This window comes from Dysgonomonas sp. GY617 (genome assembly GCF_015233815.1).
Classification (GTDB): domain Bacteria; phylum Bacteroidota; class Bacteroidia; order Bacteroidales; family Dysgonomonadaceae; genus Dysgonomonas_A.
The window spans coordinates 57,672-115,342 of record NZ_JADCLR010000004.1 but is presented as its reverse complement, the minus strand read 5'-3'; the positions used below and the strand labels follow the sequence as shown (position 1 = coordinate 115,342).

50 protein-coding genes and 1 pseudogene (1 of these 51 only partly in view) are annotated in these 57,671 nt (G+C 37.7%); 44 read left to right on the top strand and 7 right to left on the bottom strand.

Annotation, left to right across the window (positions count from 1 at the left end):
• Nucleotides 1–273 precede the first annotated feature (273 nt).
• A complete protein-coding gene (locus IR022_RS06150) occupies nucleotides 274–672 on the bottom strand; it encodes a hypothetical protein (RefSeq protein WP_194203042.1) in 399 nt (132 codons plus the stop codon).
• A 170-nt stretch (nucleotides 673–842) separates the two neighbouring features.
• On the opposite strand from IR022_RS06150, the gene IR022_RS06145 reads away from it, so the two are divergent.
• The 12 genes from IR022_RS06145 to IR022_RS06090 all read left to right on the top strand — a co-directional run bounded on the left by IR022_RS06145 (nucleotide 843) and on the right by IR022_RS06090 (nucleotide 14,993).
• A complete protein-coding gene (locus tag IR022_RS06145) occupies nucleotides 843–4,799 on the top strand; it encodes a hypothetical protein (protein WP_194203041.1) in 3,957 nt (1,318 codons plus the stop codon).
• A 405-nt stretch (nucleotides 4,800–5,204) separates the two neighbouring features.
• Nucleotides 5,205–5,525 (top strand): RNA-binding protein, encoded by a 321-nt coding sequence (locus IR022_RS06140; protein WP_194203040.1) that lies wholly within the window; start codon nucleotides 5,205–5,207, stop codon nucleotides 5,523–5,525.
• 145 nt (nucleotides 5,526–5,670) lie between these two features.
• Nucleotides 5,671–6,360: a hypothetical protein gene (locus tag IR022_RS06135; protein ID WP_194203039.1), complete on the top strand. Its 690-nt coding sequence runs from the start codon at nucleotides 5,671–5,673 to the stop codon at nucleotides 6,358–6,360.
• A complete protein-coding gene (locus tag IR022_RS06130) occupies nucleotides 6,353–7,285 on the top strand; it encodes a hypothetical protein (protein WP_194203038.1) in 933 nt (310 codons plus the stop codon). Before IR022_RS06135 ends, IR022_RS06130 begins: the two co-directional genes overlap by 8 nt.
• Nucleotides 7,282–8,196: a hypothetical protein gene (locus IR022_RS06125; protein ID WP_194203037.1), complete on the top strand. Its 915-nt coding sequence runs from the start codon at nucleotides 7,282–7,284 to the stop codon at nucleotides 8,194–8,196. Before IR022_RS06130 ends, IR022_RS06125 begins: the two co-directional genes overlap by 4 nt.
• Nucleotides 8,166–8,726, top strand: a complete 561-nt coding sequence (locus tag IR022_RS06120; RefSeq protein ID WP_194203036.1) for a hypothetical protein — start codon at nucleotides 8,166–8,168, stop codon at nucleotides 8,724–8,726. The genes IR022_RS06125 and IR022_RS06120 overlap by 31 nt, the downstream gene beginning before the upstream one ends.
• A 4-nt stretch (nucleotides 8,727–8,730) precedes the next feature.
• Nucleotides 8,731–11,316 (top strand): hypothetical protein, encoded by a 2,586-nt coding sequence (locus IR022_RS06115; RefSeq protein WP_194203035.1) that lies wholly within the window; start codon nucleotides 8,731–8,733, stop codon nucleotides 11,314–11,316.
• A 2-nt stretch (nucleotides 11,317–11,318) separates the two neighbouring features.
• Nucleotides 11,319–11,558, top strand: a complete 240-nt coding sequence (locus IR022_RS06110; protein ID WP_194203034.1) for a hypothetical protein — start codon at nucleotides 11,319–11,321, stop codon at nucleotides 11,556–11,558.
• A 34-nt stretch (nucleotides 11,559–11,592) separates the two neighbouring features.
• Complete coding sequence (locus tag IR022_RS06105) at nucleotides 11,593–11,958, top strand: hypothetical protein (RefSeq protein WP_194203033.1); 366 nt, start codon at nucleotides 11,593–11,595, stop codon at nucleotides 11,956–11,958.
• Nucleotides 11,959–12,504: 546 nt separating this feature from the next.
• Complete coding sequence (locus IR022_RS06100; protein ID WP_194203032.1) at nucleotides 12,505–13,329, top strand: hypothetical protein; 825 nt, start codon at nucleotides 12,505–12,507, stop codon at nucleotides 13,327–13,329.
• 22 nt (nucleotides 13,330–13,351) lie between these two features.
• Nucleotides 13,352–14,164 carry a hypothetical protein gene (locus IR022_RS06095; RefSeq protein WP_194203031.1) on the top strand — a complete coding sequence of 271 codons (813 nt, stop codon included), beginning with the start codon at nucleotides 13,352–13,354 and terminating at the stop codon, nucleotides 14,162–14,164.
• Between the two features lie 22 nt (nucleotides 14,165–14,186).
• Complete coding sequence (locus IR022_RS06090) at nucleotides 14,187–14,993, top strand: hypothetical protein (protein ID WP_194203030.1); 807 nt, start codon at nucleotides 14,187–14,189, stop codon at nucleotides 14,991–14,993.
• A gap of 444 nt (nucleotides 14,994–15,437) precedes the next feature.
• Here the strand turns inward: IR022_RS06090 and IR022_RS06085 are convergent, their stop codons facing one another.
• Complete coding sequence (locus IR022_RS06085; protein ID WP_194203029.1) at nucleotides 15,438–16,175, bottom strand: hypothetical protein; 738 nt, start codon at nucleotides 16,173–16,175, stop codon at nucleotides 15,438–15,440.
• A gap of 424 nt (nucleotides 16,176–16,599) precedes the next feature.
• On the opposite strand from IR022_RS06085, the gene IR022_RS06080 reads away from it, so the two are divergent.
• The 19 genes and pseudogenes from IR022_RS06080 to IR022_RS05990 all read left to right on the top strand — a co-directional run bounded on the left by IR022_RS06080 (nucleotide 16,600) and on the right by IR022_RS05990 (nucleotide 33,508).
• On the top strand, nucleotides 16,600–17,874 hold the full coding sequence (locus IR022_RS06080) for a hypothetical protein (protein WP_194203028.1): 1,275 nt from the start codon (nucleotides 16,600–16,602) through the stop codon (nucleotides 17,872–17,874).
• A 79-nt stretch (nucleotides 17,875–17,953) separates the two neighbouring features.
• The gene (locus IR022_RS06075) at nucleotides 17,954–19,009 is read left to right on the top strand and encodes an exonuclease SbcCD subunit D (RefSeq protein WP_194203027.1); all 1,056 of its coding nucleotides are present in this window, start codon (nucleotides 17,954–17,956) and stop codon (nucleotides 19,007–19,009) included.
• Nucleotides 19,009–21,330, top strand: a complete 2,322-nt coding sequence (locus IR022_RS06070) for an AAA family ATPase (RefSeq protein WP_194203026.1) — start codon at nucleotides 19,009–19,011, stop codon at nucleotides 21,328–21,330. Before IR022_RS06075 ends, IR022_RS06070 begins: the two co-directional genes overlap by 1 nt.
• Nucleotides 21,305–21,796 carry a hypothetical protein gene (locus IR022_RS06065; RefSeq protein WP_194203025.1) on the top strand — a complete coding sequence of 164 codons (492 nt, stop codon included), beginning with the start codon at nucleotides 21,305–21,307 and terminating at the stop codon, nucleotides 21,794–21,796. The genes IR022_RS06070 and IR022_RS06065 overlap by 26 nt, the downstream gene beginning before the upstream one ends.
• A 100-nt stretch (nucleotides 21,797–21,896) precedes the next feature.
• A pseudogene (locus tag IR022_RS20225) lies at nucleotides 21,897–22,085 on the top strand (RNA polymerase sigma factor); the annotation flags it as partial.
• Nucleotides 22,086–22,154: 69 nt separating this feature from the next.
• A complete protein-coding gene (locus IR022_RS06060) occupies nucleotides 22,155–22,514 on the top strand; it encodes an RNA polymerase sigma factor (protein ID WP_242053100.1) in 360 nt (119 codons plus the stop codon).
• Nucleotides 22,486–23,100 (top strand): hypothetical protein, encoded by a 615-nt coding sequence (locus IR022_RS06055; RefSeq protein ID WP_242053098.1) that lies wholly within the window; start codon nucleotides 22,486–22,488, stop codon nucleotides 23,098–23,100. Before IR022_RS06060 ends, IR022_RS06055 begins: the two co-directional genes overlap by 29 nt.
• Nucleotides 23,097–24,455, top strand: a complete 1,359-nt coding sequence (locus IR022_RS06050) for a DnaB-like helicase C-terminal domain-containing protein (RefSeq protein ID WP_194203024.1) — start codon at nucleotides 23,097–23,099, stop codon at nucleotides 24,453–24,455. Before IR022_RS06055 ends, IR022_RS06050 begins: the two co-directional genes overlap by 4 nt.
• 396 nt (nucleotides 24,456–24,851) lie before the next feature.
• Nucleotides 24,852–25,574 (top strand): toprim domain-containing protein, encoded by a 723-nt coding sequence (locus IR022_RS06045; RefSeq protein WP_242053095.1) that lies wholly within the window; start codon nucleotides 24,852–24,854, stop codon nucleotides 25,572–25,574.
• A 52-nt stretch (nucleotides 25,575–25,626) separates the two neighbouring features.
• Nucleotides 25,627–27,351: a PHP domain-containing protein gene (locus IR022_RS06040; RefSeq protein WP_194203055.1), complete on the top strand. Its 1,725-nt coding sequence runs from the start codon at nucleotides 25,627–25,629 to the stop codon at nucleotides 27,349–27,351.
• Nucleotides 27,348–30,362, top strand: a complete 3,015-nt coding sequence (locus tag IR022_RS19915) for a DNA polymerase III subunit alpha (RefSeq protein ID WP_242053091.1) — start codon at nucleotides 27,348–27,350, stop codon at nucleotides 30,360–30,362. The genes IR022_RS06040 and IR022_RS19915 overlap by 4 nt, the downstream gene beginning before the upstream one ends.
• A gap of 92 nt (nucleotides 30,363–30,454) precedes the next feature.
• Nucleotides 30,455–31,219 carry a PolC-type DNA polymerase III gene (locus tag IR022_RS06025; protein WP_194203022.1) on the top strand — a complete coding sequence of 255 codons (765 nt, stop codon included), beginning with the start codon at nucleotides 30,455–30,457 and terminating at the stop codon, nucleotides 31,217–31,219.
• A gap of 61 nt (nucleotides 31,220–31,280) precedes the next feature.
• Nucleotides 31,281–31,493, top strand: coding sequence for a hypothetical protein (locus tag IR022_RS06020; RefSeq protein WP_242053088.1), 213 nt, complete (start codon nucleotides 31,281–31,283; stop codon nucleotides 31,491–31,493).
• Between the two features lie 28 nt (nucleotides 31,494–31,521).
• Nucleotides 31,522–32,028: a hypothetical protein gene (locus IR022_RS06015; protein ID WP_194203020.1), complete on the top strand. Its 507-nt coding sequence runs from the start codon at nucleotides 31,522–31,524 to the stop codon at nucleotides 32,026–32,028.
• Nucleotides 32,012–32,173, top strand: coding sequence for a hypothetical protein (locus IR022_RS06010; RefSeq protein ID WP_194203019.1), 162 nt, complete (start codon nucleotides 32,012–32,014; stop codon nucleotides 32,171–32,173). The genes IR022_RS06015 and IR022_RS06010 overlap by 17 nt, the downstream gene beginning before the upstream one ends.
• 71 nt (nucleotides 32,174–32,244) lie before the next feature.
• Complete coding sequence (locus tag IR022_RS06005) at nucleotides 32,245–32,463, top strand: hypothetical protein (protein WP_242053085.1); 219 nt, start codon at nucleotides 32,245–32,247, stop codon at nucleotides 32,461–32,463.
• Nucleotides 32,464–32,488: 25 nt separating this feature from the next.
• Nucleotides 32,489–32,701, top strand: a complete 213-nt coding sequence (locus IR022_RS06000) for a hypothetical protein (RefSeq protein ID WP_194203017.1) — start codon at nucleotides 32,489–32,491, stop codon at nucleotides 32,699–32,701.
• Nucleotides 32,691–33,296, top strand: a complete 606-nt coding sequence (locus IR022_RS05995) for a DUF6549 family protein (protein WP_242053083.1) — start codon at nucleotides 32,691–32,693, stop codon at nucleotides 33,294–33,296. The genes IR022_RS06000 and IR022_RS05995 overlap by 11 nt, the downstream gene beginning before the upstream one ends.
• 35 nt (nucleotides 33,297–33,331) lie before the next feature.
• Nucleotides 33,332–33,508: a histone H1 gene (locus IR022_RS05990; RefSeq protein ID WP_194203016.1), complete on the top strand. Its 177-nt coding sequence runs from the start codon at nucleotides 33,332–33,334 to the stop codon at nucleotides 33,506–33,508.
• 72 nt (nucleotides 33,509–33,580) lie between these two features.
• On the opposite strand, the gene ccsA is transcribed toward IR022_RS05990, so the two are convergent.
• From ccsA to IR022_RS05970, 4 genes are all read right to left on the bottom strand, one after another.
• On the bottom strand, nucleotides 33,581–34,363 hold the full coding sequence (gene ccsA, locus IR022_RS05985; RefSeq protein ID WP_199330276.1) for a cytochrome c biogenesis protein CcsA: 783 nt from the start codon (nucleotides 34,361–34,363) through the stop codon (nucleotides 33,581–33,583).
• Nucleotides 34,363–35,328 carry a cytochrome c biogenesis protein ResB gene (locus tag IR022_RS05980; RefSeq protein WP_194203015.1) on the bottom strand — a complete coding sequence of 322 codons (966 nt, stop codon included), beginning with the start codon at nucleotides 35,326–35,328 and terminating at the stop codon, nucleotides 34,363–34,365. Before IR022_RS05980 ends, ccsA begins: the two co-directional genes overlap by 1 nt.
• Nucleotides 35,329–35,418: 90 nt before the next feature.
• Entirely contained in the window at nucleotides 35,419–35,931 is a 513-nt protein-coding gene (locus tag IR022_RS05975) for a hypothetical protein (RefSeq protein WP_194203014.1), read from the bottom strand.
• A gap of 11 nt (nucleotides 35,932–35,942) precedes the next feature.
• Nucleotides 35,943–37,244 (bottom strand): hypothetical protein, encoded by a 1,302-nt coding sequence (locus tag IR022_RS05970; protein ID WP_194203013.1) that lies wholly within the window; start codon nucleotides 37,242–37,244, stop codon nucleotides 35,943–35,945.
• A gap of 284 nt (nucleotides 37,245–37,528) precedes the next feature.
• On the opposite strand from IR022_RS05970, the gene IR022_RS05965 reads away from it, so the two are divergent.
• The 5 genes from IR022_RS05965 to IR022_RS05945 all read left to right on the top strand — a co-directional run bounded on the left by IR022_RS05965 (nucleotide 37,529) and on the right by IR022_RS05945 (nucleotide 44,740).
• Nucleotides 37,529–37,963: a DUF5675 family protein gene (locus tag IR022_RS05965; RefSeq protein ID WP_194203012.1), complete on the top strand. Its 435-nt coding sequence runs from the start codon at nucleotides 37,529–37,531 to the stop codon at nucleotides 37,961–37,963.
• A complete protein-coding gene (locus IR022_RS05960; RefSeq protein WP_194203011.1) occupies nucleotides 37,963–39,549 on the top strand; it encodes a phage terminase large subunit in 1,587 nt (528 codons plus the stop codon). The genes IR022_RS05965 and IR022_RS05960 overlap by 1 nt, the downstream gene beginning before the upstream one ends.
• 236 nt (nucleotides 39,550–39,785) lie before the next feature.
• Entirely contained in the window at nucleotides 39,786–40,805 is a 1,020-nt protein-coding gene (locus IR022_RS05955) for a hypothetical protein (protein WP_194203010.1), read from the top strand.
• 316 nt (nucleotides 40,806–41,121) lie between these two features.
• Nucleotides 41,122–43,149, top strand: coding sequence for a WG repeat-containing protein (locus IR022_RS05950; RefSeq protein WP_194203009.1), 2,028 nt, complete (start codon nucleotides 41,122–41,124; stop codon nucleotides 43,147–43,149).
• Between the two features lie 187 nt (nucleotides 43,150–43,336).
• A complete protein-coding gene (locus IR022_RS05945) occupies nucleotides 43,337–44,740 on the top strand; it encodes a WG repeat-containing protein (RefSeq protein WP_194203008.1) in 1,404 nt (467 codons plus the stop codon).
• A gap of 14 nt (nucleotides 44,741–44,754) precedes the next feature.
• On the opposite strand, the gene IR022_RS05940 is transcribed toward IR022_RS05945, so the two are convergent.
• Entirely contained in the window at nucleotides 44,755–45,072 is a 318-nt protein-coding gene (locus IR022_RS05940; protein WP_194203007.1) for a hypothetical protein, read from the bottom strand.
• A gap of 535 nt (nucleotides 45,073–45,607) precedes the next feature.
• Between IR022_RS05940 and IR022_RS05935 the strand changes: the two genes are divergently transcribed.
• The 8 genes from IR022_RS05935 to IR022_RS05900 all read left to right on the top strand — a co-directional run.
• Nucleotides 45,608–48,178 carry a T9SS type A sorting domain-containing protein gene (locus tag IR022_RS05935; protein WP_194203006.1) on the top strand — a complete coding sequence of 857 codons (2,571 nt, stop codon included), beginning with the start codon at nucleotides 45,608–45,610 and terminating at the stop codon, nucleotides 48,176–48,178.
• Nucleotides 48,179–48,198: 20 nt separating this feature from the next.
• A complete protein-coding gene (locus tag IR022_RS05930) occupies nucleotides 48,199–54,345 on the top strand; it encodes an RHS repeat-associated core domain-containing protein (RefSeq protein ID WP_194203005.1) in 6,147 nt (2,048 codons plus the stop codon).
• A gap of 685 nt (nucleotides 54,346–55,030) precedes the next feature.
• Nucleotides 55,031–55,384 carry a hypothetical protein gene (locus tag IR022_RS05925; protein ID WP_194203004.1) on the top strand — a complete coding sequence of 118 codons (354 nt, stop codon included), beginning with the start codon at nucleotides 55,031–55,033 and terminating at the stop codon, nucleotides 55,382–55,384.
• 133 nt (nucleotides 55,385–55,517) lie between these two features.
• On the top strand, nucleotides 55,518–56,009 hold the full coding sequence (locus IR022_RS05920) for a hypothetical protein (protein WP_194203003.1): 492 nt from the start codon (nucleotides 55,518–55,520) through the stop codon (nucleotides 56,007–56,009).
• Nucleotides 56,010–56,011: 2 nt separating this feature from the next.
• Entirely contained in the window at nucleotides 56,012–56,500 is a 489-nt protein-coding gene (locus IR022_RS05915) for a hypothetical protein (RefSeq protein WP_194203002.1), read from the top strand.
• Nucleotide 56,501: 1 nt separating this feature from the next.
• Nucleotides 56,502–56,987, top strand: a complete 486-nt coding sequence (locus IR022_RS05910; RefSeq protein WP_194203001.1) for a hypothetical protein — start codon at nucleotides 56,502–56,504, stop codon at nucleotides 56,985–56,987.
• A gap of 2 nt (nucleotides 56,988–56,989) precedes the next feature.
• On the top strand, nucleotides 56,990–57,481 hold the full coding sequence (locus tag IR022_RS05905) for a hypothetical protein (RefSeq protein WP_194203000.1): 492 nt from the start codon (nucleotides 56,990–56,992) through the stop codon (nucleotides 57,479–57,481).
• Nucleotides 57,482–57,483: 2 nt separating this feature from the next.
• On the top strand, nucleotides 57,484–57,671 hold the 5' portion of the coding sequence (locus IR022_RS05900; protein ID WP_194202999.1) for a hypothetical protein. The gene runs 301 nt beyond the window's last position; only the first 188 of its 489 coding nucleotides appear in the window; the start codon lies at nucleotides 57,484–57,486; its stop codon lies beyond the right edge, outside the window.

The following is a 57,671-nucleotide window of genomic DNA, read 5'->3' as shown; positions in this document are numbered from 1 at the left end:
ACTTTAGATTGTTATTAGTGGATATGTTTGTTAATTTTATGACCATTTTTTGACTAGAGAGTTGGTTTATAGCGACAAAGATAAAAATTTATATTAAATAATTTATTGAAATACAAAGCTGAATTAGAAATAATGGAAGATTCTCTTAGTATAAACTACATCTTCGAACATGAAAAAAGAATGCAAAGTGCCTATTAAGTATGTAAATAAGACAGGACAAATTTAACAAATTAATTTATACCTGTTCCATTGTTCTTGGGGCATGAGAATCTCTTATCTTAGTGCTCCAATCATAAATGATAAAAAAGCAAATACAAATGAAATAATCGTGACTATTAACGTTGATTTTGCGATTCTCCGACCTGTACGATCATACTTTAGCATATTTTCAAATCCTCCATATCTATTTAGTGTACGCGATCCCTCAGTTGTTATTCTACAAAAATTTTGGTCGCAAATTGATTCTGTATATTCATTTTTGTCTTCATTATAAAACGAAATATATCCTAGATTCTTTGCCTTTATAATTATATCATTATCAAATTTGTGATCATAACGAATCTTATTTATTTTTAATCCGGTTCTTTCTTTGTCCAAGATACGAAGCAATCGATCAACCTTTTTTACCTCTTCTATTTCTTTATTAGGATAGCCAAACATTATATTCCTCATTGTTTGTTAATATCATTATAATCTTTTTATCTAAAGAGTTCACAAATATATAAAAATAAGTATTCAGTTCATTTTATGTAATATTTATAGCTTGAGAAATACTTCAGACGATCAAACAGCATTGCTTGACCAGGCCTATTCTTATTTAAATAAAACAATCAACAAAAAGAATGGGTAAAATAATAATAGCAAAAGCTCAAGTCACATTATCGACTCTCTTTGATGGACAAACCGGAGCTATGGGTCCCGCAGGTCAGGATGCAAATTTACTTGATTGGGTGAAAAACTGGGATACGAATAAAACTGAAATAAATGGTGAAACACTAATAACTCCTAAAATATTTGCAGGTTATAAAACACCGCTTAATACGATTACAGGTGTGGCCATGGGGCATATGGATTTGAATCTATTCGATGGAAGTTCATATTCGTTACAAACGATCGATGGGTTGTTTGGTTTCAAGAACGGAGTAAGAACATTCTTCGTTGATACAGAAGGGAACACTCAATTAGGAAATGGAAGCCAATATATAAAATATAACTCGACAACAGGAAAAGTAGAGTTTGGGTCTGCTGTTTCATTGAACTGGGTGGGTGCAACTTTTATAGATAAAAATGGAATTTTTACAGGTACTCTTTCTACAATTACGGTTAATGCTGTTCGTATTCATGCAACACAAATTAATGCCGGGACAATAGATGTAGCAAGAATAAATGTGGATGTGTTAAAAGCATCACTTATAACAGCAGCTAATATAGAAGCCTTAACCCTGAATGTGATCAAAGGTAGTATCGGAGGCTGGCGTATCGATGCAGATTCGATATTTAGCGGTACAAAGAATAATACAATAGCCGGATATACCTCTAATGCTTCTTCCATTACTATTGGCTCGTTAGGCATCAGAGGACTGAAATGGAACCTCGATGCCACTGGAGCTGGAGCACTGGCCGGAGGCAATATCAGATGGGATGCTTCAGGAAATGTTACATTCGGATCATTGGTAATACTTAACTGGACCAATGCTGCAAATAGTGCTTTGAGTGCAGCTAAATCATACACGGACACGAAAGCAACCGAAGCTATCACAACAGCAGCTACGGATGCAACCAATAAGGCAAACGCAGCCAAGGAGCTTGCTCAGGCAATGGCTTATGGAAGAATGCTATACCGTGATCCTACATTCTATACCGGCATTAATAGTATCAGGGTTTATAATAATTCAGGTAATGGATTAGTTACCATTACCAAAACGATTGATGATAAAGCCCCCAACGACAGTAAACAAGCACTTGTAATCAAGAATACAGGAACTTCATCCCCAAATTGTGGCGGGTTCAGTTTTCAGACTATGACTTCCTATAGAAAGGTCTTGATTACACGTATAATAGCCAAAATACCTATTGGAAGGAATATATCTTATCATTCAAATTCTATAGGAACAGGTGGTGCACAAAAATGGCTCACGTCAACTTCAGGTACAGGAGACTGGTGCGAATATATTTGTAAGGTAACCTGCGGAACAGCAAACTTTTCTTCCACCAATTTTTTTGCAATTACGGGGATTTTAGGAACTGTTGCAATACCTGTTGAGTGGAGCCTTTCCTATGCTACTGTTTTTGATGTAACATCCACTGAGAGGTATACAACTACTATAGATAGTAATGGAATATATACCGGAACATTAATTGCGAATCAAATCACATCCGGAACCATTAACTCTGATATTATCGCAGCAAATAGTATTACTTCAGCCAAGCTCGATGCAACGAGCATTAAAGCCGATATAATAAATACAACTTATATAAATGGTTTGTCATGTACATTCATTCAGGGAAAGATCGGAGGGTGGAGCCTGGGCCGTGATGCAATGACAATCGGTTCCATCGGGACAGTCGGTGCTATTCCAATGCAACTGCGTTCTACTTCCTCAGGAGCTGGTTTATGGTATAACGGAGCTTACAAGCCTGTAGGTTTATCTATGTTATGGTATCAAAACAGTAATGCAGGGCACATTGTTTTTGGACAAGTTGCAGCATCAGGCAGTACAGTTAAGACGGGTTTTATCGGCATCCAAATGATGGCTTGGGATAACACCGAATATTTTTGTCTTTCTGCCCGATATGACCTTTCAGGGTCAAAAGAAGTATATAACCGTATAGCAGGTTGGGCATTCGATAATACACGTATATGGAAAAATAACGTTTCTTTAAGTGGGGATGGCTCCATTGTAAATGGTACAGTCTGGAAATTCAACAACGATGGTTCAGGGCAAATAGCTAATGGCAACATTAGTTGGAACGCTGGAGGATCAGTTACATTTGGTGCATCCGTTATTCTCCATTGGACTACTCCTATAAATCGTATAACAACTGCTCTAGGAGGTTCAACATACACGAAATTGACACAAATATCAAGTACCGGAATTTACACAGGTTCTTTAATTGCTACACAAATTACATCCGGTACTATAAGTGCAGACCGCATTGCAGCAGGGAGTATTAAAGCTTCGAAATTGGACGCAGTCAGTATTAAAGCCGATATTATCAATTCAACTTACGTTAATGGATTGAATTGCTCTTTTATTCAGGGAAAAATCGGAGGTTGGACTATCGGGGCGGATAATATAACGATTGGTTCCGTTGGTACTGCGGGGGCAATGCCTATGCAGATACGTTCGGCAGCTTCCGGTTCCGGGTATTGGTATACCGGTGCTTATAAACCTTATGGTATTGCTATCACATGGCATCAGAGTAACAATGCGGGGCATATAGTATTGGGTCAGGTTGCAGCTTCCGGGAATACCGTAAAAAAGGGATTTATCGGATTGCAAATGATGGCTTGGGATAATACGGAATACTTTTGTCTATCTACAAATTACAGTCTCACCGGAGCAAAGGAGGTTTACAATAGAATAGCGGGCTGGGCATTCGATAACACTCGGATATGGAAGAATAACGTCTCGTTAGGTTCAGATGGTTCAATAACAAATGGTACTCTCTGGAAGTTTAATAACGATGGTTCAGGCCAGCTAGCTAATGGTAATATCTCTTGGAATGCAGCAGGTACTCTCTCCTTCAGTACCACTGTTTCTTCCAAATGGACTACTTCAATTAATAACATAAATACGGCACTGGGGGGTACTACATTTCCAAAACTGACACAGATTTCGGCTGCAGGAATTTATACAGGAAAAATTAGTGCAGGACAAATAAATGTCGATACAGCTTTGGTAGTCGGAGGTAGTAGTTATAATGGCAGTGTTTCGGTCAGGGATGCATCGAATGTTGTTAAAGTTACATTAAACAGAACAGGAATAACAGCAGTGGGTGGCACTATCGGAGGCTGGATAATCAGTTCAACACAGATATTTAAAAACAGTGTAATTCTTTCTGCTGATGGCTCTATTACAAATGGAACAAAATGGAAATTAAATAATGATGGTTCGGGACAAGTGGCAAACGGAAATGTCAGTTGGACAGCAGCAGGTGCAGTAACTATTACCGGAACTGTAAACGCTACATCGGGTAAAATTGGAGGCTTTACCATCTCCGGTAACAGGCTAACCAATACGGCTGCTGATTCTGCAATCTTGTTTTCTACTCTTATGGGTTCTTCGTTTCTGGAGATAAATAGCGCTACCTCGACATTGCTAGCTATCCGTGCAGACTCAGCACGGACAGGAATCAGTATCCAGACCTATGCTACTGGAGCCAGAGGTATATCAATTATTGCAAATGCGGGTTCTACATATGCAATCGAATCTTATGGGCCTCACAAATTTGGACAACGGTCCGGTGAAATATGGAATGCTCCGGGGGTACTGTTTTCTGCTCTGGTAAAGAACAGTTCTACACTATATAATCAGTGGGGTAATGGAATGACTATTACCTCATTTTCAAAGACGAAAACAGGAGTATTTGTGGTAAATCATAATCTGGGACACCTAAATTACACGGTATTGGCAACTTCCTATTGGGACACATCCGCAAATTATCATTCTAATGCTTATGTTCGGGTAGAATATATAGGCATTAACAGCTTCCAACTTCGGGTAGTGAATTGTGATAATGGTGGGTTAGTGGATACGAATTTTACGTTTGTTGTATTTGGAAGGAATGTAATTTAATAACTTTTACTTGGCAAAGCCTCTATTCTTTGATAAACCAAATAGCATCAAATTATGGACACAGAGCATGTAACTATCTCCAAAAAAGTAAAGAAGCACTTTTCCAGTTGGAATAGAGTATTAACAATAGCATCTTAAGTTGGATAAGGGCAACTGTCAACAAGATCGAAGCAGATGATCACGGTAACCACGTGTATATCGGTAGTATTCATTTTGAAAATAATATGATCAATTGTTCACTTCCTGCTCAATCAAATGTGTCGTCCTATCTCAAAGATTTTGAATTTATTGTAGCCAAAATTGAAGAAGATGTCAGACTCTATATTGAAAAATTAATTTAGTTTTTCCAAACCACAATATTTAAGTTTTCCTATTCTTTAATAAAACAAACAAATTATCGAACAGATGGAACTAACGATTAAAGACAGATTGTATATTCCGGCATTTTTACCCAAAGAGGGAAACTTCAAAAACTTTAACCTTAAAAAAGAAATCCTGAAAAAAATAGAGATTTCAGATACAGAGCGTGATATAGTAGGGTTAAAGGAAAATCAGGAAACAAAGCGTATCGAATGGAACACAGACAAAGATATCCCGCTACTGGTGGAATTCACAAGCGAAGAAATGGAATATTTGAAACAATCGTGCGAAAAAATATCCGAAGAACAATTACCGGACGATATGTGGTCAAGTGTAGAAAAAGTCTACAACTTGATGCAGGAATAATAAATACACAGTCTCCCAGCTGACTCCTTAACACAACTTTACCGAGCTAAATGGTAAAAAACATTTCTACCCATCTTCTTCTTCTCTTTAATACGAGTGAAATCATTCCCCGGACACTCCGTTCGGGGATTTTTTATACAACAATATGGCAAGGCAAGATATACATGTAGACGCTGTTTACGGAGAAGTCAATACAAGTGGTAACCTGACCAACAAGGTTATCTATGACTTTATACTGCTCGGTGAAATGCCGGGTCTGGATAACGAAAGATACCTGTACGCAGAAATATCCGTACCGTCTGATTTTGAAAAACGATATTCGGATAAGAACGGTATACACATTAATATCCCTTATACACCATCCTACAAGGAACTGATGATACGCTTTTGCTTACACAACGGAGACGGACAATTGGATTATATGCTAAATAAATCGGATAATAAGCATTGGTTTAAAGTATATGTTCTTTCCAAGAATATAATAACGGCTATTCGATTATCCGAGCTACAGCAATTAAATGAAGATGGAAACTTCAACCTGATATTCAATGACAACAAGCTGAATATTTACAGTGGTGCCGAAACGGATTTTCTGATTAAAGCAGCCAAAGGGCAGAATGAGGTTTTTCTGCTCAAAGCGATGGCAGGGAATCTATACCAGTATCCGACTATCGGAGTCGGTTTAATCGAGTTTCTACACGGTAACTTTGAAAATTCAGGACTAGCCGAGAAACTTCAAAGTGAGTTTAAAAATGATCAGATGGTAATCAATAACGCTTATATGGACTCCGAAACCGGAGAACTATTTCTGGAAGTGGAGGAAAAAAATGGGTAAATATATCGTCACCTCCGGGCAGAACATTTATGATGTTGCCCTACATCTTTACGGCTCGATAGAAGGTATCGTTGACCTTCTGATGAATAATACAGAATTGTCTTTTGCCACTGATCTGAAATCAGGGGATGAACTGATCTTTACAGACGGGTATATCATCAATGCAGATACTGTATCATACAATCGTATTCATAAAATAGTCCCCTCTAACGGTGAACGTTCGGTTTATTATAAAGAAGCTTCATGGCCCCTGCTTATGGAGTTTATACTAAGTAAATTCGAAACATCAACTGATTTTACAGCATCGGGAACCGGAAAAGTAGAGATTGACTGGGGAGATAATTCTCTGCTTGAAACAGTCACACTTTCAGAAGAAGTAAGACATATCAATCACTCGTTCGACAATCTAGTCTCAAAACATAGAAAGATTCGGATATATGGTGAAGCCTTATTCAGTCAATTGGATTTCACTATGCTTAAAGCAAATGCTATATATCTGCATAAGCCAGTCTACGTAGAGAAATTTATTCTAACTGATACGGCGATAAAAATCGGTTTTCTCTCCCTGTTGGATGGTATTTATGATCTTGATTTATCGGGACATAATACGGACAATCTATTAGAATTACTTGATTGCAAGAAGCTGATGAGATTGAACCTGAGTTATCTGGATGCAGCGCAATCTGTAATCGACAACTACCTGATCTCACTTGTGAAATACTACTATGGACGAAGAAGCTGTACTATAACTTTAACGGCTCGTCCATCAGGAGAATATAATGAACCTGCACGTGACCAGAAACACAACTATATACTGACAACAGGAATGGAGGCGGTTTGGCTACTCAGTAATGAACCTGCGTGGAATGAAGGTGGCTTTTGGAAGTTTATAATCGACAATGAAACTTATTCATCTGAAAAATGAGCAGGACAATCAAAGAAATTTATAACGAAGCTTTAAAAGAGAGAAACAAACGGATGGAACTGAACGAGTTCTCCAGCGACTCGAGGTTATCCATATTGAATGGGATTACATGGACGGTATCAGCCGTTATATATAGTTTTGAAACGATTCTTGATGTATTCGCCATTGATATTTCATCGGCAATCAACAGCAGGATAAACGGGACTCCTACGTATTATGCTAATGCCTTACTTCAATATCAGAAAGGAGATACACTGACAGTGCGTGAAGATGGTTTGGCATTCGGGTATGCTTCCATAGATGAATCGAAACGTATTATAACGCAGGTATCGTATTCTGAGAGTACCAGTGATATAAACCTCGATAATAAACTGATAATGAAAGTCGCTACAGGCCAGAAAGGAAACCTCTCTGAAATACCTCAAAATGAATTGTTGCTGATAAATGCTTATATCAATAAACTAACATTTGTGGGAACGAGAATCGAGATGACAAGCCGTAAAGGAGATATACTGATACCATGTGTTTCAGTTTATTATGATGGTGCAATCCTGGAATCTGAGATTTACGATGCTATTGAAGAAAAGCTGAATGAATACATAATGAATATTGACTTTGATGCAGGAATTTATGTATCTAAAGTAATAGATGCCATTAAGAAAGTGGAACATGTAACCGATGTTCATATAGACTCGAATGAGAAGAACGGGCAGGGAATATTTATTGCCTGTTATGATGGTGACGGGTATCTGGGTGCCATGCAAAAGATAGAGCGTATGTCACATACCAGTTCCGGCTATATCAGACAATCGACAGGACAAGGAGAAGAAAAATCAATTCCCGATTTCCGCGAAGCCATTAAATTAATTATTGACAACGGATGCGATACAAATTGTTTACAGACAAATTAATCAACAGGTTGGTGCCTCATTATCTTGCCGGAAGGAAATATATACTTTTTCTGCAAAGCCTGGTATTTCCTTTACAGACCCTGAATGAACGCTTTGCACAGTTTGCGAGTGATAAACTGATAGAAGCAAATATGACCAGTCAAAGGCTCTATTTCGAATGGTATTTAAACCGGAAGTTCAGCAAATACTTTGCAGATCCTCTCGATGTTATTTATATCACCGAAACTCAAAGGCTGGGTGTGGATATATACCATGAGAAATCGCTATATGGAAAGCCATATACGCTTTGGGCGGAGAATGAAAAAGTACAGACAAACAACAAGGCAGAAGAACCGAGGGAGTTTTATCATCTGGCAGAAGAAAAGACCATTAATAAGGTAAGCTTTGTCGTTTGTGTCCCTAAGATTACCCTATCACAGCGGGAGTTCGTGTATATGCTTTCTTATGTAGTCAATACCTATAAAATTGCAGGGAAAACATACCTGGTTAAAATAGATACAACTCAAATAGAGCCTAACACTAAACTATAAGATAATGAAAGAATACATAGCAGAATCGGGTGGAAGGTACACCTATACCGATGACATATTAAACTTACAGGAGCTATCTCTAAGTATGACTGCCATATTTGAAGATTGTTCCAATTTTATCGTATCAGGGTGCCTTATTAACGGATTTGATATTTCATCCGGCTATGTATGGATTAATAATAAAATTCGTTATTTTGAAGGGTCCAAAGGTGCCACCTTCCCCTACTATATTTATGAAAAGAATATCAGTGATGCCACCACCTATGCCAATGATGTAAATAAGCGGGGACGGTGTAATTATCTGTGTGAAGGAGGTAAGGTTGTCCCAACTGAAAATGATATGGTAACGGGGATGGTTGCGTCATTTATCGAACTCAAGAAAGAGTATTCACCACGCTTTATTGATAAGTTTATGGGGAAATATGCCGTGTTACTAGAGACTCCTTTTGCACGTCAGACCATTTTAAAAGACTTATTACTGGAGGGTAACTTATCGGTAAATAAATGCCTTGAATCAAAGACATCCGTTTCGGTAGTAAATGATGCAAACAGCTTTAGCCTAAAGCAGCTTGTAAAAGAAAACGGTGATATTTCGATAGGTGCATATTTGAATAGTGCACTTGTAAGTGAAATAATAATCAATGCTAACGGAACTTTCAGTTTTATCAAAGCAGGGAAAGAACTGGCAAAGGTAAGTCAAGAGGGTTTGACTTTTGCAAATTCACATACGAACACTTCTCAAACAGGTTCGGTTTATATCTATGATTCCCATGTAGTGAATACGCTAAGTGAGAGTGATGAAGGTGCAATCAATATAAATCACAAGGGACTAATACTCGGAAGTTCAAAGTTCCGAAACCTGAACGTCTATAACGGTAAGCAGGCTTCTGTACCTATTTTTCAGGTGGTAGGTAAATCGGATATCGTTAATGTAACCGGATTACTCAATATCCGTAATGCCGGGAATGGTTTTGTCCTTTCAAATACCACATTTTTGAAAGGTGATAAACGGTTAATCAACCTGCTGTCATGGACAGACAGCAATAATGAGCCTATTGCTACAATCGGATATGCCACTAACGAATCATTTGATTTTAATCTCACAAATACTTTAGGAAATATTATTATCAGTCCGAAAACGTATGTAGATATAACAGGGGAACTACGGATAAACGGTAAGGATATTAGTACGATCTATGTCAATCAGACTAATTTTACAACTGAACTAAATAAAAAAGTAAATATAGTCCAAGGCAAACAACTCTCTACTGAGGATTTTTCTACAGCCAACAGAAATAAGCTCGATTCGATATTTAAAGGGAGTATAGCAACTATCAGTGAAGGATATGTAACTATAAACGAAGCTACTGAAGCTCTAAATAAAAAAATGAACAGTTTGGGTAATTTATCAGACTTGCCCAATAAAGGGACAGCCCGTACTAACCTGGATGTATTTTCTAAAGGGGAAGCTAACTCAATATTCCTTAAAATTTCATCCAACCTGCTTGAATTGATCAGCCTGACTGCCGAAGAAGTAAACGGATTGACACCGCAACAAGCTTCTGCTCTGAAAGTACAGCGGCAAACAGCAGTCCGAGATAATCTGGATACAGAGAAGAAAGGAATTGGCGATCTAAAACTCGCTAAAGCCTCCAACCTTTCTGACCTGCCAGATAAAGTTCTGTCACGAAAAAATATCAGTGTCTATTCGACTACAGAGGTCAATACGTTCCTAGCGGGAAAGCTGTCTGTGAATTCAGCCTATACCGGGGCTATATTTACACCGGATCACAAAACGAAGCTTGAAGCGATAAAGACCGGGGTGTTTGTGGGTACTGACAACGAAGGCAAACCCATTGCTCAGGTGGAAGGCTATACGATGACCAGTGCGATTATTAAAGAACTGGCAAAGAAAGCAAATCTATTACTGGACGGATATAATGCAACTCAGAAAGATTCGGTTGCAGCTAATATTAATGTATATACCAAAGCAGGTGCGGATAACAAGTTTGCTTCCATTGATAGTTTGTTTCAGGATTATATCACACTACTTGTAAAGCAGGGTAAAAATACTACGGAAGCCCAACAGATACTCCGTAATAAACTGAATGTTCCGAGCAAAGAGGATGTGAGTAATAATTACATAAAAAAAGATGGAAAACTATCTGATCTTATACTAGCAAATGCAGAAGCTAAGAAATTGGCTTGCCGTACAATCGGTGCTGCATATGCGGATGAATACCAGGCCAAGCTGGTTGATACGGGATGGCTGCAGATGCAGAACTCAGGTTCGGGGACAGACACCAGAAGGTTATTTATCCGTCAGGTCGGCAATGTGGTGTGCATTCAGGGAGTAATCAATACAGGCAAGCGAGATGGTAGTAACTGGGGAGGTACAGTAGCAATCATCCCCAATCAGATTTCGCCTCCTAAATACGGATTACGCACTACGCTTTGTGACTTTAACGATGACCACAAGTATAACAGGGGATCATCATTTGTCCTTTCGGGTAATAGCCGAAACATCCTTCTTTATGAAAGCGGGTGGAATAATATAGATACAGAGATAAATTTTACATATATGGTATAATCATGAGAAAGATAAATATTCAGAAAGACGTAAAAAGTAGGGAAAAAATTAGTATGTCGTTACCTGCGATAGTATCATATGATATGGTGGATGAAATTAAAACGACAGAACTTAGTAACGAATCGGAAAAAGAAAATAAAGATGGCCAAAGCGAAGGTATACAGGAACCAGAGGTTAACCAAGTCACCGATCAACAGGATATCCCGAAAAAAGGAGGACGGAAGGCCAAAACAGACCTTTAAGCGGTTTAAATTCGAAGAGACTAAAATCGGATTTATGTTGAAGTACGAGGTTCCGGTGGTATACGAGATTATTATGGATATGACACTTGTTTCTGTTTTCCCCGAACCCCCTTATTTACTTATCACAACAGTCTGTAAAGGCTCTTCGGACCCTTCTTTGAAAAAAGAGAAGTTTTTTCGCTATCTGGAGGAGTATGCAGATTTAGGATTGTATTGTAAGCGTCCGAAAGTGCTTACAGCCAAACGTAAAGTGTATTATGATGAGATACGGAAAAAAAAGATGGAGAGGTTTATTGAAAGGAATAGAGATAGGATAGATAGGTTGATGAAAAAAAATAAGTATTTATTTGACCGAGTTAAAGTCAAAAGGAGCGTAGGGTACCAAGACAGATACATCTAAAGTTATACAAAACGAATATGAGTTCTCAAATTTTTCTATAGGAGCTAGTTATTTAATATAAATTTTTATCTTTGTCGCTATAATCTAACCCTTTACTCAAATAATGAGAATAAAATTAACAAACATACCCACCAATAACAATCTAAAGTTTAACGATTTAGATTTGGTTATGTGCGTTGAAATATTAGAGAGAGAGAGAGAGAGAGAGAGAGAGAGAGAGAGAGAGAGAGAGAGAGAGAGAGAGACTAACTAGCGAACATGCTGGTAATAAATATATTTTAGGCGGAGTGATCCGTCTTTTTTTGTTATTGCGTTTTTTATACATATTCTTTTCAGCTTTTACATATTTCCCCAATACATATATCGATAGTTGTTCCGGTAAAGGTTTTCGTGTAGCTGATTTGTTTTTTTGTTGTCGTTCAAAATCAGTACGATATTTCCTTTTACTTATGGCACAACTATGTCCGGCAGCAGCGTGTAGAGATTACATGCTGCTGCTTTCTTTGAATAAACTAACTAACTATATAATAACTAACAAGTAATAAAATGAAAAAGATTATTTTCTTATTAACAGGCGTTTTATCAATTGGGCTAACTCATGCCCAGGTCGGCATAAATACAACGAATCCTCAGGGTGTTTTTCATGTAGATCCCCAAAAAGATACAAATGTAACCGGCACAAGCGGCACAGAAGATGATATTATAGTCACCTCTGCAGGAAATATGGGTATTGGCACTATAAATCCTGAAGCAAAGCTGCATATTAAAACTACAGGAACAAGTACAAATCCAGTTTCAGGTTTTCGCTTAGAGGATGGACGTGAAGGGGACGGTAATATTCTCCATTCAGAAAATAGTTCAGGTCTGTCTAGTTGGTATAGTCTACCTCGAATAGAGTCAATTCTTTTTAATAAGCCGTCGTCTTGCCCTAATATACCTCTTCTGGATAATTCTAATTACTCCGCAACTAATGCCACAATCGTTCTACCTCCAGGACGCTGGTTACTTATGATAGTAATGTATCTGCCATTAGCCGGAGGTTATGATCCTCTTGGTCTTTTTTCTATTTCTACATCTTTCGCAGATAATACTACAATAGTTAATAACGGCTCATCTTTTGCTTCACTAAAGTCACCAGATCTAGAAGGGGATGGGAGAATTTTATTTCAGGGGATGATGGTATACACGACCATTGGAATCCTCTCAGGTTCAGTTATTATAGACAATCAGAGCGGTTCTGCCAAAACTTACTACTATATAGCTGGAGATGTTGTGGTTTCTTCTTCTTCTTCTGTTTCTTACCTCAATGCATTTGGAGGGAGATGGGGTGAAGACAATATAATTGCTTATCGCCTTCCTGTAGAAATTTGAATAAATTAGAAAACAATAGATTATGATTAAATATTTCTTGTTTAATTTACTGACTATGCTATCCCCGGCTATTATAGCTCAGGTAGGTATTAATACAATACATCCTTTGGACGGAGCAATGCATATAGATGCAAAGGGTAATAATCCGGCAGGTATTCTTTCCCCGGCAGATTACGAAGACGATGTATTTATAAGCTCAGCAGGTTATTTGGGGATTGGTCAGGTTAATCCAATAAGTCATGTACATATAAAGGGAAATTCTTTATATGCCGGAATAAAGATTCAGGATGGTAGTGAATCTGTCGGTAAGATCTTAACTTCAGATGCTTCCGGAAACGCACTATGGAAATATGCAGGAGTAACGGATTTCGCGATAGGTTCTTTAGGAGCGGGATATTCTGAAGTGATTAGTAATATGAGCACTACTTCTATTATTACTGCAGGCCTTCCTTTAATCACTTTCGATAATTCTTATATTGATTTAAAGCCGGGAATGTGGGCTGTTATGGTAAATATTAAGTCAACTCTAACTAATGTACCCTCGACAGAAGATCAAATATTATGGTTTAGGACTTCTTTTAGTGATGCTCCTAATGGTCTTCTCAGTTCAGATATTATCGGTAGTGTTTTTCTGACAGGTATCGTATGGGGAACAGGATCAAATTTGTTATCTGGTACTATTGTAATTCATAATTCATCGACCGGAGTAAAGAGGTATTATTATGGTGCTGGTCATGTTGGTAAATCACCTACATTATTAGCTTCAGGTATATTAAGTAATTTTGCGGACAATAGCCCGGAGAACTATCTTCTAGCTTTAAGACTATCTTATTAAAATAATAAATCGGTTAAAACATATGAAAAATTTCTCTAAATATATATATGGGTTCTTTTTATTCTTATTTCCACTTTCCACCTTCTCACAGATTGGTATAAATACAGAGAATGTCGGATCAAATCTAGTATTACATGTAGACGGAGCTAAAGATAATCCGTTAACAGGAGCTGCAACAAATGCTCAAATGCTCAATGATGTGGTAATAGACGAGTACGGTAATGTTGGAGTTGGGACAAATGCCCCCGGTACGAAATTACATATTGTAACAGGTGGTAGCACAATTGCCCCCAATTCTCAGTTGACAATTCAGACGGGTGGTGAAGGTGTGGATAAAGTCCTCTATTCATCAGCCGATGGTACCGGTATCTGGGCAGCATATGCTCCGAGAATGCAATTCGGAACATTTAGCCCTTCAGGAGCTAATATTGCTATAAATACAACAAATTATCAGAATACTCAAAGTTACATAAGCTTGCCTCCGGGTGAATGGCTGGTTTTTTATAGTCTATATATTAATAACTATACCGGTACACTTCCAGCTTTTGATAACCGGCGAATTCACATTTTCTCGAGTCTCTCGGAATCTTTATCTTCTACATCTGTTTCAGGAGATATAACAGGAGGTTGGACTATTCAGGGCTCTTCTGTTTTTTTAGGTTCTCAAAATCAGCTAAGAGGTTGTTTTAAGATTAGTAATCAAACAGAAAGTGATAAAGCCTATTATCTTATCGTAGGTAAGATCAATGCCGGATTAAATATCGTATTGAATAATGTAGGACAAGCAGAAAAGAGTAGTTTTTATGCTTTTGGAATAAAAGATGCTTAATTATACTTCTTGAGTATAGCAAGAGGGTATTGAAAAGTAAGGATTTAATAGTATTGTTCGGTCCTTTTATTGATTGTTTTTGATCTATTTAAAACCACTGGCTAGCCGTATATAGTTTAATAACTGTATACGGTATGTTTATATGATATATAATTTAAAGTTAAATTGATTGAATTATTTTTTGCTACATTTTATTCCGACTCAATTATCCAGTAAAAGAGCTTATCAGGCTATACCCTAAGAAAAAATAATCACTCTTGGACTATCTCGGTTAAAGATATGGATCATTGCATCCGGATATGCTGATTTAGGATTGTATTGTTAGCGTCCGAAAGTGCTTACAGGCAAACGCAAAGTGTATTATGATGAGATACGGAAAAAAAGATGGAGATGTTTATTGAAAGGAATAGAGATAGGATATAGAGTATAAGAGCAAGATCGACTCTATCTTTCTTTCATCTGGTTGATGATTTTATCTACCATGCTAATAAATTCTTCATCAGTTCTATATATAGTAGCAATAAATTGTCCACCCTGATCAAAATTCTTGTAACCCATTTCTTTTGTATATATTTCAATCTTCTTTACCATCTTGTCAGCATAATCAGGATTATTATTAGCCATTCCAAAATGTTCCCATCTGAATATATTTTTTGTTATTTTATTTTTGACAACAAAATCTGTGTATAGTCTTTTTCCATTTGAACTTATTTTACTTTCATAGGAAACATGAAAGATATCTATTACTAATAAATTATTATAAATATATAGCTCATGCATAGACCTAACATGTGTTCCATCTGATGCTATATATTTCTTGCTTGTTTTAAAAAAATTATGTATCTCACTGTAAGATGTAGCCAGGCATTTATCACCAAGAGTTGTTTCTTTTTTGAGTTTTTTTTCTTTAGGGAAGAAAAACCATTTATAATTAGTATAATTACTCTTGTCTACATAACAACTGGGGATGATTTGGTGTAGGACTCCTTCATCATTTTTTACAACACTTCTCAGGAATTGACTTAATGCTTTACTATCAGTAAACTCCTGCTTCATATTCTCCATATCTTTAATATACTCATATACTTCACTTAATCTCAATGGTTTATTATGAATAGTATCAGAGAGTAACTTTTCAATATGAATATTGATCGCACGTAATAATTCATAAACCTTATTCATAGGAAATAAAATTTAAATTAAAAGCGAAATGATGTATTTAATACAAAAGTGCTATTTTTTTTTTCTAAGATACATATAAAACAATCTATTTTTTTACTTGATTTATAAATTAATATTTTCCTTAAAAATTGAAATTATACCAATTGACCTATAGTCACTTAAAATAGTTGATGAAAAACTCTTTTGAGAAATTTTGCGACAATAGAAAATAGCATATACATTTGTTATCCCTCCTAAAAAAACGGAGAAAATACCTTTCAACCTGAGTCTCTATTTCTTAGAGGCATGTAGCGAGTGATACACTCAAAGGTTCTCACCTTTGCTCTCCTCCCAAGATTTGTCAAACTGAAGATAACGGGGTATCCGAACCTGATTGTCGCCGCTTTAGTTTCCCGGCATTTATCACTATCGCATTCATCATTTTATGCAAGAAGAGAATTTAGAAGAAAAAGACATGCAAATGTCGGTAGAAGACTTATTCCTGTTTAATCAGGAATCGTACTCAGAGGCACAGCAACGTGCGCTCGAAGAAAACAAATCATTTACAAAGACGGAGTTTTTCAGAATGGACAAATTGGGTGTATACCGCCTTCGTGTCCTGCCTGTAGCACCTAATGCAGACGGTTCGGCAGGGCGCAGGAGCTATGAGTTCCCTGTACACCAACTGCTTTTGGAGATTGAAAAACCAAGTACAGGCACCAAACCAAGTTACATGTATGTAACCGTACCCAGAGCAACAGATGCGGAATACTCGGTAGATCTGATCGATACCTATCGTAAACTGGCTGTAGATACCGCCAAAGAAAAGGACGATGAAAAACTGGCTGAAAAGATCGGTGGCGGTTCATATGGTGGTGGCCTTAAGTTTGGTTACGGACATGCCCTATACGTATACGATATGAATGAACGTGCTAAGGGTTTACAATTACTGACACTCAGCCATTCGCAGTTCAAGGATTTAGACGAACGTAAATTCAAGCTGTGGCAAAAGAAACTACAAAAGAATCCGGGTTTCCCTTGTCCAATTTCATCCGTCTACAACGCTTATCCGGTGGAGATCGAGAAGAAGAAAAACGGTTCGAAAACCGAATACGCTACAAGCATCGACAATGAATCGGACACAGACGCACTATCTAAGGAAGAACTAACCGCTTTGATGGCTGCTACGCGTATACCGGAGATAATTTACCGCTACTCCCGTTATCAGTTCGAAGCAACGGTAGAATATCTGAAACAGTGTGATATAAAATATGGTCTGTCGATTATGGAAACCGCCGAAATGAAAGAGGCGATCCGGAAATTGCAAGAAGAGCTACCCCAAGAAGATACCAGTGCTTTTAGTTTCGACAAACGTACCAAAGATTCGAAAGAGAATGCCTCTGCCGGTATCACCTTAGATACGCTGATTAACCGGTTCGATGAGCTACAGGAGAAATCTTTGGGCGATAAAACGGAAGAGGGTCAGGAACTGCGTTCGCTTATCCGTACTTATATTGAGCAGGAGAAATTAAACATCCGTGTAGCACGTTCTACAACCAATGCGGATTTACTGGACTTAATCGAAGAAGCGCTTCAAAGTGGTACAGACAAAGAAGAGGACGAACTACCACAAAATCCAGAACCTTTGAGGGAAGATGAACCACAGCAATCAGAAAACATTCCAGATGTACCCACCGAAGGGATGCGTAGAAGAAGGTAATTCCTGGTTTACCCATTAATTAAACACAAGGAGAAACGTGTAAGAAATTTACCGTTTCTTCTTCTAATCTTATACATATATGTTTAAGACAATCTTTCCCTGTGTATTATTAATCAACGATATACATGTCTCTAAGGATAACCTGAGCGAGTTTTCGGCTAATTGGAACGAAGCATTGTCCGTCTGTAAAAAGTTGGATATGGAACTGATAGCCGTGGGCGGTGACCTGTTTCAGTCCCGTGCAGCCCAGACATTAGATGTATTACTGGCGGTACACGATGCTCTGGTAGATGCAGATCGTCAGGGTATACAAGTGATTCTGGCAAACGGAAATCATGATAAGGTAAATCAGGAATCAGTTCGGGGTTACTGCCATGTATTCGACAGTCACGATAATGTGATGCTGGTAGATGAATCTATGAGTATATGTAAGTCCGATTGGGATTATGCTCTTCATATAATTCCTTATTTTCCGGAGAACGGAAGCTTTAAAGACAAACTGGATGCTGTAATTCAGGATGATCTGGTGACCGGACGAAAGAACTACTTATATATCCATGAGGGTATAAACGGAGCCTTGTTACATGCTTCAGCCAATGAACTACCAATATCTGTATTCTCAGGCTTCGATAAAGTTTTTGTGGGTCACTATCATAACAGGTGTACTATAAAAGGAACGGAAATTGAATATACCGGCAGCTCCCGGCAGCATAATTTCGGTGAAGACGAAGAAAAAGGGTACACGGTATTGTACAATGACGGTTCATACGAATTTATCAAAAATCAGGTCAATACAAGATACCGGGTAATCGACACCGATGCGGATAAAGTGGATATTCATTTGTCCGACCTGTTGGAAGAAATAAAAGCGGATGGCAGGTACAAAGTCAAAGTCCGTGTACATGCTTCAACAGCAACCGCACCGGGGATCGATAAAAATATCCTTCTAAATGCAGGTGCGACAAAAGTCGAAGTTATCACCGATGAACCGGAGATTATAGAAACACAATCAGGCAGCTTGTTTGAAAAGTTCGACTTTCACAATATCCAAGTAAACTATCAGGAATTCTGCCGGCAGAAGGATATCGATAATGTGTCGCTGGGCTTAACCTACTTATCAAAAATCAAGAATTAATGTGGAAATTAAATGAAATATACGCACAGAATGTATGTGCCTTCCGGGAACTCCATTACCATTTGGAACAGGGAGTAACCACCTTAATCTTTGGGGATAATAAAGACAATGAGAGCCAAAGAAGCAATGGTTCTGGTAAATCGGCACTGATAGAATGTATTGCTATCGGTATAATGGGAAGCCCGCTTCGAAAGATCAAGAATGAAGAGATTATCAATGATAATTCGGATGAATGCCTGATTGAACTTCAGTTCGGCAATGACAGTAATAACGAGGTATTCACCATTGAACGCAAACTGCACCGCAAGGGTTCGGCAGAGGTAGCCTGTTATACAACAAGGGGCAAGGAGCTTGACCCGTATGAAGTCGTTCAACACAGTGTGGATGCCTATAACAGGTATATCCTTGAGATGCTTGGCCTGACAAAAGATGAGTTATACAACAATTTCATCCTTTCAAAGCATAAGTATCAGGATTTCTTATCGTGTTCGGATAAAGACAAAAAGGAAATTATCAACCGTTTTAGTAACGGCAACCTTGTTGATAAAGCTATCGAAGAAATCCTTGTTGATAAAGCTCCGGTTCTGGAACTGATGAAACGGACCGATTTAGAGTTTGCAGGGGTCGAAGGGCGTATAGCCATGCTAACCGAACAGATCGAAAAGGAAGAAAACAGTTCTGAACAACGCTCTAAATCGAAAGAGGAGAAGATCTCAGGCCTGGAAGAATCCATAGTAGAGAAAAGAAGTATTATTCGTCAAAAGGCAGATGACCTGGGACTACTCGATACACAGCTCATTAAAATCAAAGAAGTGGATTCGCAGATTCAGCAATTGGAGAACGGCGATTTTACACTGGAAGATTATCTCTCAGGCATTAATAAGTACCTGCCACTTGTTGCACGGGGCAAAATGACAGACTGGGATTCGGTCATTAAAGCTAAAAAAGACAGGATTCATCAGGCAGAAGAAGAGTTAGCAAAATGGGACACTGCGTTTGAACTGGCAGAGAAGAAAGTTAACGAAATTACAGCCACCTACAATGGACTCTATAAAGAATTCGAAGCGTTTACAAAAACGAGTCTGGACAAAGCGGAAATCTACGAAGGGGAACTCCGGCATTTGAACGATGAATACATAAGGATAAACAAAGAGCTCGAAAGCCTTAAGAAAACCCGTAGGGCCTTATCGGTTGCCATCGAGAGCCTGGGTAATAAATTGGCGGGTATTATTAGCTGTCCGTCCTGCGGATTTGAGTTTGTCGTATCTGACCGGAGTTTTGATGTGGAAAAAGGAAAGTGTGAAGAAGAAATGAAACAACATGAGTTTATCACACTCTCGTCATGTATACATGAAACTACGGGCTTAATCGATAAAATAGAGCAAGACCAGAGTCAGGTACAAAGTGAAAAACGGGAACTTTCGTCTCAAAAATTCGCATGGACAGGAAGGATCGGTACAGCAGTCGAGCATGTAAATACAGCATCTTTTGAAATGGAAGGGGCACGAAGGAACCAAAGCCGTATAGCAGATACGATTAACGTACTGCACCAGGAGATAGACAGCATCTTAAGAAAGGTCTTTGATGAAGCGTTTGAACTTATAGATGAAGCGTATAAAGCCATTGAGCGTAAAATTAATGGTGTGTATGAAGAGGTTAAAGCAGCGGAAAGTTCCATCGACACACTGGAGAACACGATTAAGGAAATCAATGCGAATATCGATTCTGAAATTCTTACATCCATGAAAGCATCATTTATGGAGTACAGGCATAAGTCGTCAGAAGTATTGGTGAAGAAAACGAAGATGGAACTGGAGCTAAAAGCATTGGAAATACAAGAGCAGAATTTTATCGAGTTCAAAACGTATCTGGCTAATACCAAAATCGAAGCTCTCAGTAAAATAACCAATGAGTTTCTGGAGTCTATCGGCAGTGATATTCGTATTAAGTTTTCGGGGTATACAGTACTAAAAACGGGAAAGGTACGGGAGAAAATATCGGTATCACTTGTCAGGGGCGGTTTGGATTGCGGCTCGTTCGGAAAGTTTAGTGCCGGGGAGGCTGCACGGGTGAATCTGGCTACTATTCTGGCTATGCAGAAGCTTATCAATTCCACTTGTGATACTGAAAAAGGATTAGCCCTGTTGGTTCTTGATGAAATACTGGAGGCAGTCGATGAAGACGGGCTTTCTTATATGTTCGCTGCACTAAACGGGCTTTGTATTACAGCCCTGATAGTCAGTCACGGGAATATTGCGGAATCATACCCTCACACAATAAAAATCGTAAAAGAAAATGGCGAGTCGAGAATCAGTGAGTGAGCTTATCCTGAATAAATCAGACCTATTAGCACTGGATATTGCAACTCATACAGGATATTATTCTACACATGGCTTCGGAACATGGAATTTTACGGAGTCTAAAAAGAGGAATAACAATAAACAGCATCAGGATTTCAGAAATACGATACTGGGATTTATCCAAGATCATGGAATAAAACAGATTGTAGCCGAAGATATCAATGTAAATAATCATTTCTCGGACATGCGTAAGTTATCGGAGTTCAGGGGTATACTCTTTGAAGTTTGTGATGAATTGAACCTGCCGGAACCCGCCTTTATCAATGTGGCTACACTTAAGAAATGGGCGACCGGTAATGGCAGGGCAAAGAAACCGGAAATGATTCAGGCGTGTATCGACAGGTACAAGTTTTACCCCGGTGATGACAATGCAGCGGATGCCTGTCATTTATACCATTACTACATCCGAAAATTCAGAATTACCTAACAGGGATCAAAATGATTAAGGAGCTTTTATACTATAAAAATGATGCGTTTAAGCTGACAGATTACGTGACAGATTATTTCAAACTTCAAGTAACCGGCATGTGGAAACGACTAATGAAACAGAAAACTTAACTAACGAAGAGTCCGTACGTATCCGAACGGAACTCTTTAACCGCCATGTTTACCCTCACAGGAACCTGATCTTTAAACTCTGCATCCGCTACACGTATTCTCCTGCAGATATCGAGGACAACTACAACGAAGCCCTTATCAATTTCTTCAAGTACATCGAAACGTATAACCCTGCACGCTCCATACAGACCTGGTTGCATATCGTAACCAAGCGGTTTATTTCCGGAATGAATACCAGAGGCAATATCCGCTATAAGAGAACGGATGATGTGGATGTAAGGCAAATTAGTGACGGTATGCCCGATGACGAAGCGGTTAGCTCGAATTGTATGGGGGTGGATAACTACGATGAAATGTATAATGACGATATAGTGGAAGCACTCTCAGAGATAAAGCCTATCTACCGGGAAGCTTTACTATTGCAACAAGCAGGATACAAGCTGAGTGAGATCATGGAGATTTGCCACAAAAAGGGGAATCTGAAAACCCGGAATATCGAGACTATCAAAAGCCGGATTTTTTTGGCCAAGCAACAAATACGAAAACTCATAGACAGAAATGGAGACAAACGAATCGATCAGGTATAGCATCCGTGTATTTACATTTCTGATGAAGAAAACGCTTGCTCCCTCTTTTGAGTTTCCGGGCGGTGGAATAGCACTTCGCAGTGTTACTTCCTGCCTTAACTCTTTAGAAGCAGGCTGTAAGAGCGATTTGAGTGCTGAACGGCTGAACGCCTATTGTATTTGTCAGGTGTATACCATCAGCAGGTTCGATACAGGGTATCTCAGCAAATGGAAAGTAAGCCACTCGTTCGGTAAGAAAGCAGTTTTGAGGTTTTTGAGTAATACCCAAAATAAGAAGTATTTCGAAGACAAATGGCTAAAGGGGATAGGATTGTCACGCAGTAGTTTACGGATTGAATTCAGGGACAGAAGCGAGCACCCCTTGATGAAGTTTATCTTCCCCGAATATGAAGAGAATACCAAAAGAAGGATGCACTCTTCAGAAGTCGGCTTTTACATCTGTCAGGTATCGACTTTGCTCTGGACTCCTTTCTCACCATCCTGTCAGACCTGTCAGAATGGAGTAAGATGTAAGGAGGTATGCAGAAAGAAATATGCGGAATTGTACAGGCTGCGATTGGAAGAATTTAAAGCGGACAAGAAATGAGTACAGGTAAGTGTAATGCACTCAGTGCTGAATTCCTGTATGAGCTTTATTCGGCATCCGTCCGCTATGACCGGATATGTAATGTGCTGGTTCAGCATATGCGGAAGGAATATTTGCCTGACCATACTTTTCAGAAAATACAGGAGGTATTTGTGAATCATTACAAGAGTTATAAAGTGCCACCGAGTTATTCCGTCTTGTCGCAAGCATTCCTCAATGATTATGATGCAATAGAGCTTATAAATACTTTCCGTGAATATGATGGCGACCAGAATACCGAAATTATTACCGATATGCTGGAGAGCTATATCAAAGGGGTGGAGTTGCAGGTCGTTTATACGGAAGTAGGCAAGTTGTATAACCAGAGTAAACAGGATAAGGCAGAAGAGAAGTTATTAGAATATGCCCAGTGGTTGGAGGGGTTTACACTGAAGACCACCGCTTTTATCGATGTGGCTAAAACATTTTCGGGTCGCTTTAAAAAGAACCAACAGCAAGAGTTTGAAAATATGAGGTCGGGTAGGCCCCAGGTGAACCGCTTTTATATCGCTGATCTGGATGCACTTAACAATGGACGCAACTTACGAGGGCAGTTAACCTGTTTTCTAGCCAGTACCGGAGTCGGAAAATCGCATATCGCCAAACATATCGGTATCCAGGCAAACGTTGTAGATGGATTACATGTCTTGCATTTTCAGTTGGAAGGTTCCCGGGAAGAAGCATTGAACGCTTACTCGGGCGGTTTGATTTCCAAGAATGCCTATTATTTCGAAAGGGGGAAGATTTCAGACTTGGAGATCATCCGTTTTGAAAAGCTGGTCGCAGAGTATTCGGGCAGTATCACAGTCAGGAGCTTTCCCCGTTTCAACAGCCGCGTTTCATCCTTAGACATCAAAAACGGAATCGCTGAATACCGCAAAATAAACGGTTATTCTCCTGACATAGTAATTATCGACAGCATGGACCTGCTGACCGATGCGACCCGAAAGACTTGGAACACAGAGCATGAACGTAGCAAACGTATTGCTGTAGCCAACGATCTAAAAGATTTGGCTACTGATGAAAAGCTCTGGGTGGTGGTAACCTATCAGGCGACAATCGAAAACCGGGAATGGCTCAACGATGAAAAGAATGTATTGACGGAATACAACTGTTCGGAAGCCAAAGGACTGGCAAGGCCCTGTACTCATCTTATTAGCTTGAACCAGTCATCGGCAGAACGGACAGAGGATACGATGCGTTTGCATACGGCTAAGTCCCGGTTCTTTCCCAAAGGCGACACCTTTAAGATTGCTACGGACTATGACAATGAGGTTTTCTATGATGTCGGGCGAACTCTCAGTTTAAAACGATAGGTCACAGGCCTTTTTGTAACTAGGCCAGGTATAACAATCACCTAAAAAATAACCGGAATAGATTAATTAAATATCAAATCCTTTTGGAGTATGTTTTTATCTAAATCAGAAACAGCTTTACTGATCTCTGAGATCAGCCGTGAACTGGGAGCCAAACGTGACGGAGGAAATAAGAACCTTGTTGCAACCTGTCCTTTTTGCGGGAAAGCGGGAAAGTTCGGGGTGTATATCGGAAAAGAAACCCAGCGTAAAAAGCCGTTTATGTCGCATTGTTTTTCTTGTGGCGGGGCGACTTACACGCTCGACCAGTTGCTTTCAACCATCGGACGGCCTGACCTTGCGGTTACTCAAACTGCCAGTCTGAAAACTCTGCTCGAACCAAATTTACTTTTTCCGTTGGAAAGTGAAGAAGAGATAGACGATACATTGGGCATAGTGGAATTGCCGGACTTTTATAAACGGTGTTTCTCACATCCGTACCTTAAAGGACGTGGCTTTGTCTATGACGACTATGAATACTTCCCTGTCGGGACTACCGGGCGATTGAATTTTAAATTCAACGACTATGTGCTGTTTCCTGTAATCGATGAAGGGGATATAGTCGGATATGTGGCACGTCATGTAATGGCTAAGGCTGAGATTGAAGCCCATAACCGCAAAGCAAAGTTTCAGGGCAAATACCCTATCATGCGTTTTCGCAATTCAACAGAGAATGATTTTATCAAGCTGCTCTACAACTATGATACAGTGATACCGGATGAAACGGACACGGTAATCATCGTAGAGGGAATATTCGATGTGATTGCTTTAACCCGTAAACTGGAACTTTATGATAATACCGGGATCTCTGTAGTTGCAACTTTCGGAAAGAAAATATCTCAGGCTCAAATTTTCAAGCTTCAAAGCAAAGGGGTAGAAACAGTTGTGATCGGTTATGACGGAGATGCGGTGGAAGCAATCAAGAAAACAGCTTCGGAGCTATCTCCTTATTTCGAGGTATTTATAGCGGATATAACCGATCGGGAGAAAGACTGGGAAGATCTAAGCTACGAGCAAATGTACAGTGTATTTGCCTACGGGCTTAAAACTCCTTTGGAATACAAAATCAATAAAATCTAAGGGCACAGACCTTTTATTTACTCAAGTAATCAATAATTATACGATACGAAATATGGATGAATTAATAAAATGGTTACAAGCCAACAAGATAAGTTACAATTGGGTCGATAATGAAGTCGTGGAAATCGTGGATTTCGGGAAAATGTTTCTGGCAGACCTCGAAGGTGTTCAATCGATTTTCAGGGGAACGAAAGATAAGATTGAATTCAACCTGATGGAGAACCCGGATATACTGATCGATGAAGGTATCAATTATGTAGCTTTCGAATTCGGCAGGAACTGGTATTACTATGACCTGCGTGAAGACTTTAAGTTCAATATCTTAAAGTTTATCGGCAAAAGGCAGGAAACAAAGAAGGATATCCCTTTTGTGAATCTGGGAATACATACACCTTATGAACTATTGAACGGTTCGGGGGATTTAGGGCTATGGATAAAGAAAGCCAAGGTTTTGGAGCATACGGCTATCGGGATTTGTGACCGCAATACAATGGCAGCAACCCTGAATCTGCAAAAGGAATGTGCAAAAGCCGGATTAAAGCATGTATTCGGGTATTCCTTTTCACTCGATTACAAAGGCGAAAAGGTGGATATGAAAATATATTGCCAATCACAAAAGGGACTGAGGAACCTGTTACGCATTCAGAAGGAAATCATGGTAGACAGCCACACCAATACATTAAGCGATGCGGGTCTGATATCTCATGCACAGGGGAACGTGCTGGTTCTAGGAAAGCTTTCTTCTTACTGGATGACAAAGAACCGCCCCTTACTGACAGAACTGGAAAAAGCATTCTCTAAAGTATTCTATCAGGTTGATCTGAGTGAGTACAGGGCTGAACGTATCGATGTGGAAGTGCTCAAAGCCACTAAGCATTACTTTGAGAATTTCTACCTGCCAGAGTTAAACTCCTTCCGCATAGAGCCTGTCCTTATTTGTGATAACTATTATGTAGATAAGGACGAAGCACGAAATAAGATTATCCTTAATCAGATCGCTTCGGGTGCAGCACATGAACAGTCGGTTGAGCAGTACTTTAAAGATATCGATGAACACTATGCGGTTTTTGAGAGCATCTTTGACGGTGACAGGTGGGATATTGACGCACTATTCGAGAGGATGTGCCGGCATACGGCTGAGATAGCGGAAGAAGCAGAAGCAAAATTCGAACTGGGTAGAATGTATATGCCTGAGTACATCATGCTTGAGGATGAAATCAGGAAGTATGGCAACAGGCATAAGATGTTTCTGGTACTGCTGGAAGAGGGTTTGAAAGCCAAGGTACAGGTAAGGCATCACGAAAAATACAAGGAGCGCCTGGACCAGGAAGTTTACATAATCGAATCGACAAACAATGTAGACTATTTCCTGATACAGTGGGATATAGTAAAGGAAGCCCGAAAACGTAAGATTACTCTTGGTATAGGACGGGGTTCTGCAGGTGGTTCGCTTGTATCCTATTTATTAGGTATTATTTCTATTGACCCGATTAAATACGACCTGATGTTCTCCAGGTTTCTGGTTCCCGAACGTTGTGGATTGAATTGGGTGGATAATATAACGGTTATCGGTCAGGATATACAGGTAGGCAAGGGTGAAAAAGTAATCGAGGTAAATCTGGAAGACAGGCAGATTATTTTTTACCGCAAGGCTGAACTTCGTATTATCAGAGATGACAAAGCAATGACGGTATTTGCCCACCAGCTTCAACCCGGAGATGAAATAGAGTTTGATAACAGGGATTTATTATGGACTCTTAACGAACTGCTTAAATGAAGGTATTGAAAGTGAAAATAAAAGTGGCTGATGGTGACCATAAAGTGACAGGCTCCTTTGTCGATAAGGGGCTGAAACCGGGCGGTCACTCGGCATCGCCAGACGTGGATATCGACTTTGCTTCGGACAGAAGGCAGGAGATTAAGGAGTATCTGGAACAACGATACAACGTGAATGCAAAACAGCGGGTATTCTCGGCAGGTACGTTTTCGAGTATGAAACTAAAGGCCGTACTCAAAGATGTGGCGCGTGTACATCGTATACCTGTTAATATCGTAAACTACATCACCGCCCTCTTTGACGATGACAAGATGGGGTGGACGGAGCTTTTTCAATTGGCAGCAGTCAACAAAAAGGTTAGGGGATTTATACAGAGTTATCCTGAAGTGATAGAGGACATCCGTACACTGATGGGGCAACCTCGCTCGGCTTCCATCCATGCATCGGCTATTATTGTAACCCCTGATACCAAAGATGGGGAAGATGCCGACTGTTTCGACTTTCTTCCCATCCGTAAAATGGACGATCTGTTGGTCTCGGAATTTGACGGGTATGCGGTGGATGATATCGGTTTGCTCAAAGAAGACGTACTGGCGACAAAGGAACTAGCCAAACTCGGTTCTGTCATAAAGATTGTAAACGAAACCTATAATAAGGATTACAGTATAGAGAGTATCACGCAAGATGAAATAAACGATTCCAAAACCTACAGCTTGTTATCTCAGGGGTATACCCAGAATATTTTTCAATTTGCCAACCGTGGTATTACCCGTTTTATAATGGATGTAAGACCCGATTGTATAGAAGACCTGATAGCTATAAATGCTTTGTTCCGTCCTGCAACGCTTGAGATCGGAGCAACGGATGATTACATACGCTACAAGCATGGAGAGGTGGCTCCCGTATACAATTACGGAACGTATGAAGCTACCAAAAACACCTACGGTATTATGACCTATCAGGAACAGTTTATGTCGATAGCTCATACATTGGGAGGATTTGACCTGGGTAAGACCGACTACCTTCGTAAAGCTATCGGTAAGAAGAACGCTGAACTGATGGCTACCCTCAAAGATGATTTTATTAACGGAGCGATGAAAAACGGTTGCCCCGAATATGAAGCTCAGGAGATATGGCATAAGATCGAGGTGGCAGGAAAATATTCTTTTAACCGGTGCATTAGCGGAAAAGAAAAGATATATCGCCCATGCGGAGAAAGATGGCATCCAACCATTGAAGAAATGTATAAGTTGATGAATGATCTGGACTACGTACGAGAAACAAACCATAAGCCTCTTAGAAGCAAATATCTTAGAAAAGGTTATGGCACAGCGTTTTCATTGAATGAGGATAACAGGCTTGTTAAGAACCGAATTGTTGACATACGCTTTGCAGGGGTCAAAGCTCTTTATCGGATTACCTTAGAAGGCGGTAAAACTATTGATGTGACCTTAAATCATAAGCATCCCACGCAAAGAGGAGAAGTCAGAACAGATGAACTGGTAATTGGCGCGGATATGCTTTTTGTGAATACGGGCTTTGATAAAAAAGACACTAGCTATCGGTTCACAGATAAAGGTAAGGAAAATGACCGATGGTACCATAACAACTTCGATATTCAAAAGTATGAACTGAATTCACAAAAGGGACATATGGGTTTTATACAGCGACCCGAGAGTGAATATGTCAAACGAGAGTATTATCGAAATAATTTGATGAAGAATTACTGCCAAGAATATGCTAATGATTGTTGCAGGCTGAAAATTCATCATATCAATGGAAGCCATGCTGAATGCGGAGAGAATTATTGTAATCTTAAAACTCTTTGTGTATCATGCCACAAAAAGGTTCATTCTGAAATGGGATGCGCGAAGTGGAGACAGAAAAGTCAGAGCACAGCATTGGTTGTTGTTAAATCTATCGAATACATAGGTGATGAAGAGGTGTATGATGTCGAAATGAGTGCCCCATACCACTCATATGCAATAGAGAACGGAATCGTTACATGCAACAGTCACGCTGCAGCTTATTCTCTTACATCCTATTGCGGTGCATGGCTCAAGGCGAATTACCCTTCTGCATTCTATACGGTTGCTTTACAATGGGCAGACGATAAAGAGATACCTATGCTCATGTCGGAAATGGAGCAGTGCAGTAATGCCAAGATCGTACCACCGGATATCAATATCTCGAAAGTGCAGTTCTTCACCGATTATAATACGAATGAAATCTTCTGGTCACTGACACGTATCAAGATGATCGGCATAAAAACGGTAGATTACATAATTGAAGAGCGAACCAGCAACGGAGAGTTTACTTCTATCGAAAATTTTATCCACCGGATATTCAAATACAAGCTAAAAAAGTATCAATACTGGGATGACCCTGACAATGAGCAGGAAGCAGGGCGTGTACCTGTCAATGCAAGGCACGTAAAGCACCTTATTCTATCCGGATGCTTTGATAAAATAGAGCAGGTAAAAGCAGTAACCGGCAGGTACACTATTCTGGAAAAAGCAGCTTTTGAATTAGGGTTTAAGCTATCCGATGAAGAATTTCCTAACGATCAGGTTTCATATCATTATTTCTGGTCGATGCAGCAGATAAACCTTTCGGGAATAGGCTCTATCGACTACCGCAGGATTTATGATAATTCCAAAACGCGGAAAGACATCAAAGGCAAAGCAAGCTATATGACACTCAGGGACGCTATGGATTTGGACAATGAAGGCAAACGGATTGCGGTTTGTGCAACAGTCATCGAACTGGATGAAATAAGCTATAAGGACAAGCAGACGGGGGAAAAGAAAACCTTCTGTAAAATCAAGCTACAGCAGAATAATGACCTGATGGAACTGATCTGTTGGAGCGAGTTTTATTCCACAAACAGAAAGCTGGTCGGTTCGCTCAAAGACAAAATCATTATTGTATCGGCCGTCATCAGATACAGCGATTACAACGGGACAAATAGTTTGAACACATACAATACATCCATTTTAGATAAACTATAGGTCTCAGACCTTTTTATTGCTTAGTTGAGCACAACAGCAATAGTTTGTTACAATTCGAGAATATATCATTAAATACTTTCACCTACTTATTTATGGCAGCACCACAGACAGAAATTAAAATATATACGGGTATCGGACTGGATTTTGAAACCGGAGGTCTGGACTCCACCAAACACGCCTGTACCCAATTGGCAATGCAAGCCGTAAGGCTGGATACATGGGATGTGACAGACCGGTATGTAAAATACATTGCCCCGTATGACAAGCAAAATATCGGAGGTCCCGTTAAACGGAAAGTCCTTAAAAATAAGCGGGAACTGGAAGCTGGGCAGATGGAATATGAGCAAGCTGCTTTAGTATACTCGGGTATCACCATGGAGCTGCTTTTGAACAAGGGTGCCGATCTGAAAGAAGTAGCAACCGAAACGATAGAGTTTGTGAAGCGAAACACTTTAAGTAAAGGGACACAATGCAAGCCTGTGCTGATAGGTCAAAACATAACATTTGATGTAAGTTTCTTACAGCAATTGATGAACTATACAAGATTGACCAAAGAATTTGAAAAGGTGTTTTCCGGAACCAAAGATTTCTACGGGAACTTTCAGCCTCATTACATAGATACCATCGATCTGGCAAGGCTCTGTTATGCGGATGATGCTTCTGTGGCTTCGTACAAACTGGAACTGATCGCAGAACGCCTGGGTATTGAGCTCGATGATGCACATGATGCGGATGCAGACGTTACGGCAACTCTGAATATTGCAAGGGTGTGCTCCAACCGATTAAGATCAGATGAGGGTGGCATGGGAGTCAGTATTCAAAAAGCAGAGAAAACCAGAAACTACTTTAAAATCTAAGACGATGGAAGAAAATCCCAATGAACAGGAGGAAACGGTTTCGTTTAAAACAAGTGATCTGATGACTTACGGGGTACTGGGTTATGACGGCAATGAGATGATGTGTGCCATTACGGGCTATGATCTGACTATTGCCTTTAATATGAGGCTGATTAATTCGCTTGCCGATGCAGAGAGTTGTGCGGATGCACTTGCCGATGTGTTTTATCAGGCTTTGATGGAGCAGCTTATAGCACGAAATGCGGACTTTATAAAACCAGAAGCCGGGCAATAAGCTATTCTTTAATAAAGATCAAACCACAATGGAAAAAGAACAGGTACCGGATAAAACCCAAATAAAACTGACCGATAAGCAAGAGCAATTCTGTTTCTTGTTCGTCTATGGGAATCACGAGTTTGCAGGACAACATACCAAGTGTTACATGGAAGTTTTCGGTGAGGACTCAAAGAATATGTCGGTAAAGAGCTATCAACTAATGAGAGAGGTTCATATACTCGCCCGAATAAAGGAACTGTATACTGCTTTGCAGAATGAAACGGAGAACATCGCTATTAAGCTACAGATTGCCGAGACTTTAAAGGCGGTGATGGAAGAAACGTCAACGGCTCAGTTTTCGGATAAGTTCGGTATCTGTCTTTCTCCTGCTCCATTACGTGCTGTTTCGGTAAATGCAGCTAAAGCGTTAATGGATTTATTTCCGATAAAACACGTACAGGAATCAAAACTACGGATTGAAGGCAGTGATGGTAATGTAATCTTCAACGTTATTGTTCCCGAAATACAGTCAAGGAATGAAGAAAAAGACTAAGATCAAACGAAGTACCGTAGAAAGGGCAATCTATATACTGATTGTAACCGGGTTAGTAATCTACGGGCTCAAAGACAGCGAAGTATCGGTAAAACTGATCCATGCGACCATGGAAGCATTTTCAATTTTATTCAATATAGTATGACAAAAAATTTCAAAGAATTCGTGACCCATAATTTCAGATCATTAATCGTTATCCTCTCTTTTATTGTGACCATGTATCTGCAGCATGTAAGCAATACGGCACATATCCTTCAACTGGAACAGAAATGTACGAAGCTTGAAATCAAGATACAGGACCAGTATGAACGTATCGATGCCATCAAACTGGATAAGGCTGTTTTTGAAGTGACAATGACTCAGTTTACTTCCATACAAACCGACCTGCGGGAAATGCGTAATGATATTAAGGAACTTCTAAAAAATAAGAGATGAAGATAACTTTAAAAATAAGATAGGGATGATAGATGAATGTGACCGAATAAGAATCGTTCTGTCCGATAAACTGACGGATTTAAAACTGTCCGAACTGGAAGGAAGAACTGGGCTGGTAATAGAAAACCTGGCCTGCAGTGAGCGTAAGAACAAAGGGTATATGGTTCGCCTGGACATACCTTTTTTAGAAGAACAAATCTGGTTTATACCTCTTGAATCGGTAAAGAATGGCAAGTAAAATTATATTGGCATTGGGTGGTATAGTTATCTGCCTGTCGTTAACGGTGCTGTTTCAATATGAAAGAAACAGGCAGTTATCGAATGAAAGGAACAGGTATAAAGGAAATACGATTTCCTTACTTTCGGACATGAAACGATTACAGATTGATTCTACGGCAATGGCTGTCGATACAAAGGTATTACGCCTTACTGTAGAAGAACTTGAAGATAACAGGGCAGAGGATCTGGAGCAGATGCGAAAACTGGGTGTAAGGGTAAATAGTTTACAGGCTATAGCTAAACATTCGGTGGAAGTAAATGCTCCCATCCAAGCCGAAGTGAAAGACTCGGTAGTTATTCGTGATACGGTAACAGTTCGGGTAAAGACTATTAAAATGGATACGCCTTATTTACAGGTTTCAGGAGTTATAGAAAATAATCAGCTTACAGGTAATATCCATCTTCCGGTACATCTGCATCAGGCGGTTTGGGTAGAACATAAGCTTCGTTTTTTGTGGTGGAGATGGGGTGTAAAGGCGATACATCAGACTATATCAAGTGATAATCCGTATGTGGAGATAAAGTATTCTGAGTATATAATGATTGAAAAATAACTATATCTTTGTGCGAAATTAAAAAACAAATAATAATGAAAGAATTACTGGAAAACTTAAATGTACTGATCTCAGACTTTACTAAAGACTCGGCACAACAAGCAGAAAACGCAAACAAAGCAGCCGGAACACGTGCAAGAAAAGCATCTTTGGCAATTGAAAAAGCATTGAAAGAATTTAGAAAGCTCTCAGTGGAAGTGTCAAAGAAGTAATATAGTTTTGTGTAATAAAAAAGGATAATCATTATGATTATCCTTTTTTGTATGAAAATGATTCTATATTTTTTATTTTGAATATATATGCATACTATTACTCGCAGTAGGTAGATAATCTACACCCAGCCAAGTTATCATAAGCAATAAAAAAGCGACAGGCAGTATCCACATAGTTAATCGGGTATATCTGTTTTGTAATCTCAGATGAATATATACCGTATAAGCTACATAGGTAATCAAAGCCCATGTTTCTTTCGTATCCCAGTTCCAAGAGTGCCCCCACGCTTGGATAGCCCATACAATTCCGATCAACAAGCCGATAGTAAGAAGAGCAAATCCCTGATAAACAATCCTGTCTATAACAAGACTGAGCTCCAAATCTTCTTTACCTTTTCTGAGTTTAATTAACTGTACAATTGCTGATACCGTTGCTGCAACCATTAGGGCATACGCCAGAATATAAAAGGTAACATGCGGTATAAACCAATGGCTTCTTAGGGCAGGCATAAGATAAGTAGAATGTAATTCGGGTTTGCAAAGATTCACAATAATAAATACACAGGAAACAACACAGGAAAAAGACAGAAGCCATTTGTATTTCCATCTTTTATAAGCAATATAGCCGATTGCCGACAGAAAAAAGGAGTACCATAATCTTGTATCACCCATTGTTCTTAGGGGAGGATGTTTTTGTGATATCCATAAAATGATAATAAATGATGTGACAACCAGTATTCCGGTCATCATAAATAGCTCGACAATCTTAGCTTTTCTAGGAACAAAAATTAAAATACTGCTACTTATAAAAAGTAGGATGGCAGGTATTGCCCAATAGATATAATTATTCCACATTATAATTTTATTCGTTTGTTAGAATTAGCCTTGCCCAACATACACAATGCGCCTGTGAGCGCTAATGCAATTCCCCAATATAAGGGTATATACCAAGGATTATAAATCAGCATCATGGTGCAATAAGTAGGAGAATTACCCGAACCGGTATCATAACTATCTAAGTAAATAAACCAGTTTTTTATCAGTAACGGTTTGTTCACCTCAATAACGGCATTTTCCTCACCACCATCTTTAGTGTAAACAGTTGTATTTACTGCTATTCTTTCTACGGCATGACTTTCTTTCGTGCTATTTGGTGAATCCTTTATTGACTGATTATTTTCGTACAATTGAAGTTGAATATCTTTAATGTTGACTGCTATAGGTAACTCTGTAAGTGTATTGTCTTTTTCGTAAACACGCCACTCTGTATCGCCCTTTTTGACAGGCATCATATACAACTTACTGTCGGTTGCTTCTATAGCTAGTGATGCCAGTATAAGCCAGATCCCAATATGATTCAGATAGAAAGCATAGTCAGACTTTTTGAATGAAATCAGTCTACGTAAAATTAATGTTCCCAAAGACAGGAGTAAGAGGATATATAATAGAACAAATGACCATGATTTTTTTACTTGCTGAAAATCAAAGAAAGTATGGAGTCCACGATCTGCATCAATGATTTGCGGTATTAGCCCGATAAATAAACCATATATAAGGAAAGTAATCAGCAAAACAACAGTCAATGGAACTCCGGTAAACCATTTATATATTCTATATTTTCTAAAGAACGAAAAGGCTACAATGCAAACCAATAATAAACCGACAATAAGAAAATTTATAGGGTTTTTGTATGTAGAGAACTCAATACCCCCTACAAAGTAATTCAGAACTAAACCCACCAGAGTAATTACCAATACCACAAGAATACTTAATTTGTATTCTTGTGGTATTTTCAGTAAATCACGAAATCGTTTCTTCATTATTTTTCAATTATGCTGTTTCGTGAAATTGCTATTAATAGCTATTTCTTCGTAAATTCTATTTTTGCAGGCAAATAGAAAACTGTTTTATTAATTTAGTAATTTACTGAATCGGCAAAGTTTGGCTAGGGGTATATATTTTACATCTGTGCAACTAGAGGTTAATTCGAATTGATATTTTTTCAAGAGAATCTCTAACTCATTGAGCTCAGACAAAGTTACAGATGATAAGTCTGTGAGTGAATCTGACAAGTTTGTTTTCTGCAACAGGAATTCTACATTGACAACTTTTCCACTGGTATTACAAAATAGAACTATAGTGATAGCCTTATTTTCTTTTGCCAAAGTGATAATCTTTTCTTTCGAAAAAACGGACTTGAAAATATCATCTAACGGAGTTGGTTCTTTGATCGTGTAGAACTCACATTTTTTTGTTATATTCTTATGATTGATGGTGTTGCTGTTATTGATGACTTTCTTTTGAGTTTTGTCAATAGAGTATACTTGCCCTGCAACTTCTTTTCGGATGATTTGAGCCGTCACTTGGCTTATGTTTAAAGTAAACATAGAACATAGTAAGAAATATAAATATATCGTTTTCATATGGTCAATTATTAGTTATTACAATTCGATTGATTCAAATAATTCAGTGCTTTGGGTTGTAAAGATTCATTTATCGGAAAATTATAATTTTGTCTGTTAGGATCTGCTTGAAAGTCTCTCAGGAAATCCCAATAATTTAGATTGCCCCATTGTGTATTTTTATTTAACAGGTCAGAATATTTAGGAATATATGTTCCATCTTTTGTTATTTCAATTACCCAATTTAAATATTGTGCTGAATAATTTTTCCCTGACCCATACTGAGGGCAAGCTCCTGCATTTATATAACAGAGTATATCTTGCATCAGTTTTGCTTCAAATTCAATATTTATCCGACCGACATTAGAATAAGGGGCTAACCCTCCCGGATAGAAATTTTGTTGGAATAAGTGAATGAATTCTTCTGGAAATGCTCCATATATTGCACTGTTATTGTTAAATAATAGTTCGTTCGTAATATAATCATAACCTCCAACATCTATACTGGGGTCAATTTTCACGTTACCGAATCTTTTTCCATTATTTGCAAGATAATCAAATAAAGCTTTAAATCCGCATTGTTCCAACAATTCTTGAAGAATTTTATTTAACTCTTTTATACCCTCTGAGTCCAGACTTGTTTTTGAGGCTATCTTAGAGAGATTTGCACTTGGAGATGTAGAACTGCCACCACCACCGATACCGGGAGAGCCTCCACCCGGAAAAGTTGGTATATCCCACCAATTACCTCCACTACCTCCCGGCGCAGTAACAACAACTTCCCCTATAGTTCCACCGTTATGACAACCACAAGCAGGACTATCGTAGAAACCGGATTTTAATTGTAACGGATTTTCTAAAGACAAAAATGAAATTTCATTTGTTTTTATAAATTGGTTATTTTCAATGTAACCTTGGCTTATAGCTTTATTGCCCAGAGAAGCTTCGTATAAGTTGTATGTTTTATTTTCTGTCGATTTAGTTTGTAATTGAACGCTTTCATCCTTGATCTTTATATAATAGGATCTTTTTTGGTTCTCTTTATTTGATACAATAATTAAATATGAAATTACATTTTCATATTCGACAACTCTTTGAAAAGGTACATACACATATTGATTAATGCTGTCTTCCTGCATTTCATAGCTATCCCACACAGGAGTCGAAAGGTAATCATTAAAGTGTTTCAGGTGCTTAAATTTTGTTTGGTAGTCAAATTTAGCTGTGTTGATCAGCTCTTTGGTTTTGTCTGGTGCAGATGCTGGCTCTTCATTGTCGCAGGAATAAAATACAGCGAAAAGAAATACTAGAAAAATCCATAATATGTTTTTCATAAGCGTTAAGAATTTGAAGTTTCATGTTAACAAATGTATATTTTAACTTAAAATTCCGCAATACCTAAATATGAGTAATTGATATATATAATTTTGTTATTTAATACCTTATTGTAGGTATTTAAATTTCGTAATCTGCAATTTGTAAATTCATAATGATAAATACATCAAGAATGCATCATTCGTATTTTTAATATGAAGTATATTATGCATAGTTAGTTTTATTGTAACCCCAATTTGTTCTATCGAGCTATTCTTTGATATAACCACAAATTATATCCAAGATGAAATTAGCACTCAAACGTAAATATAAAGGAGTAAATTATACAATCGGAGACTTGTACATCGATGGTGTACTCTTCTGTAATGTTATAGAAGATAAAGTAAGGAATCTATCTGCAACCTGTCCCAACACTGCCAAAGGTTTATCCTGTACCTGCAAAGAAAAAACATACGCTCAAACTGCTATTCCAGCCGGAACTTATAAAGTGACTATGGAGTACAGCCCCCGATTCAAACGTGTACTTCCATACTTACATGGTGTACCACACTTTATAGGAATATTAATTCATTCCGGCATTGATGAAAAAGACAGCGCGGGTTGCCTTATCGTAGGCTACAATACAGTAAAAGGGAAAGTGCTGCAATCGAGAGTAACTTCCGATAAGCTAAACAAGGTACTGAATGCTCAGAAAGATATCACAATCGAGATAGTGTAATGGCGAGTAACAAACTAAAACCGCCTAAATCTGCACGTATTGATTTTAAACCGTCACCACGTCAATACGAGTTATGGAAGCTCTTACAACCTGATTCTTGTCCTCTTTGCGGTGGAGGAATCGAACAGGTATTGATCGGTTATGATATCAACCAGAACCCACAATATAAACCACATTGTGTTAAATGCCGGAATCAGAATTTACCACAGCTTGTACTCGGAGGTGGCGCAGCGGGTGGGGGCAAGAGCTATCTGGGTAGTGTATGGCTTATCAGCAGTTGTATAAGGTTTGATAACGTTCGGGCCGTTGTTGCCCGTAAAACGCTCAAATCTTTGAAAGAATCAACTTGGAACACGATCAAATCGGTATTAAAGGATTGGGGATTGAAGGAAGATATAAACTTTAAGATTAATAACCTGGAAGGTACACTCTTATTTTGGAACGATTCGGTAATTATAATGAAGGAGATGGCAGACATTCCCAGTGATCCGAACTTTGAACGCTTCGGTTCTTCGGAATACACAATTGCTTTAGTGGACGAATGTTCCGAGATTTCGGAGAAGGCAATAGAGGTGTTGTTTTCCCGTCTTCGCTGGCGTACTCATGAGACATTCAAAACATCACGTATGTTGATGACTACCAACCCTACAACAAATTGGGTTCGAGGCAGATTCGTACAAGATGAAAACGGGGAAAAAGTTACAACAAGGGAAGGTGAAGCGTATGTTCCTTTTTCAGTTTATGATAATCCGAATATTGCTTTTCGCCAAACATACGAAGCAGCATTGAATAAAATTCGTGACCAAGCTACCAAAGAGAGGTTATTATATGGTAACTGGGATTTTGTAGAAGCTAACGATATGGCTATTTATACTAAGTTTGATGGAGCTAAACACCTGATCACAGGACTTAAAGAACAGGTTTATAACCCTTCAAAACCTCTTATAACGGTTTGGGACTTTAATGTTGCCCCTCAGATGTCGGCACTGACAGCACAGGTTGATTACGAAACCAAGAAAGTGTATATACTGGAGGAAATTTTAGGTAAGCCAGAGAATAAGGAAAACAATACTCCAGCCTTGTCACGAAAGATGAAGAATAAGCTGTATCGGGATAAACATATCGGTGGGGTAGATGTAACGGGTGACCCTTCCGGACTACAACGATCTACAGTCAATGAGGATGGTATCAATAACTATACAGTAATATTGGATATTCTGGGAAGTGGGGTATTACGCCCTAAGCTTAAACTATTGAAAAAACAACCGCCACAGGTTACCAGATGTGATTTTGTGAATGAGGTATTTACAGGATATAGCGATTGGGAGATTCAGATAGATATACGTTGCAGGAAACTAACAGAAGACTTAATCTACCAATTGAGGAATAATGACGGAACTAAGAGCAAAGCAAAGGTAACCGACCCGAAAACGGGTGTCAAGTATGAAAAATACGGTCATTTATCGGATTGTCTGGATTATTTGCTTTGTTATTATCTTAGAGATACATGGCATAAATTTAAAAGCGGTGGCAGTGATAGTAATGTGTTATCAACAGCCGTTATATACGAGGGCTTTAGTTATTGATAATTATTTCTGAGTTTATATCCTATTTCACTAAATCACTATTTCGTTTTTTTCAGATGTACAAAGAGACGACCTATTTCAGAATATTTCTCATTGGGCTGGCAAAATATGATTTTAGTCTTTTTATTTCTCGTCTAAATGATGATATTTTATGCGGATCAAAGGATATTAACTATTTTGATATTTAGTAATCCTAAACTGTGAAGATTAACTATTCTTAGGTATAAGATTATTATATGTACAAAAGATTTTTAAATGACAGCGATTATCTGGGAGTAATATCATCTGATGCACTTGCTCAGTTAACCAGAGGTTATACAGACCGATATATTCAGGCTGAGGAATCGGCAGAAATGAGTATAGTCGAATACCTAAGTGAGAACTACCAAATAGAACAGGAATTGAACAAAGGGAAGTATATTGCAGGCTACGACAGGGCGATAACATATCCGGTTGGCGTTCATGTATACTATGAAGAAAAGATATACGAGGTAATCCGTTCGATTAGCGGATTTAAAGCACCCTATGATGTGGAATACTGGGAAGAACTTATAAATATCAATATAGAGCCTGAATCTAAGCCGATATACTCTCAATTTGGAACTTACTACAAAGACGATATTGTCTTTTATAACGGAGTGCTGTATATCTGCCGTGAAGAAAACGGATATAAGTTTGCTAATATTCGAATACCTATGGTTAACGGATGGTTTGAAGTTGTCTATTCAGAATGGCAACCAATAGAGTATAACCTGTGGGATGTGGTCCGTTTTGAAAATGGGTTTTACACGCTGTTGTCATTGGATGGTTTTGATAATAATCTCAACCCATTGGAATCGGATAACTGGGGCGCTGTAGCCGATTATGATTCGCTATACAACGAATACGAACTGTCGGAACATGAGTATGTGGTTTATAAGGATAAAGTTTACTATCCTGAAATAGATATAAATGCTGATATCCCCGAAGTAAGTATAAACTTATCTCTTCATGATAACAGAAGCTACAATCTGAAAAAACACATGGTCCGCTTGGCAATTTATGAACTGACCAAGTTAATTGCTCCCAATAACGTGAGTGTAGTACGTATGCGAGATTATGAGGACTCGATGAAATGGTTATCTGACGCAGCCAAGCTAAAGCTCAACCCACAAATTCCCCGTAAGTTAGCAGAAGATAATAAGCCTGTAACTGATTGGCAACTTGCAACTTTTCAGACTGACTATGACCCGAATAAGAATCCGTGGTTAACGTGAAAGAAGTTTTATCTAGGATTGGTGTATCTCCCTGTTTTTCGCAGGACAACAAATAGCATACAGATTAGCCAATGAAGTTGTCAAATCAAGATTTTATGGGGCATTATATTCTGTAAAATGCCCCATAAAATATAATTGTAATTATTTGTTTTTTTAGGTTGTTAATTGTTTATATGTGCAGATTTAAGGACGATATATTCTTGTCATCTATTCCAGCGGAAAGTACGATTATCGATTACGTTTTTTATGCTTAACTTCAAATCTTTTATTTTTATTATTTTTGCGTTATTAAATTTTTATAATATACACACTATCTATGCTCAAAAAAATATCAGTTTCAGCTATTTTATTATTTACCATATCAACAGTTATAGCCCAAGATCAGAAAGACGTTTTAACGGAATTCGTTGACAATATAATAAGTATTGAGGATGCCCGAAGTAAACTTGAAGAAGAGGTAGAAGCGATTAATCAGGAACGCATAAAAATCACGACCACAAATACGCAGCATACTAAAGAGGATGGCAACGACAATGGCAGCAAAGCATTGGCACTGCCTCCTGTTTCGACTCGTATAAATAAAGACAGTCTTAAAATAAAGCTCAATAATCTGTTAAATACCAGTTATTTCAATCAATATCTAAAGCCTTCATATTCACGAGTAGGTCTCCCCTACCTTTTATCCAATATTAGCGAAATTATAAATATACCTTTACGGAGAGCCTGTTCTTACAACTCCATCGATATTATTATTCATAAAGTATATTACAGCGATGGAACGATAGATGAGCTCTATAATAAAGTCCCTCTCTACAAATATTACACAAACGCAAAGTGTATAGATAGTTTGCAGATGGAAGTAATTGTAAATTACCCTGCTAATATTCAACAAGTTTCTTTATCGAAGAAGAATCCTACTTTTGGTATAGGTAATAATTATGTACAACTGATCTCGATGAAGGATAAGGAGGCTGAGATTTTTTTATCGGAGAATGTATATGAAAATCTGAAAACGATACAAGCTAAGAGCAAAGAGGGAATGGTATTGGATTATGTTTCAGACGACATAAGAGTCGAGTATCCTCCTGCTGTGAGCGCTTTTTATCAGAAAATGGTACTCCTTTGTAAGGCTATAATCAAAGATATTGATAAGGGAAAATACGACTCACTCGATAATCTGAAAAGAGATATTGTTGATAAACTTTTTATAAATTTTCCTAAACACACACAGGATTGTACCATTGAGTTACAGTTCGAGAAATCTATAAATCAGATAGATGTATATTATGCTGCAGAGCAGGATAGTGTAAAAGTATTTGGAACACTTATCAACGGCAACCTGCAATCGGCTAAAAATCCTTATCACACTGCCTTCGATTCCGATATGGACCAATTTGGCATTGTAGATAATTCGGGAAACTGGATTGTTGAACCTCAATATTATTTTTTGGAACATATCGACAGCCTGTTTTTCAGAGGTAACAAAATCGAGGATAACAAAGACAATGGTTATCAGACTTATAAACTCGATGTAGACGCAAAAGCCCTTATTCAATACGAATATAGTATTGTAGATACTTTATCCGGAAAGTATTATCTGATTTCTACATATGAAAATATAGAAGAAATAGGGGTTATGGACAAAAATGGGAACATTATTATTGCTCCTACTAAAGGGCAGATTCGTGCCCCTTTTCCCGGATTTTTTACAGTAAAGGATACTCTAGCCGCTTTATATGACGGAGAAGGAAAGATTCTTCTTCCCCAAAGGTACTCTCTGATACGGATTCTAGACGAGTATATTTATGCTACACAATATATTGAATCAAGAAGAATTAGAACTATTTACGACCTGAATATGCGTCAAATAACCAAGGATAATTGGGATGCCCAAACTGCATTTAAGAATCATTCGGATCTAGTAGTGGTGGAAGACGAAAACGGAGATGCGTTTTACATTAACAATCAGGGTGAGATAATAATTCCTCCAACCAGTGAATATGTATTTCTTACGGGATTTTGCTTCGGTTCAGCCCTTGTTTTCACTGGAGACTACTCTAATGGTACGATAAAATACGGATATATAAACGATAAGGGCCATATAATAATTGAACCTCAATACGACCGTGCCTTACCTTTTCAAGGAGAATATGCTTATATAGAGAAAAATGGTGAGCCTATGTTAATTGACAAAAGTAATACGATATATAAAAAGTTACCTTCAGCGTCAACGTTATCTAGTTGGAGAAACCTCTCAGACACTGATCCCGCAGATACCCGATATTACTTAGAAAACGAAATGGTATTAGACGGTTATGGCAATGAGGTTAAGGATATGCAGTGAATCGAAAAGCCTGCATACATAAAATCAGCCGGTAAAATAGAAAATCAGGCAATGATATTTTATCAATTGCCAGCTATATTATAAGTTCTGATTGAGCGTCTCATTTTCTTATAAAGTCGATTATCAATTCGGGATTAATTCATTATTATTTTTGCATCATTAAATTTTTATAACATACCCACTATCTATGCTCAAAAAAATATCAGTTTCAGCTATTTGTTTATTATTTACCATATCAACAGTTATAGCCCAAGATAAGAAAGACTTTTTAAAGGGATTAGTTGACCATATAATAAGCATTAAGGATGCCCGAGATATACTTGAGAGAGAAGCCTATTTGTCCAATTTTCTAGATAGTATGTCTCTTCAAGATACAAAATTCATTTCCTCAAATGCGCAATATGCTAAATGGAATGATAACGACAATAGCAGTAGAGCATTGGCACCGCCTCCTGTTTCGACCCATATAAATAAAGACAGTCTTAAAACAAAGCTCAATAATCTGTTAAAAACCAGCTGTTTCAATCAATGGCTAAAGCCTCCATATTCGCACGTAGCTTTACCAAGCTTTTCATCCAATATTATAAATGATATTATAGATATACCTGTATCGAAAATCGGTATTTCGAAAACCCGTATTTATAATAACAAGTTCGATATTATTATTCATAAAGTATATTACAGCGATGGAACTATAGATGAGTTCTATAATAAAGTCTTTCTTAAGGAACTTTACACAGGTAAAAACGCCAAGTGTATAGATAGTTTACAGGTGGAAATAATTGTAAATTATCCGGCCAATATTCAACAGGTATCTTTATCGAAGGAGAATTCTACTTTCGGTACAAGCAATAGTTATGTACAATTGATCTCGATGAAGGATAAGGGGGCTGAGATTCTTTTATCAAATACTACTAATCGGATAACTACTATACAAGCTAAGAGCAAAGAGGGGATGGTATTGGATTATGTTTCAGACGACATGAAACTAGCAAATTATCCTCCTGCTATGAGTGCTTATTATCAGAAAATGGTACACCTTTGTAAGGCTATAATCAAAGATATTGATGAGAGAAAATACGACTCACTCGATAAACTGAAAAAGGATATTTTTGATACGTATTCTATTGATGCACCCGTTAATTCGGATTGGATCATTTGGACACAGTTCGAAAAGACTATTAATCAAATAGATATATGTTATATTGCAGAGATGGATAGTGTAAAAGTATTTGGAACACTTATCAACGGCGACCTGCAATCGGCTAAAAATCCTTATCACACTGCCACCGATCCCGAAACAGACCAATATGGCATTGTAGATAATTCGGGAAACTGGATTGTGGAACCTCAATACGACTATGCCTTACCTTTTCAAGGAGAATATGCTTATGTAGAGAAAAAATACGGTGAGGCTATGTTAATTGACAAAAGTAATACGATATATAAAAAGTTACCTTCAAGATTGGATAGAGCGGAAAACCTCTCGGGCAGTGATCCCGCAGATACCCGATATTACTTAAAAAACGAAATGGTATTAGACGGTTATGGCAATGATGTTAAGTTTTTTCACAAAATATTAAAATATTGACTTCCAGATTTTATTTATTCCGGAGGAGTATTAGGTTCATCTTCTGTTATTTCAGGTATTTTCTCCGTTATTCTGGGCTTAACAGTAAATAATATACGGTTTGTAAATATGGTGAAGTCATCATAATTGACACTAATCTCTTCCATTTCGGGAAAGCTTCTTAAAAGCTCTCTGGCTTCGGATATTGTATTGAAATTTGTGACAAAGGTAGTTGGAGCCTCTCCACCCTGAAGGGGCTTTTTTATCTCTTTCCACATCAGATACCCTCTGTTATCGAGAATGTCGAATACCTGCTTTGATAACTCTTTCTTCTTTTTTTGATAATTTCTCATTTTCTCTAATTTAAAGGTCGTTGATTGCTTTAAGATGGTACTAAAAAAATATAATGATGGGGAGAGTATTTATTATATCCCTTCTTCCCTTTCTGGAGAATTTTTAGTCCTGTACCTGGATAAAGCAAGTATCATCCATATAAAAAACATCTGCATCCATACAAAAGATGTCAGATGCTTTTTTTATATAAATAAGTCGAACAAAAATACCACTTTTTATCTATATATAAAAGCTTATTATTCTCTTACCAACAAAACCTTTGATTCTTTAAAAGAAAACACTTAAAATCAAAATAAATCCTTCTTGTATTTATTTAATATATATATTTGCCAACCTATATTAACAACTAACTAATGTATATTACAACTTAAAATAAACAACACTCCAGATCCATTCTTTGAATACTGTTCAGTAAGCTGTTGAAACAGAGAAATATTCATCTTTCCAATATCATAAATTATTCGACGGATAGGATTATATTATACAAATAACAGAGTTAAATCACCCTATTATAATTAATACAGAATAATCGTTATGAAAAAAAGCATAAGATTTATTACTTATGTTCTGTTTAGTCTGTTGCTGTTGCCAATAATGGCACAACAACCCGACCCTTACAAGAAGGGCAAAGCCGGCTCTGTTCTAATCAATATCGGAGCCAAAGGCGATGGCTCTTACGGGCTAACCGGCTGGAATTATGACACCCAAAAAGTAGAGTTAAACAATGTCATTACCAAAACCTATAAAACCATAGAAGCCGGTGAATATGTATGGACAACCGAAAACCTGAGACTTAAATACGGGACCTATGGCAGCATCAATATGAACTGGGTAAACCTCACTCAAGCCGATGTAGATAAATTTGCCAATGAATATCTGAATGGACAAAAGATACCCCTCGAAGAATTCGAACAAGTATTCGGAACCTGGGTAACACTTTACGATGTAGCCATGATGTACCGCAATATCTATTGGGGTATACCTAAAGGTGACGGAACCTTCGACCATACCTGGGGACTGCCCAGCAAAGAAGATATCTGGCAAATGTACGGACAAGCACCACGCACCTCCGGAAACGTATACGAAGACATCAAAGACTTCCTGTTTGCATCCGCTTGTGATAACAAATACAATTGGACACAAAACATGTTTAACCGCAGGAATATCTCCGGACTGACACTTACCCCACTGGGTATGAGAGAATCCAATCAGGCAGGAGCCATTTATGGTTTCGGGCAAGTAGCCAGCCTTCAAACAGCCAGCTGGGCAGGAATAGAAACCCTATCCGACAGAGACCTGTCCGGGCAAGGGGGTATTATCAGTAATCCCTATAGTTACCATTTTACCCAGGCACGCCACAGAAGACCTCTTACCGATCAGGAACTTGGTTACAAAATGTACATTGATGCAGCTAATGATCAAATACTAATGTTAGCCTATAACCAAGTTTCATCATTACCGGAACTCGCTAAAGGTCTGGAAAGAGGAATTGCCCTTCGTTATACTAACAGAGAACACCTAAAAGTATTGAAAAAATGGTCGGAAATACAAGCTGAAGCCACAGAGATTAAGTCCAAACTGGCTCCGACAAATTACCCTACACCTCCAGCCTTATTACCCTGCGAGAAAGAACCCGAACCCGAAATTACGGCAGACCCTTACACCAAAGGCAAAGAAAGTACAGTCTTAATCAATATTGGAGCCAAAGGAGACGGTTCCTATGGACTAACCGGCTGGAACTATGATACCAAGAAAGTCGAAGTAAACAATGTTATAACAAAGACCTATAAAACCATAGAAGCCGGTGAATACCAATGGACAACCGAGAACCTCAGACTTAAATACGGAACCTACGCCAGTATCAATATGAATTGGGTGAACCTAACCCAGACCGATGTAGATAAATATTCAGCTGACTATCTCGGAGGTAAGAGTGTTCCACAGGATGAATTTGAACAAGTATACGGAACCTGGTCTACTCTTTATGATGTAGCCATGATGTATCGTAATATTTATTGGGGAGTACCCACAGGAGTAAACACCTTTGATCATACCTGGGGTTTACCTACCAAAGAAGACATCTGGCAGTTATATGGTCAAGCACCACGTACTACAGATAACTTCTACAATGACATTAAAGATTTCTTATTTGCCTCTTCTTCCGACTTCAACTTCGGATGGACACAAGGACTCTTTAAGAACAAGAATATTTCGGGTCTTACCCTTACTCCACTGGGTATGAGAGAATCCAATCAGGCAGGAGCCATTTATGGCTTTGGTCAGGTTACCAGCTTACAAACCAGCACATGGGCAGCCATAGAAACCTTGTCAGACCGGGACCTTTCAGGCAAAAGCGGACTCATTAGTAATCCGTATAGCTACCATTTTACCCAGGCACGTCACCGAAGACCATTGACAGATCAGGAGCTCGGATACAAGATGTATATAGATGTTGCTAATGATCAGGTATTGATGCTACCTTACACGGTAAGTTCAACACTACCCGAACTCCCCAAAGGACTGGAACGTGGGGTAGCCCTGCGTTATGCCAACAGAAAAGCAATGAAAGTTGTTAAGAAGTGGTCTGAGATAAATGAACAAGCTAATTTAATAAAAAGGTTTATGGCAGGAGAAAATGTTCAAATTCCACCCGACACCCGATCAACTGAAGGAGGAACAGACCCAGATGATGGTCAGGATGAAGATTCAGACGAGCCGTCTGGAACAGTCTTAACTGATCACATAATAGCACTCACTTATGACTTAGCAGGCAATAGAATTAAAAAAGAAATAAGATTAACAGTCACAACAAGAGCTGCAGAATCTCCGGAAGAACTATCTGTATTTTTTGATGAAGTCGCTAAACAGAAAATTCTTATTTATCCAAACCCTACAAGAGGGCAGTTAGCTATTGAGCTTTCAGAATTAGACCAAGTAATATCTGGAAGTTTTATTCTATTTAATATAAGAGGTCAGGTCATTACCAAAAAAATAATCTCTCAAAGTTTGACTGATCTTGATATTAGTAAAGAGCCGGCAGGTACATATATCTTACATATCAATATCAATGGAAAAATAAGTACTTGGAAAATTATTAAACAATAATACTTAGAATTATTATAAACATGAAAAAATATATTTTATTGATCTTCTGGTGTAATATTGTATTGCACAATATTACATACGCCCAGGAAATACCTGATAGCTCAGTAGTATCTAAAACTATTGTAAATACAGTTTATCCAAAGACTACTGCAAAATATACAGGAGGAAAGGATGATCTTTTTCCAAAAGCGATTCCAGATATCAATAGCAGTAATTTGCCTTTTAATCTGAATTTAAAATCAGGTACAACTTCTCTTCCTTCACAATATAATGTGGATGTATCTAAAGCAATAGGAGAGATTCTCATACAGCAAGGCACTGTAAATGGAGCGTTAACATATAATGTTCCAATAGAAGTACATCCAGCAGAAAATAGTTTTAATCCAAGTATTTCTCTTAGCTATAACAGCTTGTCAGGAATAGGAGTTGCAGGTACAGGCTGGAATATTAGCGGCATATCTAGTATTTATTTAGTCAATCATAACCAATACTATGATGGTTTTACATCGGATAGCAAAATGGACATGAACGGGGCTTATATGCTAGACGGAGTTCGGTTAATTAAAACGAGTTCGGAAAACGGTATTGTAAACTACGAAACAGAAAAAGGGAAAATATTGGTAAAAGGATATGTTAGTAATAACATTATAAAATATTTTGAAGTTTTATACCCAAATGGGCAAAGAGCTATATTTGGAGATACCGAAAACACATCTAATGACATTTCTTATCCAATACGGAATATTCATGATTTGGCAGGGAATAGTATTGAATATAAATACATTAAAAATAACAATATTTATTATATATCGGAAATAAATTACGGAGGAGTAGACAATACTGGATCATCTTTAAATCACTATGCTTCATTGAAATTTGCATATAAAGAGAAGTATAGAGTTGCTCCACTCTATACACATGGGATGAAGGTTAATAATAATTGGTATTTAGAAAGTATAGAAACATATTTTGAAGCTAATAAACTGAGAACCTACACCTTTATTTATGAAAATAGAGAGACCTTATTTCTTACAAAAATAGATTGTGAGAACAATGGTGAATCATTAAATCCTCTTTCATTTTACTATGGAGAGGAAACAAATAATGGATATGATATTACTATTTCTCCTAATACTTTGGATAATAGATATAATCTAGAAACGCTTCATTCTCTTAAGGCTCAGTTTAAAAATGAAACAAACAATAGTGGACTTCTAATATATGGTAATACTTCAAATTATGTAAAAAAATGGGATAATTATTATCGTACCTATTATTATCATACAGGTTATCCAGAAAATGACCCCATATTAGTATTACCTGATGTATCCAAAGGTGAAGAAAATACAAGCCTAACTACAGGCTCTGGTTTTTTAGAAACTTTAGTAGCCGATATTGATGGGGATGGATATAGCGAAATTATAAAAATTAATAGCGTTGTACCAAACAACACTGAAAAAAAGGAGGTAATAACCTACTCCGCTTATAAAAGCAATAATGGGACTTTAGAGAATGTAACAACCTTATCTCTTAATTATTATGAAAGCGTAATGCATAAAAAAACTTGGTTCAATGATGAGCCTTTATATAGTCCCGTTTCGAGACGTCACCTTGTCGGAGACTTTCTGGGCATAGGTAAAGATATGGTAGTTCGTTTTTCAGATCAGAGTAATCCCATATGGGATGGAAATACAGAAGCTGAAAGAGCCATGTTATTAAGTCCCAAATCCCGTTGTACACTAATATCATTAGATGGCAATCCCCAAAGAGTATCTGAATTCGATTGTTTTGATATTAGTGCAGAAGATCTGTTATTTGTTATAGATTATGATGGAGACGGTAAAGCAGATATCTGCCATGTCAAAACTACAGACTATGGAGATGGCATAATAGGGAATAGCATATATGTTTACTCGTTTAATGAAAATAATCAGCTATATAATAAAGTATATAGTGTGATATATCCGGGAAACCCTAAAGATATACTTGTCGGAGATATAAACCGAGATGGCAAAACAGACTTTTTGGTAAGACCTCCGGTCGGACATGCTCCTCAGGATAATTGGTGGAGAATATTGTATTCAACAGGAGGTAATTCTTTTGAACATCAATTTCTCCAGATTTGTGATAATGAAGAAAAAATGGAGTTCTTTTTACAAGACACCGATGGTGATGGAATACTTGATCTTATAAAGATTAAAGATAAGATGACAATTTCGGTATATCTCGGTTCTGAAAGTGGTGGATTTGGAGGTGGAAAACTAGAAGATCTAACGTTAACGGAGAAAGTGAAATTAGTTCCCCACAATATGTTTCAGAATAATACAATCTCTAATCTTGTAGGTGTGCAGCTGAAAAGTATTCTTTCTATTGCTTCAAAAACAGATAATTCGAGACAAAGATTAATCACAGGATCTATCACAAGTACAGGAATAATAAACCGCCATGAGTATAAAAGCATCTTGAACTCACAGGCTGACATATATAAATCCACCCCCAGTCTATCTTATCCTTATAATATTTTGTCCGGCAACATTAATTTATTGAAAAATACCCAATCCTCTTTAGATAATAAGAATGTGTCGTCTGTAAGTTATAAATACACTCAAGGAGTAATTGATAGATTAGGAAGAGGATTTTTAGGATTTGAGAAGATTGAGTCGACAGATAACATTCGAAATAATAAAGTCATTCAAATATTTGATCCATTAGAGTTCAATGTCCTCAAATCAGAAGAAACCCCGTTCTCTATTAATACCTACAAGTATTATCCCGCAGATATTGCCTCGAATAAAATTGCGAAAGTGTTACTTGAAGAGAAGTCTGAAAAAGATAAACTGAATGATATAACCACAACAACCTCATACAAGACTTATGATGCATATGATAATAATACAGAAGTAGTTATTGATTATGGAGGAGGTATATCAACCAAAACGGTAACCGAATATGACAATAGCACTGAAGGAATAATTTATAAATTGGGAATTCCACGGGTGCAGACTGTAACAAATAAACGGGGAAGTGAATCGGTAACAACAAAAAGAAAAGTTGATTACAACACAGTTTATCTTCCAACAGAAAAGAAAAATTATTATAATGACAATTTAGTATCCACTGAAAAATATGAATATTATGATAATTGGAATTTAAAAGAATTAAAAACAAAAAAATATGAATCTCCTGATTGGTTAATAACAAAGTATGAATATGATAACTATGGGCGTATAGAGCGTCAAGTAAATACTTTGGGGTTATCTACCCATTATGAATATAATAATAAAGGTTTGTTGGAGCATGAAATAAATCATAAAGGGCATATCACAGCATATAGCTATGATAACTGGGGAAAGAAAATGGAGACGGTTTATCCGGATGGTAGTATTGAAAATAATAGCCTGGCATGGACAAGTTCTCCTACAGGAACATTGTTTGTCTCAACTACAAGCAGAACCGGAAAACCTGATGTTCAAACATACTATGATGCATTAGGCAGGGTGACCAGAACGGGACAAAAGCGTTTTGACGGAGTATACCTCTATACTGATAATATATATGACTCAAAGGGGCGTATAGAAAAAACATCGATCCCATTTAAAGGAGGTAGCCCTTCTCTTTGGAACACATATGCTTATGATGAAAATAACAGAATCAGCGAACAAAATTACGCTTCCGGTAAGAAAGACAGTTACAAATATGATAAACTAAAAGTCATATTTACCAGTGACAGTATAACTTCAACCAAGAAATTTGACACTAGTGGGCAATTAATAAGTATAACAGATCCGGCGGGAGATATAACTTACAAAATACGTCCAGACGGTCAGCCGGAAGCTATTATCGCTCCAGGAAATATAATCACAAGCTTTGAATATGATGAATATGGAAGACAAACCCATATAGACGATCCGAGCGCTGGCACCAAAATCTTTGGATACGATGCTTCCGGAAACATCAACAAAGAGACAGACGCTAATGGGAAAGTTACTAATTTAATCTACGACTCATCCAATCGTATTGAGACTAAAGAGGTTGTCGGTGAATTTACAACCACTTATAAATACAATACGGACGAGCTTCTGGAAAGAGAGTTGAGTACTAATGGAACATCCCGTACATACGGATATGATGCCTTACTTCGATTAGAAACAGAAAAGGAGGCTACACCAGACAATAAATGGTTAGAAAAAACATATAGCTACAAAGATGGTAATTTAGAATCGATCAGTTATAAATCTCAAAAAGAAGATATTGTAACCGAAAATTACAAATACCAAAATGGTCATCAAGTGGAAACAAAACTCAATAACGTAACTTCAATCTGGAAATTAACAGGTGAGAATACCATGGGAATGCCTACACAATCACAAACAGGCTTACTGAGCCGAAATTATAAATACGATCAGTACGGATTGCCCGAAGGACGCAACGTTAAAAAAGGAGATGAATTTATACAGGATTTCGAATACAGATTCAGCCATATAACCGGGAATCTGATCCGCAAGAAAGATAATACACGAAATATTCAGGAAGAATTCAAGTACGACAAACTGAATCGACTTACTAAGTTTGGAGAAGCAGAAATTAGATATAACTTCAAGGGCAATATAAGGGATTACTCCACAATAGGTTTTTTCAAATACAACGCTGATAAACCTTATGCCTTGGATACTATATTGCCATACACAAATGAAATACCGAAATATACTCAGGACATCACTTATAACTCGTTGATGCGTCCGTCTACTATAAAGGAGAACGGATATACTGCTGCATTTACTTACAATTCTGCCGGAGATAGAGTGAAGATGCAATTGAGAAAGGATGATGAAGATCACCTGACACGTTACTATATAGGAGGGCAATACGAAATAGACCAAAAGGTTGCAGGAACCGAAGAAAGATTATACCTTAGTGGAGATGCATATTCGGCAGCGGCTGTTTATGTGAAACAAGGCGATGGAGAGTGGGTTGTCAATTATCTTTGCCGGGACTATTTAGGAAGTATTACTCACGTTACGGATGCAGCAGGTATACTAAAGCAGGAGCTAAGCTATGACCCGTGGGGGAGATTGCGTAATCCTGTTAACCAGGCTTTGTATAAAGTTGGCGAAGAGCCCTTGCCGTTATTCGACAGAGGATACACAGGACATGAGCATTTGACCATGTTTGGTCTCATCAATATGAATGCACGCTTATATGATCCTGTAGTAGGACGTTTTCTTTCGCCTGACCCTTATGTACAAGCGCCGGGTATGAGCCAGAGCTTCAACCGCTATAGCTATGCCTTGAATAATCCACTTAAATATACCGATCCTAATGGCGAATTTGCATGGATTCCATTTGCAATAGGTATGTATGTGGGTGGTGCTATCGCCAATAATAATCTCAATCCTGCAAAATGGGACTGGAACTCAGCTAAGACCTATGGATATATGTTAGGTGGTGGAGGTCTTGCTGGTACTGGAGGTGCAGTCTTTAACATGACAGCTCCGGGATCATCAGTTCCTTTGGCATCGTTTACAGCTGTCGGAAAAACTTTCTCAGCTACAGCAGCAGGTGTTACTTTATTTCGTTACAGCCGAGAATATGAAGAAAACAAGCCAATCAATGAAATTACAACAGATGGCAGTATGATTGAAGATAATAATCAGAGTAATTGGTATGCCACTGGTAGTAAGTTAAATTGGGGATATGGACTATCTGCTACTACATTAGAGAATATGCAAGGCTCATTTCGATTAACAAACGGGCTATATAATGGGAGCCAATTAAGTCCTAAATATTATAAAACGGGATGGACAGGTGGTTCTATAGCAAGAATAAAAACATACAATATTGCAAAATTGGGTAAATTTGCAGGTAAAATATCAATAGGAGTCGGGGTTGGATTAGATGCCAATGGTATAAGAGAATATTTGAAAGATCCAACATCTGCGAATGCAGTAACACCCGCCCAAATGAGTACGAACTTAGGTATAACAGCATATTCTTTTTGGATAAATCCTGTTGTAGGTATAGCCTATTTTGGTGTTGAAGCTTTCTATCCAGGAGGATTCTATCAGTTTTTGAATGATGGTTCGGATACACAAAATTATGTTAATAAGAAATATGGTGTAGATGACCCTTGGACTCGTCCTAGAATTATACCATGGGGAGTTAAATAATAATAATAATAATAAAATGAGCAAGATAAAAACAATATACCAGTATATATACTATAAATTATATCGATTCTATGAGAAGGCTCCGAATGTATGGTGGAGTGAATGGAAAGCATCTTTGACATTAGATATTCTATTGTTTTTCATTGTCTTATCTTTATATATATACTATGAAATAAATATAAATCCATATATAAATTTAGCATCAAGTAATATTTATTCAACTGTTGTTATTATTATTATTTCCATTGCTAATTATTGTATTTTTCAGAGTAAAGATCAATGGAAAGAAATTGTGAGAAAGTTTGACAAACTGCCTCCTCAAAAAAATAAAATTGGAACTTGGATGGTTTTTGGATGTGTTACTCTAATTGTTTTTAATCTAATATTAGCATACTATTTAATGAGTCAAATAGATTGGAGTTTATATAGGTAAATAAAATAGGGAAGGTGGTTAAAAAGTCACCTTCTCTTATTTTATGAAATCCATCATTCAATGAACTTATAATAATATTAAGTTTCCTAAAATCGCAAGAATCGAATTTACGGTTACGAATGACTCCAGAATAAGTTCAGGAATACGTCCTCCTGTTATTGGATATTTTGATTTTTGGGAAAAAAATATAGGTCCAATGCTAAATGAGAGTTTTTCAAGCGGACCATTATCAATAAAAAGACAAACAATAGTATGGGAAGAAGACGTTATAATCTGGTAGTAAAATCAGTCTTTTGTTTACTTATAGTGTGTGCATTTTACAGATGCACACCTACACCTCCTAGGTTTGAAGAAATGATAGGAACTTGGAGGGCGGAAGATGGAGCAATAATTGAATTAAAATCAGATAGTACATTTGTGATAGAGGGCTTTGATTCATACTTTTTTCATAAGTTAAGTAATGATACAATAAGGTACAGAGTTTATGCACAAGGGGAATGGGAAGTTGAAGGTGTATACCTAGGAAATATCATATTATCTATAGGTATAGACTGTGCTATAAGAAGCAGCGATTTTTTATTTATTTCGGATAAAAAAAATGGATAATAAATGGCTATAGTACAAGTTTTTATATTAAAGGAGAAGGTGGCTTCTTAACAGATAAGGCTCCTTGGTTTATTCGAGTAATAGACAACTTTGATGATTATACTACTTATGATTTCCATAGGGTTGAATAAGTATGGGAAGAGGATATTATAATTTGGTGATAAAAGCAATATTTAGCTTATTTGTAGTGTGTGCATTTTATCAATGCACACCTACACCACCTCAGTTTGAAGAAATGGTAGGAGTGTGGAAAGCTAAAGATGGGGCTGTCATAGAATTAAATGCTGACAGTACATTTGTAATAAAGAACTTTGATTCGTATTTTTTTCATGAACTACGAGATGATACAATTCGGTATAAAGTTAATGCAGTGGGTAAATGGAGTATTTGGGTTAATGGTTCATTAGGAAATTTATTACTTTCGATAGGTTTTGATGGTGCTGTAAAGAGTAGTGATTCATTGTTTATTGCAAATGAGAATAAGTGGATAATAAGTCCTTATTCTGGTGACAATTTCTATATCAAAGGAGAAGGTGGCTTCTTAACAGATAAGGCACCCTGGTTTATTCGAGCAATAGACAACTTTGATGATTATAATACTTATGATTTTCATCGGGTTAAATAAGTATGGGAAGAGGATATTATAATTTGGTGATAAAAGCAATATTTAGCTTATTTGTAGTGTGTGCATTTTGCAGATGCACACCTACACCACCTCAGTTCGAAGAAATGATTGGAATATGGAGAGCTGACGATGGAGCAACAATTGAATTAAAAGCGGATAGTACTCTTGTTATAAAAAATATTGATTCATATTTTTTAGTAAGTCCAACGGATATTGATACTATAAAGACTAGATTGGATGCAGAAGGAAAATGGAAAATGGGTGTACATTATCAAGGGAATTTTATACTTTCTATGAATATAAAATATTGTATAAGAAGTCGTGACTCTCTCTCTCTCTTAAACGAACAGAAATGGGTATTTAAGAATTATAACAGAAGTATTTATATTATGGGGGATAATGGTTTTTTTTATAATAAGGAACCCTGGTTTATTAGGCTAATAGATAGTATTGATCTCTATAATACCTATGATTTCCGAAGAGTAGAATAGTATGGGAAGAAGACGTTATAATCTGGTAGTAAAATCAGTCTTTTGTTTACTTATAGTGTGTGCATTTTACAGATGCACACCTACACCTCCTAGGTTTGAAGAAATGATAGGAACTTGGAGGGCGGAAGATGGAGCAATAATTGAATTAAAATCAGATAGTACATTTGTAATAAAGAACTTTGATTCGTATTTTTTTCATGAACTAAGTGATGATACAGTAAGATATAAGGTTTATGTGGAAGGGAGATGGGGAATTGAAGGAGAGTATTTGGGTAGTTTATTACTTCATATAAGCATACATCATGCTGTGCATAGTAGTGATTCTCTATTTATTTCAGATCAAAATAAATGGATAATACGTAATTATGGTGAAAATTTTTATATTAAAGGAGATGGTGGCTTCTTAACAGATAAGGCTCCTTGGTTTATTCGAGTAATAGACAACTTTGATGATTATACTACTTATGATTTCCATCGGATCGAATAAGTATGGGAAGAGGATATTATAATTTGGTGATAAAGACAGTAGTTGGTCTATTTGTAGTGTGTGCATTTTATCAATGCACACCTACACCTCCCCAGTTTGAAGAAATGATTGGAATATGGAGAGCTGACGATGGAGCAACAATTGAATTAAAATCAGATAGTACACTTATTCTAAAGAATTTTAATTCGTTTTTTTGGAATAAGATGAATGATTCTATTAAGCCGCCAATTAATGTATATGGCAGTTGGAGGTCTCCATATAATGATGGGTATGGGCATATTAGCTTGGATATAGGCTCAGATTCAGCAATAAGAAGTTGCGACTCAATTTTCTTTTCTGATAAAGGAAAATGGCTTCCTCAGTATAAATATTCTGGAACCCAATTCTTTATTAAAGGAGAACAAGGTCTTTTTGACAATCAACCACCTTGGTTTATTCGAGTAATAGACAACTTTGATGATTATACTACTTATGATTTCCATAGGGTTGAATAAGTATGGGAAGAGGATATTATAATTTGGTGATAAAAGCAATATTTAGCTTATTTATAGTGTGTGCATTTTACAGATGCACACCTACACCTCCTCAATTTGAAGAAATGGTAGGGGTGTGGAAAGCTAAAGATGGGGCTGTCATAGAATTAAATGCTGACAGTACATTTGTAATAAAGAACTTTGATTCGTA

Bases quoted from the DNA above. Each gene is read 5' to 3' on its own strand.
- IR022_RS06150 (WP_194203042.1), bottom strand. From the start codon at position 672: ATGAGGAATATAATGTTTGGCTATCCTAATAAAGAAATAGAAGAGGTA.
- IR022_RS06145 (WP_194203041.1), top strand. From the start codon at position 843: ATGGGTAAAATAATAATAGCAAAAGCTCAAGTCACATTATCGACTCTC.
- IR022_RS06140 (WP_194203040.1), top strand. From the start codon at position 5,205: ATGGAACTAACGATTAAAGACAGATTGTATATTCCGGCATTTTTACCC.
- IR022_RS06135 (WP_194203039.1), top strand. From the start codon at position 5,671: ATGGCAAGGCAAGATATACATGTAGACGCTGTTTACGGAGAAGTCAAT.
- IR022_RS06130 (WP_194203038.1), top strand. From the start codon at position 6,353: ATGGGTAAATATATCGTCACCTCCGGGCAGAACATTTATGATGTTGCC.
- IR022_RS06125 (WP_194203037.1), top strand. From the start codon at position 7,282: ATGAGCAGGACAATCAAAGAAATTTATAACGAAGCTTTAAAAGAGAGA.
- IR022_RS06120 (WP_194203036.1), top strand. From the start codon at position 8,166: ATGCGATACAAATTGTTTACAGACAAATTAATCAACAGGTTGGTGCCT.
- IR022_RS06115 (WP_194203035.1), top strand. From the start codon at position 8,731: ATGAAAGAATACATAGCAGAATCGGGTGGAAGGTACACCTATACCGAT.
- IR022_RS06110 (WP_194203034.1), top strand. From the start codon at position 11,319: ATGAGAAAGATAAATATTCAGAAAGACGTAAAAAGTAGGGAAAAAATT.
- IR022_RS06105 (WP_194203033.1), top strand. From the start codon at position 11,593: ATGTTGAAGTACGAGGTTCCGGTGGTATACGAGATTATTATGGATATG.
- IR022_RS06100 (WP_194203032.1), top strand. From the start codon at position 12,505: ATGAAAAAGATTATTTTCTTATTAACAGGCGTTTTATCAATTGGGCTA.
- IR022_RS06095 (WP_194203031.1), top strand. From the start codon at position 13,352: ATGATTAAATATTTCTTGTTTAATTTACTGACTATGCTATCCCCGGCT.
- IR022_RS06090 (WP_194203030.1), top strand. From the start codon at position 14,187: ATGAAAAATTTCTCTAAATATATATATGGGTTCTTTTTATTCTTATTT.
- IR022_RS06085 (WP_194203029.1), bottom strand. From the start codon at position 16,175: ATGAATAAGGTTTATGAATTATTACGTGCGATCAATATTCATATTGAA.
- IR022_RS06080 (WP_194203028.1), top strand. From the start codon at position 16,600: ATGCAAGAAGAGAATTTAGAAGAAAAAGACATGCAAATGTCGGTAGAA.
- IR022_RS06075 (WP_194203027.1), top strand. From the start codon at position 17,954: ATGTTTAAGACAATCTTTCCCTGTGTATTATTAATCAACGATATACAT.
- IR022_RS06070 (WP_194203026.1), top strand. From the start codon at position 19,009: ATGTGGAAATTAAATGAAATATACGCACAGAATGTATGTGCCTTCCGG.
- IR022_RS06065 (WP_194203025.1), top strand. From the start codon at position 21,305: ATGGCGAGTCGAGAATCAGTGAGTGAGCTTATCCTGAATAAATCAGAC.
- IR022_RS06060 (WP_242053100.1), top strand. From the start codon at position 22,155: ATGAATACCAGAGGCAATATCCGCTATAAGAGAACGGATGATGTGGAT.
- IR022_RS06055 (WP_242053098.1), top strand. From the start codon at position 22,486: ATGGAGACAAACGAATCGATCAGGTATAGCATCCGTGTATTTACATTT.
- IR022_RS06050 (WP_194203024.1), top strand. From the start codon at position 23,097: ATGAGTACAGGTAAGTGTAATGCACTCAGTGCTGAATTCCTGTATGAG.
- IR022_RS06040 (WP_194203055.1), top strand. From the start codon at position 25,627: ATGGATGAATTAATAAAATGGTTACAAGCCAACAAGATAAGTTACAAT.
- IR022_RS19915 (WP_242053091.1), top strand. From the start codon at position 27,348: ATGAAGGTATTGAAAGTGAAAATAAAAGTGGCTGATGGTGACCATAAA.
- IR022_RS06025 (WP_194203022.1), top strand. From the start codon at position 30,455: ATGGCAGCACCACAGACAGAAATTAAAATATATACGGGTATCGGACTG.
- IR022_RS06020 (WP_242053088.1), top strand. From the start codon at position 31,281: ATGACTTACGGGGTACTGGGTTATGACGGCAATGAGATGATGTGTGCC.
- IR022_RS06015 (WP_194203020.1), top strand. From the start codon at position 31,522: ATGGAAAAAGAACAGGTACCGGATAAAACCCAAATAAAACTGACCGAT.
- IR022_RS06010 (WP_194203019.1), top strand. From the start codon at position 32,012: ATGAAGAAAAAGACTAAGATCAAACGAAGTACCGTAGAAAGGGCAATC.
- IR022_RS06005 (WP_242053085.1), top strand. From the start codon at position 32,245: ATGTATCTGCAGCATGTAAGCAATACGGCACATATCCTTCAACTGGAA.
- IR022_RS06000 (WP_194203017.1), top strand. From the start codon at position 32,489: ATGATAGATGAATGTGACCGAATAAGAATCGTTCTGTCCGATAAACTG.
- IR022_RS05995 (WP_242053083.1), top strand. From the start codon at position 32,691: ATGGCAAGTAAAATTATATTGGCATTGGGTGGTATAGTTATCTGCCTG.
- IR022_RS05990 (WP_194203016.1), top strand. From the start codon at position 33,332: ATGAAAGAATTACTGGAAAACTTAAATGTACTGATCTCAGACTTTACT.
- ccsA (WP_199330276.1), bottom strand. From the start codon at position 34,363: ATGTGGAATAATTATATCTATTGGGCAATACCTGCCATCCTACTTTTT.
- IR022_RS05980 (WP_194203015.1), bottom strand. From the start codon at position 35,328: ATGAAGAAACGATTTCGTGATTTACTGAAAATACCACAAGAATACAAA.
- IR022_RS05975 (WP_194203014.1), bottom strand. From the start codon at position 35,931: ATGAAAACGATATATTTATATTTCTTACTATGTTCTATGTTTACTTTA.
- IR022_RS05970 (WP_194203013.1), bottom strand. From the start codon at position 37,244: ATGAAAAACATATTATGGATTTTTCTAGTATTTCTTTTCGCTGTATTT.
- IR022_RS05965 (WP_194203012.1), top strand. From the start codon at position 37,529: ATGAAATTAGCACTCAAACGTAAATATAAAGGAGTAAATTATACAATC.
- IR022_RS05960 (WP_194203011.1), top strand. From the start codon at position 37,963: ATGGCGAGTAACAAACTAAAACCGCCTAAATCTGCACGTATTGATTTT.
- IR022_RS05955 (WP_194203010.1), top strand. From the start codon at position 39,786: ATGTACAAAAGATTTTTAAATGACAGCGATTATCTGGGAGTAATATCA.
- IR022_RS05950 (WP_194203009.1), top strand. From the start codon at position 41,122: ATGCTCAAAAAAATATCAGTTTCAGCTATTTTATTATTTACCATATCA.
- IR022_RS05945 (WP_194203008.1), top strand. From the start codon at position 43,337: ATGCTCAAAAAAATATCAGTTTCAGCTATTTGTTTATTATTTACCATA.
- IR022_RS05940 (WP_194203007.1), bottom strand. From the start codon at position 45,072: ATGAGAAATTATCAAAAAAAGAAGAAAGAGTTATCAAAGCAGGTATTC.
- IR022_RS05935 (WP_194203006.1), top strand. From the start codon at position 45,608: ATGAAAAAAAGCATAAGATTTATTACTTATGTTCTGTTTAGTCTGTTG.
- IR022_RS05930 (WP_194203005.1), top strand. From the start codon at position 48,199: ATGAAAAAATATATTTTATTGATCTTCTGGTGTAATATTGTATTGCAC.
- IR022_RS05925 (WP_194203004.1), top strand. From the start codon at position 55,031: ATGGGAAGAAGACGTTATAATCTGGTAGTAAAATCAGTCTTTTGTTTA.
- IR022_RS05920 (WP_194203003.1), top strand. From the start codon at position 55,518: ATGGGAAGAGGATATTATAATTTGGTGATAAAAGCAATATTTAGCTTA.
- IR022_RS05915 (WP_194203002.1), top strand. From the start codon at position 56,012: ATGGGAAGAGGATATTATAATTTGGTGATAAAAGCAATATTTAGCTTA.
- IR022_RS05910 (WP_194203001.1), top strand. From the start codon at position 56,502: ATGGGAAGAAGACGTTATAATCTGGTAGTAAAATCAGTCTTTTGTTTA.
- IR022_RS05905 (WP_194203000.1), top strand. From the start codon at position 56,990: ATGGGAAGAGGATATTATAATTTGGTGATAAAGACAGTAGTTGGTCTA.